General features: G+C 44.7%; 40 protein-coding genes and 2 pseudogenes. 13 read left to right on the top strand and 29 right to left on the bottom strand.

Translation table 11 applies throughout. The features are described 5' to 3' along the window. Window positions 1–458 precede the first annotated feature (458 nt). The 3 genes and pseudogenes from L2744_RS16555 to trhO all read right to left on the bottom strand — a co-directional run. Window positions 459–758: pseudogene (locus L2744_RS16555) on the bottom strand (restriction endonuclease); the annotation flags it as partial. Window positions 759–1,561: 803 nt separating this feature from the next. Next, window positions 1,562–2,029, bottom strand: coding sequence for a hypothetical protein (locus L2744_RS16550; RefSeq protein WP_248992963.1), 468 nt, complete (start codon window positions 2,027–2,029; stop codon window positions 1,562–1,564). 213 nt (window positions 2,030–2,242) lie between these two features. Beyond that, complete coding sequence (gene trhO / locus L2744_RS16545; protein WP_248992962.1) at window positions 2,243–3,247, bottom strand: oxygen-dependent tRNA uridine(34) hydroxylase TrhO; 1,005 nt, start codon at window positions 3,245–3,247, stop codon at window positions 2,243–2,245. A gap of 414 nt (window positions 3,248–3,661) precedes the next feature. Between trhO and L2744_RS16540 the strand changes: the two genes are divergently transcribed. Beyond that, on the top strand, window positions 3,662–3,859 hold the full coding sequence (locus L2744_RS16540) for a hypothetical protein (protein ID WP_248992961.1): 198 nt from the start codon (window positions 3,662–3,664) through the stop codon (window positions 3,857–3,859). A 72-nt stretch (window positions 3,860–3,931) separates the two neighbouring features. On the opposite strand, the gene L2744_RS16535 is transcribed toward L2744_RS16540, so the two are convergent. Both L2744_RS16535 and L2744_RS16530 read right to left on the bottom strand, forming a co-directional pair. Then, window positions 3,932–5,689, bottom strand: coding sequence for a SulP family inorganic anion transporter (locus L2744_RS16535; protein WP_248992960.1), 1,758 nt, complete (start codon window positions 5,687–5,689; stop codon window positions 3,932–3,934). Window positions 5,690–5,886: 197 nt separating this feature from the next. Further along, a pseudogene (locus L2744_RS16530) lies at window positions 5,887–6,512 on the bottom strand (LysE family translocator). Between the two features lie 92 nt (window positions 6,513–6,604). On the opposite strand from L2744_RS16530, the gene L2744_RS16525 reads away from it, so the two are divergent. Continuing rightward, complete coding sequence (locus L2744_RS16525) at window positions 6,605–7,963, top strand: aminotransferase-like domain-containing protein (protein ID WP_248992959.1); 1,359 nt, start codon at window positions 6,605–6,607, stop codon at window positions 7,961–7,963. Between the two features lie 127 nt (window positions 7,964–8,090). Here L2744_RS16525 and L2744_RS16520 read toward each other — a convergent pair whose 3' ends face one another. After that, on the bottom strand, window positions 8,091–9,965 hold the full coding sequence (locus L2744_RS16520; RefSeq protein WP_248992958.1) for a choice-of-anchor I family protein: 1,875 nt from the start codon (window positions 9,963–9,965) through the stop codon (window positions 8,091–8,093). Between the two features lie 472 nt (window positions 9,966–10,437). Here L2744_RS16520 and L2744_RS16515 point away from each other — a divergent pair, with 472 nt between their 5' ends. The 3 genes from L2744_RS16515 (at window position 10,438) to ilvN (ending at window position 14,292) form a co-directional block, all read left to right on the top strand. Further along, window positions 10,438–11,667, top strand: coding sequence for a multidrug effflux MFS transporter (locus L2744_RS16515; RefSeq protein ID WP_248992957.1), 1,230 nt, complete (start codon window positions 10,438–10,440; stop codon window positions 11,665–11,667). Window positions 11,668–12,079: 412 nt separating this feature from the next. Next, entirely contained in the window at window positions 12,080–13,798 is a 1,719-nt protein-coding gene (locus L2744_RS16510; RefSeq protein WP_248992956.1) for an acetolactate synthase 3 large subunit, read from the top strand. Beyond that, entirely contained in the window at window positions 13,798–14,292 is a 495-nt protein-coding gene (gene ilvN, locus L2744_RS16505) for an acetolactate synthase small subunit (RefSeq protein ID WP_248992955.1), read from the top strand. Before L2744_RS16510 ends, ilvN begins: the two co-directional genes overlap by 1 nt. A gap of 70 nt (window positions 14,293–14,362) precedes the next feature. Here ilvN and L2744_RS16500 read toward each other — a convergent pair whose 3' ends face one another. The 14 genes from L2744_RS16500 to trmJ form a co-directional block, all read right to left on the bottom strand. Then, complete coding sequence (locus L2744_RS16500; protein WP_248992954.1) at window positions 14,363–14,806, bottom strand: Hsp20 family protein; 444 nt, start codon at window positions 14,804–14,806, stop codon at window positions 14,363–14,365. Between the two features lie 325 nt (window positions 14,807–15,131). Next, window positions 15,132–15,563: a nucleoside-diphosphate kinase gene (gene ndk / locus L2744_RS16495; protein ID WP_011789197.1), complete on the bottom strand. Its 432-nt coding sequence runs from the start codon at window positions 15,561–15,563 to the stop codon at window positions 15,132–15,134. Between the two features lie 195 nt (window positions 15,564–15,758). Next, complete coding sequence (locus L2744_RS16490; RefSeq protein ID WP_248992953.1) at window positions 15,759–15,926, bottom strand: hypothetical protein; 168 nt, start codon at window positions 15,924–15,926, stop codon at window positions 15,759–15,761. Between the two features lie 230 nt (window positions 15,927–16,156). After that, window positions 16,157–16,354 (bottom strand): Fe-S cluster assembly protein IscX, encoded by a 198-nt coding sequence (gene iscX / locus L2744_RS16485; RefSeq protein ID WP_248992952.1) that lies wholly within the window; start codon window positions 16,352–16,354, stop codon window positions 16,157–16,159. 69 nt (window positions 16,355–16,423) lie between these two features. Continuing rightward, on the bottom strand, window positions 16,424–17,329 hold the full coding sequence (gene rimK / locus L2744_RS16480; RefSeq protein WP_011789195.1) for a 30S ribosomal protein S6--L-glutamate ligase: 906 nt from the start codon (window positions 17,327–17,329) through the stop codon (window positions 16,424–16,426). A gap of 158 nt (window positions 17,330–17,487) precedes the next feature. Continuing rightward, a complete protein-coding gene (gene fdx / locus L2744_RS16475) occupies window positions 17,488–17,826 on the bottom strand; it encodes an ISC system 2Fe-2S type ferredoxin (RefSeq protein ID WP_248992951.1) in 339 nt (112 codons plus the stop codon). A gap of 8 nt (window positions 17,827–17,834) precedes the next feature. Beyond that, window positions 17,835–19,697: a Fe-S protein assembly chaperone HscA gene (gene hscA / locus L2744_RS16470; RefSeq protein WP_248992950.1), complete on the bottom strand. Its 1,863-nt coding sequence runs from the start codon at window positions 19,695–19,697 to the stop codon at window positions 17,835–17,837. 67 nt (window positions 19,698–19,764) lie between these two features. Then, window positions 19,765–20,289 carry a co-chaperone HscB gene (gene hscB / locus L2744_RS16465; protein ID WP_248992949.1) on the bottom strand — a complete coding sequence of 175 codons (525 nt, stop codon included), beginning with the start codon at window positions 20,287–20,289 and terminating at the stop codon, window positions 19,765–19,767. A 16-nt stretch (window positions 20,290–20,305) separates the two neighbouring features. Next, complete coding sequence (iscA, locus tag L2744_RS16460; protein ID WP_248992948.1) at window positions 20,306–20,629, bottom strand: iron-sulfur cluster assembly protein IscA; 324 nt, start codon at window positions 20,627–20,629, stop codon at window positions 20,306–20,308. A 14-nt stretch (window positions 20,630–20,643) separates the two neighbouring features. After that, window positions 20,644–21,027, bottom strand: a complete 384-nt coding sequence (iscU, locus tag L2744_RS16455; protein WP_248992947.1) for a Fe-S cluster assembly scaffold IscU — start codon at window positions 21,025–21,027, stop codon at window positions 20,644–20,646. Between the two features lie 37 nt (window positions 21,028–21,064). Continuing rightward, entirely contained in the window at window positions 21,065–22,279 is a 1,215-nt protein-coding gene (locus L2744_RS16450; RefSeq protein ID WP_248992946.1) for an IscS subfamily cysteine desulfurase, read from the bottom strand. Window positions 22,280–22,355: 76 nt separating this feature from the next. Then, on the bottom strand, window positions 22,356–22,817 hold the full coding sequence (iscR, locus tag L2744_RS16445; protein ID WP_248992945.1) for a Fe-S cluster assembly transcriptional regulator IscR: 462 nt from the start codon (window positions 22,815–22,817) through the stop codon (window positions 22,356–22,358). 373 nt (window positions 22,818–23,190) lie between these two features. Next, window positions 23,191–24,012, bottom strand: a complete 822-nt coding sequence (gene cysE / locus L2744_RS16440) for a serine O-acetyltransferase (protein ID WP_248992944.1) — start codon at window positions 24,010–24,012, stop codon at window positions 23,191–23,193. 43 nt (window positions 24,013–24,055) lie between these two features. Further along, entirely contained in the window at window positions 24,056–24,781 is a 726-nt protein-coding gene (gene trmJ, locus L2744_RS16435) for a tRNA (cytosine(32)/uridine(32)-2'-O)-methyltransferase TrmJ (RefSeq protein WP_248992943.1), read from the bottom strand. 153 nt (window positions 24,782–24,934) lie between these two features. Here trmJ and suhB point away from each other — a divergent pair, with 153 nt between their 5' ends. Then, on the top strand, window positions 24,935–25,738 hold the full coding sequence (gene suhB, locus L2744_RS16430; protein ID WP_248992942.1) for an inositol-1-monophosphatase: 804 nt from the start codon (window positions 24,935–24,937) through the stop codon (window positions 25,736–25,738). An 89-nt stretch (window positions 25,739–25,827) separates the two neighbouring features. Here the strand turns inward: suhB and lolE are convergent, their stop codons facing one another. The 3 genes from lolE to L2744_RS16415 all read right to left on the bottom strand — a co-directional run bounded on the left by lolE (window position 25,828) and on the right by L2744_RS16415 (window position 29,084). Continuing rightward, on the bottom strand, window positions 25,828–27,078 hold the full coding sequence (gene lolE / locus L2744_RS16425) for a lipoprotein-releasing ABC transporter permease subunit LolE (protein WP_248992941.1): 1,251 nt from the start codon (window positions 27,076–27,078) through the stop codon (window positions 25,828–25,830). Continuing rightward, entirely contained in the window at window positions 27,075–27,770 is a 696-nt protein-coding gene (gene lolD / locus L2744_RS16420; RefSeq protein ID WP_248992940.1) for a lipoprotein-releasing ABC transporter ATP-binding protein LolD, read from the bottom strand. The genes lolE and lolD overlap by 4 nt, the downstream gene beginning before the upstream one ends. 81 nt (window positions 27,771–27,851) lie before the next feature. Then, on the bottom strand, window positions 27,852–29,084 hold the full coding sequence (locus L2744_RS16415; RefSeq protein ID WP_248992939.1) for a lipoprotein-releasing ABC transporter permease subunit: 1,233 nt from the start codon (window positions 29,082–29,084) through the stop codon (window positions 27,852–27,854). A gap of 94 nt (window positions 29,085–29,178) precedes the next feature. Between L2744_RS16415 and L2744_RS16410 the strand changes: the two genes are divergently transcribed. From L2744_RS16410 to L2744_RS16400, 3 genes are all read left to right on the top strand, one after another. Further along, the gene (locus L2744_RS16410) at window positions 29,179–29,784 is read left to right on the top strand and encodes a hypothetical protein (protein ID WP_248992938.1); all 606 of its coding nucleotides are present in this window, start codon (window positions 29,179–29,181) and stop codon (window positions 29,782–29,784) included. Between the two features lie 87 nt (window positions 29,785–29,871). Further along, on the top strand, window positions 29,872–33,360 hold the full coding sequence (mfd, locus tag L2744_RS16405; protein ID WP_248992937.1) for a transcription-repair coupling factor: 3,489 nt from the start codon (window positions 29,872–29,874) through the stop codon (window positions 33,358–33,360). Then, the gene (locus tag L2744_RS16400; protein WP_248992936.1) at window positions 33,360–34,367 is read left to right on the top strand and encodes a peptidoglycan binding protein CsiV; all 1,008 of its coding nucleotides are present in this window, start codon (window positions 33,360–33,362) and stop codon (window positions 34,365–34,367) included. Before mfd ends, L2744_RS16400 begins: the two co-directional genes overlap by 1 nt. A 274-nt stretch (window positions 34,368–34,641) precedes the next feature. Here the strand turns inward: L2744_RS16400 and L2744_RS16395 are convergent, their stop codons facing one another. The 3 genes from L2744_RS16395 to nagZ form a co-directional block, all read right to left on the bottom strand. Further along, window positions 34,642–34,917, bottom strand: coding sequence for an acylphosphatase (locus L2744_RS16395; RefSeq protein WP_248992935.1), 276 nt, complete (start codon window positions 34,915–34,917; stop codon window positions 34,642–34,644). A gap of 415 nt (window positions 34,918–35,332) precedes the next feature. Beyond that, window positions 35,333–35,872, bottom strand: coding sequence for an alpha/beta hydrolase YcfP (gene ycfP, locus L2744_RS16390; RefSeq protein WP_248992934.1), 540 nt, complete (start codon window positions 35,870–35,872; stop codon window positions 35,333–35,335). 76 nt (window positions 35,873–35,948) lie between these two features. Continuing rightward, window positions 35,949–36,977 (bottom strand): beta-N-acetylhexosaminidase, encoded by a 1,029-nt coding sequence (gene nagZ / locus L2744_RS16385; protein WP_248992933.1) that lies wholly within the window; start codon window positions 36,975–36,977, stop codon window positions 35,949–35,951. A 389-nt stretch (window positions 36,978–37,366) separates the two neighbouring features. Between nagZ and L2744_RS16380 the strand changes: the two genes are divergently transcribed. Further along, complete coding sequence (locus L2744_RS16380) at window positions 37,367–38,743, top strand: L-serine ammonia-lyase (protein WP_248992932.1); 1,377 nt, start codon at window positions 37,367–37,369, stop codon at window positions 38,741–38,743. Between the two features lie 136 nt (window positions 38,744–38,879). On the opposite strand, the gene L2744_RS16375 is transcribed toward L2744_RS16380, so the two are convergent. The 3 genes from L2744_RS16375 to L2744_RS16365 all read right to left on the bottom strand — a co-directional run bounded on the left by L2744_RS16375 (window position 38,880) and on the right by L2744_RS16365 (window position 41,837). Further along, window positions 38,880–39,605 carry a hypothetical protein gene (locus L2744_RS16375; protein ID WP_248992931.1) on the bottom strand — a complete coding sequence of 242 codons (726 nt, stop codon included), beginning with the start codon at window positions 39,603–39,605 and terminating at the stop codon, window positions 38,880–38,882. A gap of 202 nt (window positions 39,606–39,807) precedes the next feature. Next, the gene (gene fghA / locus L2744_RS16370) at window positions 39,808–40,650 is read right to left on the bottom strand and encodes an S-formylglutathione hydrolase (protein WP_248992930.1); all 843 of its coding nucleotides are present in this window, start codon (window positions 40,648–40,650) and stop codon (window positions 39,808–39,810) included. 47 nt (window positions 40,651–40,697) lie between these two features. Then, on the bottom strand, window positions 40,698–41,837 hold the full coding sequence (locus tag L2744_RS16365; RefSeq protein WP_173496847.1) for an S-(hydroxymethyl)glutathione dehydrogenase/class III alcohol dehydrogenase: 1,140 nt from the start codon (window positions 41,835–41,837) through the stop codon (window positions 40,698–40,700). Window positions 41,838–42,013: 176 nt separating this feature from the next. Between L2744_RS16365 and L2744_RS16360 the strand changes: the two genes are divergently transcribed. The 3 genes from L2744_RS16360 to L2744_RS16350 all read left to right on the top strand — a co-directional run. Then, a complete protein-coding gene (locus tag L2744_RS16360) occupies window positions 42,014–42,892 on the top strand; it encodes a LysR family transcriptional regulator (RefSeq protein WP_248992929.1) in 879 nt (292 codons plus the stop codon). 238 nt (window positions 42,893–43,130) lie between these two features. Next, window positions 43,131–43,745, top strand: coding sequence for a DUF938 domain-containing protein (locus tag L2744_RS16355; protein WP_248992928.1), 615 nt, complete (start codon window positions 43,131–43,133; stop codon window positions 43,743–43,745). A 69-nt stretch (window positions 43,746–43,814) separates the two neighbouring features. Then, window positions 43,815–44,021, top strand: a 207-nt coding sequence (locus L2744_RS16350) for a transposase (protein ID WP_248992927.1), incomplete at its 3' end; no start/stop codon positions are given.

Raw genomic sequence — 44,021 nt, 5'->3', positions numbered from 1 at the left:
CATCCAAAATTGGAATTTGACGCTATCACAGCTCTCAATCCATTTTGAGGGGCGCTTAGAAAACCATATCGATCTGTGAAATTAACCTGACACAGAATTATGAACAGCCTCTCAATAAATATTTTCGAATCACCAAATATCGAAATGTCTAAATGCTCACCGGGGTCATCAGGTAAAAGCCCCTCGTCCCATTTCTGCCCTGCAACTTCGTGAGTAGTACCGATCTCATTGCCTTCGGCATCAAATACCATTTGGTCATAAAATTTTTCGGATAAAAGCATTGGCAAATGCGTCTTCGTACTTATCCCAAAAGCCATGAAAACATTTCTAAAGTCGCATAATACAGGGATAGATACATGCGCTTGCCACTTATGAGGAGAAGTATCGACGGGGCTATACAAATCAATCTGTAATTTTTTAGCTCTCTTTTTTGCCGCTTTAGTAAAGCCAGATGGACATACTAGAGCACCTTTATGAGCCCTTACATCTTGAACTAAACCATTAAATTCTTCTACTCCCTTAACATCTATAGGTTTGGAATAGTCTTTGCAGTCAATAACAATACGCATGCTGTATTGACCTATATTCTGTTCAACTAAAACATCAATTTGTCTCTGCACTTCACTATCAACTCCTTCGAGTTTGACGTTGTGACTAACTTTTGCGTCAGGGGAGAGCTGTTTTTGAATAGCGACAACAAGATGTTCCAGTTGCTCCCAATCAGGTTTATGTTCTAACTCTACTGTACTCAAAGGCACCTCCAAATATACCCTTCAACTTAACGTCTTAGTATTTATGCGCTGCGTTGTTTGCAGGGCATAAATCGCTTGTTGGACTTGGCCGATGCCTTGTCCAGATTAATTGGTATGCTTCATGCTATAGGAATTTGCTTTTTTTGAGGATTGGTCTGGGCTGCAGAGCTGTTTTGAACAAATAATATTGCGTGGTTTCTACGTATTTCATTGGAAATCCTTTGTCATGGTTGTGTTCCATCGCACCTTTTTAAGTCCAGCTGATTCGAGCAGGCATAAACATTCCACAAAATTGCAGTTAAGCTCCGCGCAGCGGCTTAGTTCAACATTTGTATAGTGCGCATGCGCGTTTACCTCATTAGACCAGTAAAAAGGCGCACAGTTAACTACTTGTATGCAAAGAATTTATCAGGTTTTTATCCAATACACCATCTGGAAAAACGCGCATGCGCGTTTCCCAAACCTATTAATTAATTTGGAAAATGTATATGTTGATGATTTTAAAAGATTTTATTAATTTTAGGCTGGATCAACGCGCAAACAAATGAGTTCAAAATCGCTCAAAATACTTATGATTTAAATACGACTGTATACTTGTACAGTTTTAACAAATCACAAGTGACTTGCGCCAAGCGAGAGATATAGATGAGAATTTTTAGGGCACAAAGTCCGTTTATTGCGACGCCACTGACAACTTGCTAACTCATTTCGGGGCAAATACGATTTAAAGTAAATTGTCTAAAGTGGTCATATCACGCTAGAATACATTGCAAATGACATCCTAGATAAGCAATCAAGCCAATACTTTGCTATGTCTTTCTTGCCGAAGTCCGGCTCAATGGTCGCTCCTCAAGATGTGCAACCAAAAAGACTAAAAAATTAAACAGGAATTTTATTCTAAGATTATGATTTTTATCGGGCTGTGCCGCGACTAACTTCTTTAAGGATTTAATTCTAGAATAGGCATTTTCAACTAAATAGTCGTTTTCTTTCCCTATATAAGTCGCAAAACCAGTAAATTCACCAATAAATTTTTGCGTCACTTTACGGCGATTTAGACCCGTCAGTGCAGTGCCCTCTTTGAGTTTGGCCTCGAAGACACTGTACTCCAAACCATTGGCAATCGCGTTTTGCGACAAACCACTACTCAAGGCATCGGCAAGAAAACCTAAATTCGCTTTTAGCTCGAAGGCTATCGCTTGTTTACTGGCGCTCGATTGTTGCCAACGGCTGCGTTCTTTATCGAAAATATCGTATAGCTCTTTCCAAATAGTCATGCGCTTTGCCTACCTTGCACGAAATGGATCTCTGTTGTTTAAATCACTAGCCGCTGAAAGTTATCATAAATTTAAGCGTTTCTGCACAAATCTATTTCAAAAAAACAATTTACGTTAAAAATGCCAATCCGAAATAAAAATGGCCCGAGCAAGTCGGACCATTAATCAATACATTTGGTATTGTGTTACATCGCCTTAGTAGCCGTGTACTCGTTAAACTGTGCCAGTTTGCTTTACTTTATTTTTTTGTGCGGCGAGTTTACGTAGCGCTTCTTTCTTTTCTCGGCGGGCTTCAATCACTTGATTTACGTCGCTACCGATATGCGCTTCGTTTCGTGCCTTAGCAAGATTGACTTGGCGTTCGCGCTCAACGAAACGTTTACGCTGCTCATCGGAAATCTTATCGATACAATGGGGGCAACTGACACCTTGCACATAGGCTGGACTGTGTTTTTCAGCTTCAGTGATCGGCATACGACAAGCATTACATTGATCGTATTGGCCTTTTTTTAAATCATGATTAACCGCAACTCGATTGTCGAACACGAAGCACTCCCCTTCCCATAGGCTTTCTTCTTGTTTGACTTCTTCAAGATATTTAAGAATACCGCCCTCAAGGTGATACACCTCATCAAAACCTTGTTCTTTCAGATAAGCGGTTGATTTTTCACAACGAATACCACCAGTACAAAACATAGCCACTTTTTTATGCTTAGCAGGATCAAGATTCTGCTTCACATATTCAGGGAATTCTCTGAAGGTTTCAGTCACTGGGTTGATGGCATTTTTAAAGGTGCCAATTTGCACTTCATAGTCGTTGCGGGTATCGACTAAAATGACGTCTGGATCGGAAATCAGTGCATTCCAATCCTTAGGCTTAACATAGCTTCCCACTACTTTGAGAGGGTCAATGCCTTCAACGCCCATAGTGACAATTTCGTTTTTCAGTTTGACCTTGGTGCGGTAAAACGGCATTTCATCGTCAAATGATAACTTGTGAACGATATTGTCTAGCCCATTTTGAGCATTAAGCCACACCAATAGGGCTTCGATAGCCTCCTGGGTGCCGGCAACGGTGCCGTTAATTCCTTCACTTGCGAGTAGCAGAGTGCCCTTGATCTCGGCCTGTTCCATCATAGCGAGCAAAGGTGCTCGGATAGATTCAAAATGCGGTAAAGACACAAACTTATATAACGCACACACGACAACTTTAGTCATAACACACCCTCTTTGCTGGCTGGAACTTAATTTCCAGTGCATAAACCTAAAATAAACAATGAATTTGCTATAGATCGCAAAATAGCGCGGAATTTTACCTGAGTCACAACCAAATAAACACTGACAAAAATAAAGGTCATTAAATATTCCCGACTTTAGCTCGGGAAAATAATTTATACGGCAATATGAAAATGTGATCTTGGATGCTGGCAACGAACCAATATCCTTGTTAGGAATGAATATAACCAGATAGTTTTTAAGATTATTTTTATTTTACCTTGTAGCAATCGGTATAATATTCAAGTAAGGTAAAGAACAGTTAAGTAACGATACCTGAGCAATTAATTAACACGTGATAAGATATCAAAATCCCCTTTACACGTATGAGTTACAAGGATAAGTCAGTTGGAAAATATGGATATTAATATAATGGTAATGCTAGCTGGTCTGCTCGTATTGCATTTTTTATTTGCGTTTAGAGCCTTTAAAAGTAAGGTTCATATCAGCACCAATAAAAAATGTTTCTGGTGTTTATTAAGCTTGTTATTCGGCCCTTTAGGTTACTATTCCTATCATGGTTTTATCCCCTTAGATGCGATCCTCAAAGATTAAAGCTAAATAAAATAGCGCAGTACAAGACTACGCTATTCATGCTTTATCATAAACGATTATGCCAACGCTTAACTATAAGTGACTGTGTAGCAACACTGAATCATTAGGCACCTTTTGAATGACGGGGGTTTGCCCTTCCGCCAACGCCTGCTTATAACTTTGATTCATTTTAAGGGCTAAATATAAATCTGGTCGAACCAAAATCCCGCCTTCACCAGTTTGTATTCCTGTCAGCTCGAACCATCCAAGCATCTGTCGTTTACGACCAGCTATTACTAAGCGTACACCTCGTTTTTTCAGTAACTGATGCAAATCCGCTAGCATGGCCATAACGCTCAGATCAAGGTGCGTAAAGCAAGGTACGGCATCAATAATGATACAGTCGACGGACTCAGGTTCACGAGCAAACCTCTCCAGTAAACGGCGTTTAAAATAAGTCGCGTTAAAATAGGTCAGTGCCGAGTTAAAACGGTAGATAAATACTCCGGGGATAGGTTTCGCTTTTCCTGAATCATCAATACTCCGAATAACCCCTTTTTTATCTAGGCCCAGAACTTGATCTGTTGGGCGCATGACTGATGCTAAAAACTGGAATAAGCCCAGTAATACCGCCAAGGCGATCCCTGGAATAATACCAATAAATAAGACAGAAAATAACGTGATAGAGGCTAGCAAAAATGCAGAGCGATCTCTGACGCGCAAATTCCACACTGCTTTTAAATCGATAAGTGAAATAGAGGCGATGACTAATACAACCCCTAGAGCGGCAATTGGAATGTATTGCAGCTGTTCGGTAAAAAATAATGCCACTATAGCTATTAATAAGGCAGCAATAATCGAGACAAGCTGACTCTTTCCACCGTTGGCATCATTTACTGCTGTGCGAGAATCTGCGCCGCTCACTGCAAAACCTTGGGATAAGGCTGAAGCAATATTGGCAATACCGAGTGCTCTAAACTCTTTATCTGCATCAATATCATAGCCATTTTTTGCCGCAAAACTGCGCGCTGTGAGCATCATACTCACAAAGCTCACCATCGCTAAGTTGAGTGCTGGCACCACAAGCTCACGGGTAATCCCTATATCAAACGCCGGCGGTTGAAGTGGCGGCAATCCCGCGGCCACCTCGCCAATAACATTGATATCAAAGGCCGTCAAATTAAATGCCCAAACTAAAAATGCTGCCATTACCATAGCGCACATTGAGGCGGGCCAAAGGGGGCTAAAACGCTTGATCAGCGCATAGGTCGCCAATGTCACAATTGCCATCAATAGGGTCGGCCAATGGGTTTTAGATAAGTAGGTCGTTGCACCCGTAAGACGCTCAATCAAGTAACGCTCATCGAAGGTAAATCCAAAAATTTTGGAGAATTGCCCCACAATAATGGTGATAGCGACCCCGTTAAGGAGCCCCATCAAGATGGGTTTAGACAGAAAGTCGGCTAAAGCACCTAACTTAAAATGACTGGCGATTAGGCACCAAAAGCCCGTCATGACCGTCATGGTCATGACTAAATGCCAGTGCTTCATGCTATCCCCCGCGGCAAGCGGTGTGACAACCGCGGCAATCACAGCACAGGTGGCCGCATCGGGACCAACGATTAACTGCCTTGAAGTGCCAAAAAATGCATACATTAGCATAGGTAAAATACAAGAATATAAACCTACAGCGGCATTTACCCCTGTGAGTTGGGCATAAGCAATTGCCACAGGCAATGCCACCGCAGCAACGGACAATCCTGCGCGCACATCATCCCTAAGCCACTGCCTCTCATATTGCAGTAATTGCGCTAATCCCGGCATAACGGATACTAAACTGGGAAACTTCACGTGGTTAATCTCCATATACTCCCCCAAGATACGCACACACACTTAGGGGGCAAAAAATTAACACAAGCCCAAATCGTTAACTAAAGGCCTATGTCATAAAAAAGTCACCAATATTAAGTTGGTTATGACATAAAGCCAATCGTTACGCGAGTTTGTTTTCCAGAATATTTATGGGTTTAAGAGTTCTAAGATTTGAGTTAACGTAAAATCATCGGCAAAGACACTAGAAGTAAACTGCCCATAAACCAATTGAAGCGTCGCTTACGTTTATCCGTATTGAGTTTTTTACTGATCGCTGCGCCCATAAAAACCCAAGTAAATGACGCTGGAAACCCCACTAAGTTAAACACTAGCACGCCGAGAAAAGCACTTAACCAAAAGCCCTCTCCCCCTAAGGTGAAGGCGCTACACAGGGTAATAGTCGACATCCAAGATTTAGGATTAATCCATTGGAATAATGCCGCCTCTATCAGCGTCATCGGTTTTCGCCCATCATCTAAATGAGTTCCTTGCACCGGTGAAGTCACTAATCTGTAAGCTAAATACAACAAATACGCTAAAGCGAAGTATTTCAACACTTGATGCAATATGGGTACGGTTGCAAACAAGGCACCAAGGCCCAACAACACCGCCAGATGTAAAGACATTGAACCCAAACGGATCCCCGCAATATGCGGCACAGTGGTAATACACCAAAATGCGCACCTGAGCTAGCCAAGAGAATATTATTTGGCCCCGGTGTCATCGACATAGTGGCGCAAAACAGCGCCGCTGATGCCATTAAACTCCATAATTGCGGGTCGTAAAAAAGTGCAGTATTCATAATCACCCTAAATTGTATGCATACATTAATTGACACAAAACGATTCAATAAATAATATACTGTGAATATTAGAGATCAATGGATTTATTGTCATGGGTACAATTTGGACGCCAGATCTAACAGCTTTTTCAGGACCCAAATATCAGCGCTTGGTCAGTGCGATTGAACAGGGTATTTTGAATAAACAACTGCCACATGGCAGTAAACTCCCACCACAGCGGCGTTTAGCCGATACATTAGGCGTCACTATAGGTACAGTTACTCGTGCCTATGCGCTCGCTGAGCAACGGGGATATGTTGAGGCTCGAATTGGCGATGGTACCTACGTCAGTGGATCGCCAATAGCAGAACTAGCTAATGTGCAACTCAATATGGCAACCTGCCAACAACCTCTTACCGATCAAATTAGTACGTTAAGCGACTGTCTTAGCCAATTAGCAAAAGATCCAAGCAAATTGAGTCAATTGATGGGATATAGAGCAAGCCCTTTAGATCAACATCAGCAGGTATTTCATCAATGGTTATCCCAACGCGGTATTGAACAAAAGCCTGAACAATTGATCTTTAGCCACGGTGGTCAGCAGGCCATTTTTGCTTGCTTGAGTGCCTTTTTATCTAAGGGAGATGTACTGCTACATGAGCAGTACAGTTATCCTGGAGTACGCATTTGCGCTAAACAATTGGGCATTAGCAGTGTTGGAGTCCCCCTGACTGATGAAGGGGTTGATCTCGCTCTATTTGAAGCATTAGTGCAGTTGCATAATCCTAAATTAGTCTATTTGACCTTGAATAACCAAAATCCAACCTGCATTCAATACAGTAATGAGCAAAGGTTAAAACTACTTGAACTTGCTGAACTATATCAATTTTATATCATTGAGGATGATGTCAATTATTGCTTGCCAGAGGAATGGCACATACCACTATGGCAATTAGCACAGCAAAAAGCCGTTCCTCGAGTGATCTATATTTCTAGTCTTTCTAAACTTTTTTCCGGCGGTTTAAGGCAAGGTTTTATCTTAGTACCGGAAGCACTCATCGCCCCAGTTCGTTTAGCTATCCACAGCCAGTGCTGGATGGTGTCACCGCTCAATGTGGAAATAGCTTGCCAGATCATCAAAAAAGGACAAATCACCGCGTCCCGTGATGCCATAGTACGCCAACGCCAAAGCCAATGTATTGCTATGGGTGAACGCTTAGGTTTGAAACAGCGCTGGCGCGGCTTAAATGGCTGGTTGCAATTACCCGAGGATATAAAGGCGCATCACTTAGTCACAGCTTTAGCCGCCAAGGGTGTGCTGATCCGTAACGGTGATGATTTTAATTGCCATGACAATTTTATCCGCTTAAGCCTTGGTGGGGCAGACAATGATGCGCAATTCAATCTCGCCGTTGAATGCATAGAAGCGACCATACATTCCTTGGTGCAAAATGCCTACTCTGTGGTTTGAGCTCAAGACAGCCATGAATTTTGTTCACGCAAAATGCAAGATAAACTGAAAATCGCGCTAATCTGCTAAAAATAACGCCAGCAGCATTACTGCTGCTGGCGTTAATTTGGATGGGTATACTAAACCGTTATTTTACATTCAACTGATAAACGCTGGTGCTGCCGCTAACCTCGTTGCCAATAATCAACAAAGGCTTACCGTTAGGGCTCTTATCTGCACTCACAAATTTCATCCCTTCTGGGCCTAAATCACCCGCTAGCGTTGCATCCCCTTTGACTTCCCCGGTTTCGGTATCAATCGTAAAGTCGGCATCATAATCACGGTTCACTACATAATCGATAAAATGCACATCGAAGGGATTAGTGACGTCATAGATCATAAAACCTGAGGTACGCTCCAAGCCAATAAAAGCATATAATCGTTGACCAATTTGGCCTAATGCCAAGGCTTCCGGCTCCGGGCCTTTATCATCACTGCGGCTATCACCTTTGTTTTCTTCGTTGTTATTATTGAAGTTATTACCAAGTAGCGCTGCGGTAATACGTTCAAAATCACTGCCACTGTCAAACACTTGCTGACCATCGGCAGTCCAAATCGAGAATGAGCGAGCACCAAAACTGACAATCCTGTCGTAGTCGCCATCCATATCATCATCCCCCATGCTCGTCGTTACTTTAAGGCGCGCTAATTGGGTTTTATCCTTAGCGGCCGCAAATTGGGGATGATTCGCATCTAGCACTAAATCCGCTGCACGGGCTTCTTCCGAAAAAGCAGCGTAGTCACGGGAGTCACCTTCATTCGCCGTAACGATAAAATCAGTGTTATTCCAACGGTAACTCGCGAGGGTATCGGGTTGATACATGCCGTAGACGCCTGTGTAGCTCTGCAAGTTCACTCGATCATCTTTATCACTTGCATCAATTTTATTCACCTCAAGACCGTAATCCTTTAGGCCCAAAGGTAAAATTTTTGCAACTGTAGCATTGGCGATATCAATCACGGCAATCGCGTTGTTCTCTTGCAAGCTGACAAATGCGCGGAGGTTATCTTGGCTTATGGCGATATATTCAGGTTCTAAATCCTGTGCCACACTCGCCATTGGGCCATTAATTTTAATGTCCGCCGTGATCTCACTATGACGTGTACCACCTTGATTAAATTCACTAAAGCCTATGATGGTAGCCGTTGCTGCGGGTTTGCCATCCGTAATAGCAATCAGCGCAATACTGCCTTCGGGATCTAAGGTATAGGCTGAATTAGGTTCGCCTTCATTGGCGACTAATACCGCTTTGCCATCATGGGTGAATACCACATTATCCGGTAAGGCGCCGACTTCGACGGCACTGATAAACTGGGGTGCTTCGGTACCCGTAAGCTGATAAAAAGCCACAAAACCATTGGCTTGTGTTTTATTGCCTGCCGCATCGCCACGTTCGATTGCCGCCGCCAGCAAATTACCCGAAATACTCACGCTATTGACGCTGCCCAGCAAGGTTTGACCAACATCCTTAGCAACATCGAGCTCTGCTAGTTTATTGAGATTATTCAATGCCAAGGGTTCAGTGGCTGCAGATGAGGTTGCTAATAAGCTGCCATCAATAATATCTACTTTACCGCTGATCGCATTGACCACAAAAATACGGTTTGAAGCACTATGGTATTCAACAATTTCGGCTGCACTTAACCCATAAACGCCCGTCTGATGGCGACCAATCAACTCTGTGGTTAATCCTGCGGTTTGGGGCTGACAAACAAACTGCGTTTGTGCTGAATCCACTTCGCTTTCGTCTAATAATCCATTGCTATTGGCATCTAATCCCGTCTCAATACGCTGACCACCAGCGGGACAATTAGCATCCCCGACATTCAATGCGGTCACTTTAACAAGTGAACTCAGTCCATTGTCGCCTTTATCACCCGTTGCACCATCATCACCGCTGCAGGCACAAAGCAATAAGCTGCCCATAACAGTAGCCGCGAGAGGGAATCGTTTTGTTTTCATCGTTATTATTTCCTGTGAGAATGGGGTAAAGAGGACTAAAGCCCATTAAGCTAAAGAAGAAAAAAGTCGCAGGAATGACAACTTAGTGACACTTAGGTGACAAGATAAAACCTTAGAGTAACAAATGATTAAAGAATCAAGTTCTCATACTCACGGCCAAAGGACTTATAATTTATGGGGTTGTCCTTTCGTTACACTTTAATATGAAAAAGAAGGTAAAGAAGCCACTCCAATGATTGGTTTATTTGCCTGACCGCTTTACTATGTTATTGCTTAGCTTCTCTAGCCTTGTAGTGTGTAAGTGAACGAGACAAGCCATTCATTCCAATCCCCAATACGCAAAACAATCAATATTGTATTGAGCCCATATTGATAGTGGATATGGCTGAACAGCGAATGATCTTGGAACCATTTAACAGCAAGTGTTAATCATAGAAGTAAGCTTTCATTTCTTTCGCCACCCGAGGTCACAGTGGATCCACAATTACAACCCAGCAGCACTGCCACTAATATCAGACGCATACCGAATTTAGCCCTGCTTATTCCCATGCTAGCCGCCATAGTTGCGATCACTCCTCTGGCTATCGACATGTATTTGCCTGCTATGTCGACCTTGGCACTCAGCTTTCATACCGACGTCACCACAGTACAGCAGTCTCTGAGTATTTATTTAGCAGGTTATGCACTCGGCATGTTGTGTTTTGGTCCATTAGCCGATCGCATCGGCCGCAGACCTATGGTGATTATGGGGCTGAGTGGATTTATGCTGATAAGCTTACTGATTGGGTTTGCTGCACAAGTCGAAGTCTTTTTAGGACTACGTTTCTTGCAGGCCTTTATCGGTGCCGCGGCAACAGTGGTTGTACCTGGATACATTAAAGAAGTGTATGGGGACAATACTGCAAAAGGCATGTCCTATGTAAGCTTAATTATGATGCTAGCCCCCTTATTAGCACCCAGTATCGGTAGCTTGATTTTAGAGTTAGGTGAATGGCACTTAATTTTCTTCATTCAATCTGCCTATGCAGCGCTGTTGCTGTTTATGGTGATAATACTGCTGAAAATGCCAAGCGATAAAGATCAAGATACCCGTAGTCAAAAATCCTTCTTAGGCGCATATGCAACCGTATTTTCCCGCGCTGGCGTTAAACTGAATATTGCAAGTGGTGTATTAACCTCCTTTGCCTTCTTCTGTTACCTCACTGCATCACCCTTTATCTATATGGAAGTCTTTAATTTAGATAAATCTTTTTTTGCTATCTTATTTAGTATTAATGTTGGCGCTTTAATGCTGGCCAATATCCTTAATACCCGAGTGGTTGGTCGTTATGGCTCCTTAAGAATGTTACACGTTTCAACCTTCTTTGGTGCCTTAGCCGGTGTAGGGCTATTAGCAGTAAACCTACTAGGACTCAGCTACCACTTTACGGTGATTATGCTCATTCCTCTGATGGGGTGTTTAGGGATAATGTCGGTTAATGCCGATGCCATAGTGCTAATGAAATTTAAACAAGAGACAGGGACTGCTACTGCGGTTATAGGCACCTTAAGGTTCGGTTGTGGTGCCCTTGCGGGTCCGCTGCTTGCGGTATTTTATAACGGCACCGCAGTGCCCTTCTCGGCATTAATGTTAAGTGCAGTGGTACTCGTGGGGATTTGTCAGTGTAATCGACCAAAACATCAAGCGGGTGCTGTAACTTAAAGTCTACATCAGCTTTCAATAATATTTATATCACTTATCTTCGATTAAAAACGATGCTCTAGCATCGTTTTTAATTTTATAAGACTTATTTTATTGAGATATAAAAGTTTTATAAGTAAATCGTTACAAAAACCTCATATTAACCTACTAATTCCCAAACCCTATAAAGTTGAAAATGTTTCAAGTTGGTTATTTTTTAGATAAAACGCTTGAAATGTCGTTTTTTTTGAATATGATGAAATTCTGTTCATTGCAACAGTTGCTGCATCCAAGAGGATGAGTCACTTGCCCTACTAGAGCAAGTTCAGCGGTTTGGAGTCTGAATTACCCTTCAGGCTTAACTTTAGAGCGATTACCGTCGCTGTAACAAAATACTGTTTACCGTAACGGTACTATGCAATAGGAGTTCCACATGGAGATGTTATCCGGCGCCAGCATGATAGTGCGATCCTTAATAGACGAAGGTGTAAAGCACGTATTTGGTTATCCTGGCGGTTCAGTTTTAGATATCTACGACGCCCTACATGTTATCCCCGGTATAGAACACATTCTGGTTCGCCACGAACAAGCTGCAGTGCATATGGCCGATGGTTACGCCCGTGCAACGGGTAAGGTTGGTGTGGTGCTTGTCACCTCAGGTCCTGGTGCAACTAATGCGATTACCGGTATTGCTACCGCTTATATGGATTCAATTCCCTTAGTGGTATTGTCAGGCCAAGTACCAAGTAATCTGATTGGCAATGATGCCTTCCAAGAGTGCGATATGATCGGTATTTCGCGCCCTGTGGTAAAACACAGCTTTTTAGTACAAGATCCAAAACAAATTCCTGAAATCATTAAAAAAGCCTTTTATATTGCCTCTACCGGTCGCCCTGGACCTGTCGTTGTCGATTTACCAAAAGATTGTTTAAACCCCGCATTACTGCACGAATATCTCTATCCCGAAAGTGTAAAAATGCGATCCTATAATCCAACGACTTCGGGCCATAAAGGTCAAATACGCCGAGGTCTACAAGCGCTACTAGCGGCTAAAAAGCCTGTGCTATACGTGGGTGGCGGCGCCATTATTTCAGCCTGCGACAAACAAATTCTGCAACTTGCCGAAAAACTAAATATCCCCGTTATCAGCACACTTATGGGACTTGGCGCCTTTCCTAGCACCCACAAAAACAGCTTAGGTATGCTGGGTATGCATGGCCGTTACGAAGCCAATATGACAATGCATAATTGCGACTTGATCTTCGGTATCGGCGTCCGTTTCGACGATAGAACCACCAACAATGTAGAAAAATATTGCCCAAATGCGACCATTCTGCATATAGATATCGACCCTTCATCCATTTCCAAGACTGTACGGGTGGATATTCCGATTGTAGGTTCTGCCGATAGCGTGCTTGACAGTATGTTGGCACTGTTGGATGAATCGAACGAACACAATGATAGCGATGCCATCGCGACGTGGTGGAGTGATATAGAACAATGGCGCAGCCGTGACTGTCTCGCCTATGACAAAACGAGTGGTCGTATTAAGCCGCAGCAAGTCATTGAAACCTTATATAAACTAACCCAGGGTGATGCCTATGTCGCCTCAGATGTGGGTCAGCACCAAATGTTTGCCGCTCTATACTACCCCTTCGATAAGCCGCGCCGTTGGATCAACTCAGGTGGCTTGGGCACTATGGGATTTGGTTTACCCGCTGCTATGGGTGTTAAGTTAGCCATGCCAGATGAAACCGTTGTATGTGTCACGGGTGATGGCTCTATCCAGATGAATATTCAAGAGTTATCAACCGCGTTGCAATACGATACTCCGGTAAAAATTATCAACTTGAACAACCGCTTTCTCGGAATGGTTAAACAGTGGCAGGACATGATTTACTCTGGTCGTCATTCCCATTCCTATATGGACTCAGTGCCTAATTTTGCCAAAATTGCCGAGGCTTATGGGCATGTTGGTATGACAATAAGCGATCCAGCTGAGCTTGAGTCAAAGATGGCAGAAGCCTTAGCGATGAAAGATAAATTAGTCTTTATTGATATCATGGTGGACGAGACTGAGCATGTTTATCCTATGCTTATGCGCGGTGGGGCAATGAATGAAATGTGGCTAAGCAAAACGGAGAAATGCTAATGCGTCGAATTATATCTGTTTTACTGGAAAACCAATCCGGCGCACTATCGCGAGTGGTGGGCTTATTTTCACAGCGCGGCTATAACATTGAAAGTTTAACCGTAGCTCCAACCGATGATATTACGCTATCGCGCTTAACTGTCACCGTGGTTGCCGATGAAAAGGTCCTTGAGCAAATCGAAAAACAACTGCATAAGTTGATCGATGTGCTCAAAGTATCGAATATCACAGAGTCAGCTTATATTGAGCGTGAACTTGCCTTGGTTAAAGTGCGAGCGCAGGGTGAATTTAGAGAAGAGATCAAGCGTACTGCCGATATTTTTCGTGGCCAGATTGTCGATGTCACCGCCAATCTTTATACCATCCAACTAGTGGGTACGACTGACAAACTCGATGCTTTTATCCATGCTATGGGCGAAGTAACAAAAGTGGTTGAAGTCTCGCGCTCAGGCGTTGTAGGCCTTTCCCGTGGTGAGAAAGCCATGAGAGCGTAAAGTTTAGAGAATCTAAAACAAAGGGGAGCTAATGCTCCCCTTCTCCTTTAGGCTTTCATCGCCAAGACCATTATGACTGGCTATCTAATAAACGCGATGAACTGATTTCAATTTTGCGTGGTTTTAATGCTTCAGGAATTTCACGCACTAAATCGATATTCAGTAAACCATTTTCTAAACTGGCGCCAAGCACAGTCACATAATCGGCCAACTGGAAGGTACGCTCAAACCCGCGTTCGGCAATGCCTTGATACAAATATTTACGCTCAGTTTGGCTTTCGGCCTTATTGCCTTTTACCAGTAATTTTTCACCTTCGCTGCTGATCTCAAGTTCTTCCATGGAAAAACCAGCGACGGCCATAGTAATGCGATAACGGTTTTCACCTAATAATTCTATGTTATATGGAGGATAACCTGAATTGCCATTATTGGCTGCAGCATGTTCGGCCAGTTGTGCTAAACGATCAAAACCGATGGCACTGCGGTAAAGTGGAGTTAAATCATAAGTACGCATATTCATATCCTTACTCTTAAGCAATATGGAAAATTGGCGAACGGTTTTCACAAAGAAAACGCATTGATAGTGTCTCGCCGAGTTTATTCTTCTGTCCTTACGGCACAGAATTCACATTGGGATCCTCATCGAGCGATCCTGAAGTAGATATAAGGACAAGCGATAAAATTTCAAGGAAAAATTTTTAAAATTTGCGTAAAAAATAAAACTTTCAATAAAATTAGATAAATAATCTGAAGTTACGATACTTTGAAATAGCAAACCTGCCGTACAGCAGCAACAAAAAAGGAGCCATAGGGCTCCTTTTGTCATCATTAGTACTGAATTAACGTGTACGTGGACACAATTCTTCAGCACTAAAGAAGTAAGCAATTTCACGGGCTGCAGATTCAACAGCGTCAGAGCCGTGAGCTGCATTTTCGTCGATGCTTTCAGCAAAATCAGCACGGATAGTACCAGGAGCCGCTTGAGCCGGGTTAGTTGCACCTAAAATTTCACGGTGAGCTAAAACAGCGTTTTCGCCTTCTAATACTTGGACCATGATTGGGCCAGAAGTCATAAATGCAACCAGAGCACCGAAGAAACCGCGCTCGCTATGCTCTGCATAGAAGCCTTCAGCTTGTTCTTTAGTCAGGTGTAACATTTTAGCTGCAACGATCTTAAGACCAGCAGTCTCAAAACGATTGTAGATAGCACCGATGTGGTTTTTTGCAACAGCATCTGGCTTGATAATAGAAAATGTGCGTTCGATCGCCATAATAACTAGCTTCCTTTGTCAGCAAGTTTGAAAAATTCGCGCGGATTATACGAAATTTAAAAGCCAAATCCTATCTTTATAGCCAATTAGCCTGAGATATTGCGCACATTAGCTTTTTTCATAATCAGTTCGACCATACAAAATGCCCCACTAGGATCAAAAATCCTAGTAGGGCCAATCAATACGGAGATGGAATTATTTTCGATTTTTAGCCCAAATCCCTGCCCATACAATCAAAGCCACGAGGATAATTGCTGGTGCAAGATCTAATAGGTGATGGAATAGACCGACACCGCCATGCCCAGGATGAGCCCAAGCCATTGAAGGAACAAGTATAGATAACAAAACAAGCAAAAGTTTCATGTGAACATCCTTGCAGTTGCGATACCAAAGTTAAGCCAGCCAAATGTCTTAACCAATATATAACAAGATACGATATTCATTCAAAATGAACTTGATTGCGATCAAAGTCCCGCAAAATATTCTCTGCGCTACCACTAAAACGTGAAATAAATCACCTTAGCTAATGTTAATAAAGACAGTATGACTCACATTAATGGTGCTATCTGTGCTTTTAAATACCCAAAAATCAGTTATTTCTCTTCAATCCAACATTGCTGGATCGCTTCGAGAATTCGTTCGTTACAATGTTTGGGCTCATCAGCAAAGTCATCTAAGGCTAAGATCCATTCATACAACTCAGTAAAATGTAATTTATGGGGATCAACATCTGAGTGTTTTTCGAGTAACTCTAACGCAATATCTAAGGAATCAGTCCATTTTAAGCTCATCTTCCACCCCTTATTCATTCATAGTGAAGTGAATAACTTGGTGCCTTAATGCGACGCAACCTACACTATTTAACCTTGCGCCTGAGTCACCTTTTTCACTTTAGTCACATTTTTTTCAACAAACTCAATGATCGCACCAGCCACATCTTTCGTCGTTGCGCCTTCAATGCCTTCAAGCCCTGGTGAAGAGTTCACTTCCATTATGACGGGGCCATGGTTCGAGCGCAGTAAATCAACCCCTGCCACATTTAATCCCATGGTCTTAGCCGCGCGAATAGCCACAGAGCGCTCTTCTGGAGTGAGTTTAACTAAACTTGCCGTTCCACCACGGTGCAGGTTAGAACGAAACTCTCCGGGCATAGCTTGACGCTTCATGGCGGCGATAACTTTATCACCGAGCACAAAACAGCGAATATCCGCGCCATTAGCTTCTTTAATATATTCTTGCACCATGATATTGGCTTTAAGGCCCATAAAGGCTTCAATGACACTCTCGGCAGCTTTACGGGTTTCAGCTAAGACCACGCCAATTCCTTGTGTGCCTTCAAGTAATTTGATAACAAGAGGCGCACCACCCACCATATCAATTAAGTCAGGAATATCACTGGGTTTATTAGCAAACCCTGTAATTGGTAACCCAATTCCACGACGTGACATAAGCTGCATTGAACGTAATTTGTCCCGTGAGCGTGAGATGCCAACGGAATCATTCAAGGCATATACACCCATCATCTCAAACTGACGCAGCACCGCCGAACCATAGAAGGTAATCGATGCCCCAATACGGGGGATCACTGCATCAAAAGTGGGGAGTTCTCGCCCACCAATATGAATACTTGATTGCCGCATATTGATATTCATATAACATTCAAGGGGATTAATTACGTGTACTTCATGACCACGTAGTTGAGCCGCTTCAACGAGTCGCTTAGTTGAATATAGCTCAGGCCCTTGCGATAGGATCGCGATTCTCATTCTGGTCTCCGGCAACCATTTAATTTTGAGCGCATAATACGCCTGCTAAAGGATAAATCAATCATCGCCACTATTGCTTGAGCAAATGCTCAGCACCATAAGTCAAAAACCAGTCACTGGGACTGGTTTTTGACAATATATGCGACGAAGTTTGATGGTTAGTTACCTTCACTCACCATATTCACTGTGTACTTAGGGAGTTCAATCACCATATCACTGTCGACTACTTTAGCCTGACAGGATAAGCGACTCTCTGGCTCGAGTCCCCAAGCTTTGTCTAACATATCATCTTCAAGTTCATCACTTGGCTCAAGTTCATCAAAGCCTTCACGCACAATACAGTGACAAGTCGTACAAGCACAGGACTTTTCACAGGCATGCTCAATATTGATGCCGTTACGCAGCGCAACGTCGAGAATAGTTTCACCGACATTTGCCTCAAGCACTGCACCATCTGGACACAGCTCTGCGTGGGGAAGAAAAACTAATTGTGGCATCACATCACCTATATGTTGTCGATCGATTGGCCCTTAAACGCCACTCGAATAGAATTGTCCATACGTCTAGCAGCAAAATCTTGGGTTTGCTCGTCCAGTCGTTCAATCGCTTTTTGGATTGCATCGGCATCATCGCCTGTGGCTAGTTGGGCAAGCTTAGCCATTAACAGATCAATTTGCTCACGCTCTTGTGCTGTGAGTAAATCCCCATCCTTGCCCAATGCTGCATTTAAAGATTCTAGCACCCTCGCCGCTTCCACTTGCTGCTCGGCAAGCATACGACGGCTAATATCATCTTTTGCATACTTCATCGAATCTTTCAACATAGTCGCAATTTCAGTATCTGATAAACCAAAGGATGGCTTAACTTGAATGCTCGATTGCACACCCGTGGATTTCTCCATTGCCGTTACGCTGAGTAATCCGTCAGCATCCACTTGGAAGGTCACCCGAATGTGGGCTGCACCCGCCGCTAAAGGCGGAATACCTTTCAAGGTAAAACGCGCGAGTGAACGGCAATCTGCCACTAATTCACGTTCGCCTTGCACCACGTGGAATGCCATGGCCGTTTGACCATCTTTGAAAGTGGTAAACTCCTGCGCCCGTGCAACTGGGATAGTGGTATTACGTGATACCACTTTTTCCACTAAGCCACCCATGGTTTCGATACCTAAGGACAGTGGAATCACATCCAGCAGGAGTAAATCTGAATCTGGTTTATTTCCTACTAAAATATCGGCCTGAATTGCAGCACCAATAGCTACAACTCGGTCAGGGTCGATTGACGTTAAGGGTGGTTTACCAAAGAAAGCTTCCACCTGCTCACGAACTAAAGGTACGCGGGTAGAACCACCCACCATCACAGTTTCAAGCACTTCATCCGTCGTCATGCCTGCATCACGTAGTGTACGGCGACAGCTGGCAATAGTCTTTTTCACTAACGCAGCAATCATGGCATCAAATTCGGTTTTAGTGACGATTTGCGTGAGTTCAGTACCATCAGCGAGAATCACTTTCGCCTCGGTTTCACTGGCATCGGTTAAGGCTTCTTTAACCCGACGAGCTTCAATCAACAATTGTCGACTTAATTGGACATCGATATCAGCAAGTTGCCAAACTTGCTGCATATGTTCTTGTAGTAGATGATCGAAATCATCACCACCAAGGGCCGAGTCACCACCCGTCGCCAATACTTCAAATACGCCACGGTTCAAGCGTAAAACTGAAATATCAAAGGTGCCACCACCAAGATCGTAAATGGCAATCACACCCTCTTGTTTAGAGTCTAAACCGTAGGCAATAGCCGCTGCGGTTGGCTCATTGAGTAAACGCAATACTTTAACACCCAAAAGCGCCACAGCATCTTTAGTGCCTTGACGCTGGGCATCGTCGAAATATGCCGGAACTGTGATGACCACACCTTGTAACTCGCCACCTAAGGTTTTTTCAGCACGCGCAATGAGCGGGCGCAAAATTTCCGCAGAAACTTGCACTGGATTCACTTGGCCTTGGGGAGTCACAAATAAAGGTAAGCCGTTTTCGCTTTCGGCAAACTCATAGGGAAATGACTGCTCGCCCGCTTTAATATCAGCAAGGCTGCGGCCCATAAAACGCTTTACCGATACTATCGTGTTCTTTGGATCTTGGGCTGAGCTTAAGGCCGCAAGCGCACCGACTTCGACAGTGTCTTGGGTGTAACGGACAATGGAAGGTAAAGAATGCAGTCCATGTTCATCCGGCAAGGTCGCCGTCTCTCCACTTCGAACCGCGGCAACCAACGAGTTGGTCGTACCTAAATCGATGCCAACGGCAAGTTTATGTTGGTGTGGCGCGGCGCTTTGTCCGGGCTCAGCTATCTGCAAAAGGGCCATATATATCCAACCTAGTAACGCCAACCCAAATAAACTGAAGTTGGCTTAATCACATAAACACGGAAAATTAATCTAACAGAGCGTCTTCAATTCTTGTCAGTTCGTCGTGCAATTTTGCCATAAATTTGAGCTTGCGTACTTGATCTGCCGCTAACAAACCATCTTCATCTTTGCCGCTACTAAGCAGCTGAGTCAAAGTGTGAGTGAGTTCGGCACGATACTCGGCAAATGATTGATACAGCTCGTCAATACTATCTTGATGGTCGGTGCTATGACGAATATCTTCTAAGGCCTCGCGCCATTCCATTTGCTGCATCAAAAAGACGGTATCTTTGACAGTGGTCGTTTCATGGCTTAGGTCAATACCTCGCAGTGACAACATATGTTCAGCGCGGCGAATGGGATCTTTTAAAGTTTGATAACCGTCATTCACTTGTGCAGTACGTTGCACCGATAGCAACTTTTGCTGCTCAGTATCATTGGCAAACTTATCGGGATGCACCGCCCGTTGCAGTTCGCGATAGCGTTCTGCAAGCACAGCGGTGTCTATATCGAAGGCAGGAGAAAATTTAAACAGCTCGAAATAATTCATGGGTCAACTTTAGTGCTTAAACAGTGAAACTCTCACCGCAACCACACTCACCTTTTGCGTTAGGATTGTTAAATTGGAAGCCTTCATTAAGCCCTTCTTTAACAAAATCCAGCTCGATCCCCTGAAGATAAATAAAGCTCTTAGCATCAATAATGATTTTTACACCATCGATATCAAACACTTCATCGTCATCATTCAAAGCATCAACAAACTCAAGTACATAAGCCATGCCAGAACAGCCAGAGGTTCTTAACCCAAGGCGCAGGCCAACGCCTTTGCCTCGATTTGCCAAGAAAGATCTGACACGTTCTGTTGCCGCTGGGGTCATTGTAATCGCCATCTTAACTCCAGAAGCTACTGAGCTTGTTTCGATTTATACTCATCAATAGCAGCTTTAATGGCATCTTCTGCCAAAATTGAACAGTGAATTTTCACTGGAGGTAACGCGAGCTCTTCAGCAATATCGGTGTTTTTAATCGCCGCTGCTTGTTCAATCGTTTTACCTTTAACCCACTCAGTTACCAGTGAGCTAGATGCAATTGCACTACCGCAACCGTAGGTTTTGAACTTTGCATCTTCGATAATGCCGTCAGCACCAATTTTAAGCTGTAACTTCATCACGTCACCGCATGCTGGTGCACCCACCATACCGGTGACGACTGAAGGATCGTTTTTATCAAAAGAACCAACGTTGCGTGGGTTCTCATAATGATCTATCACTTTTTCACTGTAAGCCATGGTATTACTCCAAAATTATCTATTGTAAGTGTCAGAACTAATGATGTGCCCACTGAACTTGGTTCAGGTCGATACCATCTTTAAACATTTCCCATAACGGGGACATTTCTCTTAATTTATCAATAGATTGTGTAATAGTTTCGATAGCATGATCGATTTCTTCTTCCGTTGTGAAACGGCCAATTGAGAAACGAATCGAGCTATGTGCCATTTCATCATTTAAGCCAAGCGCACGTAATACGTAGCTCGGCTCAAGGCTGGCTGAAGTACAAGCCGAACCCGATGAAACCGCTAAATCTTTTAAAGCCATCATCAAAGACTCACCTTCAACATAGTTGAAGCTGACATTGAGGCTACCGCTGACACGGTCAATCGCATCGCCATTGATATAAGTTTCTTCAATGTGCTTGATGCCATTCCATAATTTGTCACGTAAAGCACCAATACGAGCGTTATCAGAGGCCATTTCCGCTTTTGCAATTGCAGCAGCTTCACCTAAACCTACGATTTGATGCGTCGGTAACGTACCGCTACGCATACCGCGTTCATGACCACCACCGTGCATTTGCGCTTCTAAGCGAATGCGTGGTTTACGGCGAACATAAAGCGCACCAATTCCTTTAGGGCCATACATTTTATGACCAGAAATTGAGATAAGATCCACTTTAGTAGCTTGCACATCGATAGGCAGTTTGCCTGCACTTTGTGCCGCATCCATATGGAAAATAATGCCCTTTGAACGGCATAGCTCACCGATTGCATTGATATCGTGGATCACACCAATTTCGTTGTTCACATGCATGATGCTAACAAGAATAGTGTCGTCACGCATGGCGGCTTCTAAACGTTCCATCGGAATGATGCCGTTAGATGCAGGCTCTAAATAAGTGACTTCAAAACCTTCACGTTCAAGTTGACGGCAGGTATCGAGTACAGCTTTGTGTTCGGTTTTGCTGGTGATAATGTGCTTGCCTTTCTTGTTATAGAAATGAGCAACACCCTTAATGGCTAAGTTATTTGACTCAGTTGCACCAGAGGTAAACACGATTTCACGGTGATCGGCATTGATCAAATCAGCCACTTGATTGCGAGCAATATCCACCGCTTCTTCAGCTTGCCAGCCGTAGCGATGTGAACGAGAGGCTGGGTTGCCAAAGATGCCGTCCATAGTCATATATTGGAACATCTTTTCCGCGACTCTCGGATCGACAGGCGTGGTGGCGGCATAATCTAAATAGATAGGAAGCTTCATAACACACTCCGTACTTAGCAGTCTCTGCCGAGGCTACATACAACGTACAATATAATTTTTGTGTATAACAAGGAGCCTATAAAATGACTCTTTGTTCCTTTTGCATAGTGTCTTGCTTAAGCGAAATAAATTGCACATCACGCTTCTGCATCAAGCCGGCAAGGCTTATACCATCTAAAAAATCTGAAATTTGTTTGCTTAGATCACCCCAAAGCGAGTGCGTTAAGCAGCGAGTTCCACTCTGACAATTGCCTAATCCTTGACAACGAGTCGCATCAACGGACTCATCTACGGCATGAACGACCATGCCGACTGAAATATCGGTGGCTTCTAGCCCTAAGCGATAACCACCACCCGGACCACGAACACTGGCAACTAAGCCATGTTTTCTTAACTTAGCGAAGAGTTGTTCCAAATAAGAAAGCGAAATCCCTTGTCTTTCAGAGATATCCGCTAAGGGAACTGGCCCCGATGCTGAGTGGATTGCCACATCCAGCATAGCGGTTACTGCATAACGACCTTTAGATGTAAGTTTCATAGCTAGCATAGCTCCCGAACAGATATGGGAGTTATTTCAACATACCCGAGTAATTTAGTCAAGTATAAGTCCTACTAAATTACTCAGGTATAGTCTGATATAGCAAACCAATACCCTGTCGTCTTGGTGGGGTATTTAACCTTTTTATCTCTGAAGATTCAATGCCAGAACCGCAATAAATAAGCCTTAATAGACCTAGATCGAGATCTAAAGCACTATCGTAAGCGATAAACCTGATTGCTTATTCCAAAACACCACAAAGAGAGTGAAATATAAAACTATTCCCTAATCTGTTCATTTGTTCAAAACCCAGAGCTTCTTCTCAGTAAACGAGTCAACTCATCGTTAACTCAATCAACAATAATCAATAGGCTTAAATGCTAGGATCAAACTCATCTAATGTACTTTGACGTTTATCCGCCGCTGCTTTTTCTGCATCATTAAACTCACCCATATCAAGCTCAGGCAGTTTTTCAGTGCAAACATCGCCACCAAGCCCTTGAATGGCTTGACACAACTCTTGCACTTTTGAATCCATCAAATGCATATGATCCAGCATTTGCCCAATGGCATTAGCAACGGGATCGGGATTATCAGGTGAAACTGCATAGGCATCGAAACCGTATTTCTTTGCCATGGCACTACGGCGTTCAGATTTCTCTTTCGATTGCGGTGAAGGGCTTGCGACAACGCGCCCAGGAATACCTACGACAGTAGTATCCTTAGGCACATCTTTAACCACAACAGAATTAGAACCCACGCGGGCGCCATCATGCATAGTGATGGGGCCAAGGATCTTAGCGCCCGCGCCCACCACCACGTTATTGGCTAAGGTTGGGTGACGTTTCCCTGCTTGCCAAGTCGTGCCCCCTAAGGTTACGCCATGGTACAAGGTGCAATCATCACCAATCTCAGCGGTTTCACCAATCACCACGCCCATGCCGTGGTCAATGAAAAAACGATGCCCAATTGTCGCACCGGGATGGATCTCCACACCTGTCAACCAACGGGAAAAAGTCGATAAACAACGTGCAGTTAAGCGCCAATCACGCTTCCATAATTTATGGCTTATCCGGTGCAACCAAATAGCGTGCATCCCCGGATAGTTAACCAAGATCTCAAAGGCACTGCGCGCCGCTGGATCACGATGATAAATAGATTCAATATCTTCTTTTAGCCTAGCTATCACGCCCATTGTTTGTCCTTCGCGATTATTTTTGACTATTTATTAGGGTTAACTATTTTTGTTTATTACTAACCACTTTATCGATAGAGGTCAGGATCCCTCTAAGGATATTCATTTCCTGACTTTCAATCCGTGCACGGCTGAATAAACGGCGCAGTTTTGTCATCACTTGTCCCGGATGATTTTTAATAATAAAGCCCGTAGAAAATAAAGTATTTTCAAGATGTACAAAAAAGCGCTCTTGATCGGCAGCCAGCGGATATTCTGTCGGCTCTTGTGCTGATCCAACTCCAGCTAAGTGTGCAACGCGGGTTTCATAACAAATAATCTGTACAGCTTGAGCGAGGTTAAGCGAACTGTACTCAGGATTTGCAGGGATCGCCACATGGTAAGTACATTGTTGTAACTCTTCATTACTTAAGCCATGGTTTTCACGGCCAAAAACAATGGCGACTGGACCGGTTAAACTTTCAGTGACCAGTTTCTGCCCTGCTTCTCGTGGTTCAAGCATAGGCCAATCTAAGGTTCGACTGCGCGCACTGGTGGCAATGACGAGACTGCAATCGGCAATCGCCTCGGCCAGTGAGTCAACTTTAACTAGGTGTTTCAAAATATCAGAAGCACCCGCAGCGAGCGCTATGGATTGACCATCGGGTTCTGCACGGGGTTCGGCAAGATATAGCGTAGATAGGCCCATTGTTTTCATCGCTCTGGCGGTGGAACCTATATTGCCGGGGTGCGATGTCCCCACTAAAACCACACGAATATTACTTAGCATGAAACAACTTAATTTAATTCATAAAACACTGGGGGCGAATATTATCACAGCCGCGCCCGAATGCTTATATGAAAATCGGTATTTGATATAACAATCAAATCGAGTATAATGCCGCCCGCTATTTTAACGTTCTTTAACATCCAGGGGATTGCAATGCATCCGATGCTGACGATTGCTGTACGCGCTGCCCGCGCGGCCGGCCAAACTATTATGCGCGCCTATACTGAACTTGACCGTGTTGAAGTCAGTGCTAAAGGTATCAATGATTTTGTTACCAGTGTAGACAAGGAAGCAGAAGCGGCTATTACGTATCAAATTCGTAAATCTTACCCAGACCACACTATTGTGGGTGAAGAGAACGGCGAAAACCGTGGTGATAACAAAGACTATGTTTGGATAGTCGATCCTCTGGATGGTACTAATAACTTTATTAGAGGCATTCCCCACTTCGCGGTTTCTATCGCACTGCAACACAAAGGTAAAACTGAAGTTGCCGTCGTTTATGATCCTGTTCGCGAAGAACTCTTTACCGCTATCCGTGGTAAAGGCGCCAAACTCAATGATTTCCGTATCCGCGTCACTAACGTGAATGAATTAGCGCCAACCATGATTGGTACTGGTTTTCCATTCAAGTCTCGTCAACACACCGAAACCTATATGGCAATTTTCGGCGAAGTTTTCGGCCAATGTGCTGACTTACGTCGCGCAGGTTCTGCCGCATTAGATTTAGCCTATGTTGGTGCAGGTCGTTTAGATGGTTTCTTCGAAATTGGTTTAAAGCCTTGGGATATTGCTGCGGGCGACTTAATTTGCCGCGAAGCTGGCGGTACTGTGACTGATTTTACGGGTAACCATAACTATTTGGTTTCGGGTAATATCGTTGCTGGCTCACCTAAAGTGACTACAGAATTAGTGAAAATCATGCGTCCTTTATTGAACGAAGGTTTAAAGCGTTAATTTACTCGCAAAACTCATTAAAAAAAGCCAGTGATATCTTAAAGATATCACTGGCTTTTTGTTTGCTCTCAATCCAGCCAATCTGCCCACTACCTACCCGCTAATGCTTGCGCAGGTCCAATTTGACTGGCCTTCCATGCAGGATACAGCGTTGCTATCAGACTCATCACAAATGCCATAGTAATCACCAAGATGGCATCCGTGGCATGTAACTCTGATGGTAAAAAGTCAACAAAATACACATCAGCCGATAAAAGCTCAATACCCAATAGCTGCTCAATGGTACTGGCAATCCCACTTAAATTAAGTGCAACGCTAATACCGATAATTCCCCCTAAACCGCAGCCTAATAGTCCATTAAGGGCGCCCTGCACCATAAAAATGCCCATTATGCTTAAGCGACTCAGGCCCATGGTCATTAAAATCGCAATTTCAGAGGCCTTATCCCGTACCGCCATCACAAGGGTTGAGACAATATTAAAACAGGCGACACCAATCACCAACACTAATACCAAGTACATCACGGTGCGAACCAGTTGAATATCTTGATATAAATGCCCTTGGGTTCGTGTCCAATCACTAATATAAACCGATTGTTTTTGCGCATAGCCAAGTTCACGGACTTTGGCTGGCGCATCAAATAGTTGATCGACACTGATCCGCACCCCAGTCACGCCACTATGCAGATTAAGGATCTGCGCAGCATAACGCATTGGGATATAAGCCGTAGTCAGTTCAAGCTCACCACCCAAGGCATAAACGCCCGATACCACAAAACGATGACTCTTCGCTGCACGTAGACTGCCCGCATTTTCGGGGTCCATATCCTGCACGTATAACGCCAGCGTATCGCCAATCTCAAGCCCTAACTTTTTCAGTAAACTTTTGCCAAGAACAATATGATTGTCATCCTGCGCGAGACTCTGCCAGCTCTCATCAGTCATAAACTGGGCTAATGTGGACACTTTAGCCTCTTCTTCAGGCGCTATCCCAACCACGGATAATCCTTGAAAACCGCCAGGCTTTTGCACTAATCCTTGCATGCGAATAAAGGGTGCCGCACCGCGAATACCTTCAATTTGCAGGGCACCCTGTGCAACGATCTGCCAATCGACAATAGGTTCGTTAACACCAACAATATCGGCTTGAGGGATAACGCCAAGGAGTCGTTGCTCAAGCTCACGTTCAAAACCATTCATGGCCGACAACACCACGATCAGTACCGCAACGCCCAAGGCAATGCCTGCGGTGGATGCAAAGGAGATAAAGCTAATAAAACTGTTTGATTGGCGGGCACGGTAAAAACGCCAGCCGATAGATAGGGCTAACGGTCCTTTCATACTTGGGTTTCCACCGCGACTTGCAAGTAACCGTTTTTCATCATCAATTGTCTATCCATGCGAGCGGCTAATTTATGATCATGGGTCACCACCACAAAGGCAGTACCGAGTTGGTTCGCTAACTCGCGAATAAGCTCATATACGGCATCACCACTATTTGCATCAAGATTGCCCGTTGGTTCATCGGCGAGCACCAATTTAGGTTGATTGATTAACGCCCGCGCAATGGCTACTCGTTGACGTTCGCCGCCCGATAATTCGGCGGGAATATGCGTTATGCGGTGACCAAGCCCGACCCGCTCGAGCAGAAGTTTTGCATCGGCAATCGCTTGCTTACGATCTTTCCCTTGAATAAATGCGGGCATTGCCACATTTTCTAGCGCGGTAAATTCAGGCAATAAATGGTGAAATTGATAAATAAAGCCTAAATCTTGATTGCGGATCTGCGCTTGGCGAGCACTGGATACTTGATATAAATCTTCGCCTAACAGCAAGACTTTACCCGCTGTTGGCTCATCTAATGTGCCCATAATATGCAATAAGGTGCTCTTACCTGAACCAGAGCTACCGACAATCGCCAACTGCTCGCCCTTAAACACCTGCAGATCCACATTGGACAACACTTGCGTAGTCACCGCGCCATCATGGTAACTCTTACTGACACTCTGCACTTGCAGTAACACGTCTTGCATTGAGGTTCTCTCTATAAAATGCTTGGTATAGGTTCGGCCATTTAACTAAGCCAACACTCGATTATTCGTATCAACTTTCGATTATTCATACCTTAGTGCCGTGGCAGGTTGCACTCTGGCGGCACGCAACGCCGGATATAACGTCGCGAGTAACGTCACGAGTAAAGTGCCAATCACGATAACGGACAGTTGCATCAATTCAAGTTTGACGGGTAACACTTGCCCCGTCCCTAAAATAGAAATGCCAAGGGTAGACATAATGCCATTTAAATTGAGTGTCAGGAGAATGCCAGCCCCTAAACCCAGCACTAAACCTAATATGGCGTTGAGCGAACCTTGCACAACAAATATGCCCATAACAGCGGGTGTAGTTAGACCTTGGGTTTTCAGTACCGCCACATCCGTGGTTTTATCCACCACCATCATCACTAATGCAGAAACAATGTTAAAGGCTGCCACGGCAACAATCAGACTGAGCATCAGTGACATCATGTTTTTTTCCATTTTCACTGCGCCAAATAAGTGCCCGTAGGTATCGCGCCAATCGCTGGTTGTTGCCTCGATATTTTGTTTGAGTAAGATATCTTGCACCTTAGGCGCTAACGCGGGTGCGCTAAAGGGATCATCAAGATAAAGCCTAAGTTGATCGATTGCTTCGCTAGGCTGGCGCATTAATCGCTTGGCATCTTGATAGTGAATATAAGCAACACCCGCATCGACTTGAGAGCCCATTTCAAATATGCCAGAAACCAAAAACTTACGTTGGCTAGGTACTGGTCCAAAGGGCGAATACACCACCCCATCACCACTTAATAATCGAACCGTATCACCTGGATTCACTTTAAGTTGGCGCGCCAACTCGGAACCCAAAATGACCTTATATTGACCACTGATTAGTTCATCAAATGCACCTGAATAGGTGTGCTGTGCAATAACCGAAAGCTTTGCGGCAAGCTCGGGAAATACCCCAAACACTTGCACTGCGCGAATATTAGCCGCCGATTGCACCATAGCTTGGGTTGAAACACTGGGTGTGACACCTTGCACACCGGGCAAAGCCTTAAGCGCATTAGCCTGTTCAGTCCAATCGTTTAAGGGCGCACTGGCATAAACCGTGAGCTGCGGCACTGCGCCAAGGATGCGTTGTTTAAGTTGGCCTTCGAGACCATTCATCACAGAGCTGACCACAATTAAGGCCGCTACGCCTAAAAAAATGCCCGAAACCGCAAATAAAGTAATAAACGATGCAAACGCGTTTGCTTTTCTGGCCCGCCAATAACGGTAACCAACGTAGAAAGGAAATCCTAGATTCATTGAAAGAGGGCTGCGTCCTGTGTGCTGAACTTGCTAAATCATGAAGATGGGCACGATAATAGGGGTTTAGGTCCTATAAATAAAGAGGCAAGCCTTGTTCACTGACTCCAATCCGTATTTTAGTGTGCCTCACCCCTTCACCGCTTACCTAAGTGCATGGCCACAAAATCAGCCGTTGCCAAGTGAAATAGCATTAAGATCAATGCAATCCCTGGGGATACAGCTACTCAGTGAAGTCAAAGAACTCGAGGCAAATTGTCTACTGCAACTTCGTCATTTAGATAATGAAGCCAAGGCAGTTGTCGACTTTCTCAAACTACAATCCCGCAAGGTCGATTTAGTACTCCAGCATGTACTAGAAAAAGAAACCCAAGAAGGCGATAAATTCCAGGGGTGTCAATTTGGTGGTAGCAGTATTCGGCTGATAAGCGCCAGCCCACTCCCCCTTGGCACCCAGTATAAAACGACCCTATTTATCCACGATGAATTGGTTGCCATTTTGTGTTTCGCGAAGGTAGTCGCAAGTAACCCTGATACAAGGGTTCAAAACGATGGCGATCCCACTACCGAGCAATATTTTATCGATCTTGAATTTAGCCAAATTCTTGAATCCGATATTGAACAATTGGTAAAAGCCAGCCTTAACGTACAACAAAAACAACTGAAACTGCGTAAACTTACCAGAGATGGAAACCAATAATGGCTGACTTTTCACTGGCACCTGCGCCTGCAAGTCTCTACAATGTCTGCAACTCTTTGTGAATGAATCAGTTTATATTCCACGCCAATGACTCACTTTTCAGCCCTAACGCCACCAGTCGTCAAAAATGGTACTCAAATGCAAACCCTATCCGCACTCGGTGGTGTTTGCCAAGCGGTCACACTCGCCAGCTTAGTGCGCCAACATCCAGGGACAACACTGCTTGTCACCAGCGACACGCCTAGCGCCTTAAGCTTAGAGTTAGAGCTCACCTATTTACTCGGTAAATGTGATATCAAGGTTCGGCTATTCCCAGATCGTGAGACCTTACCCTATGACAGTTTCTCGCCCCATCAGGATCTGATCTCTCAACGCCTAGAAACGCTGTCACAAATATCCCAAACCGAACACAGTGTGGTTATCGTCCCCGTCACCACTTTGATGATGCGCCTGCCACCTAAAGCCTATTTGAGCGCCAACGTCTTTGTACTTAAAAAGGGCGATAGATATCAATTACACAATGTACGCCAACATTTGACCGATACTGGTTACCACTTGGTGGAGCAAGTGTATGAACATGGCGAGTTTGCCATTCGTGGTTCGATTTTGGATATTTTCCCGACGGGCGTTAATATGCCGCTGCGCATCGAACTATTCGATGATGAAGTGGAAACCATTCGCCATTTCGACCCTGAAACCCAGCGTTCGTTACATCCTGTTGAGTCCATTCGCCTATTACCGGCAAAGGAGTTTCCGACCGACAGCGCCGCCATTGAAGGATTTAGGCAAAGATACCGCCGCCGTTTTGAAGTGATAGTCAAAGAGCCTGAATCGGTTTACCAATTGGTGAGTCGTAATCAAATGCCCGCAGGGATTGAAAACTACCTGCCACTGTTTTTTGATGAAGTCGCAACCCTATTTGATTACTTACCCAAGGAGACTCAACTTGTCACCCTTGGGGATATTGAAAAATCCGCCCGAGCCCATTTGCAGGAAGTCGAAACCCGCTACCAAGACAGACGTGTCGATCCACTGCGGCCACTGCTCGCGCCTAAAGAACTGTATTTACTGATTGAAGAGCTATTTGCGGCATTTAAACCACTGCCACGCTATCAGTTTATTTCGCCCACTACCGAGTCGGTAGAGACAGGTAAAGCCACGGTTATCGATGCTAATCAACTTCCCGATATCAGTGCTAATCACAAATTAAAACAACCATTACTCGCATTACAAGATTACGCGCAAAATGCACCGCGGATGCTATTTAGCGCCGAGTCTGAAGGACGGCGCGAAGCCCTGCTTGAACTCTTAAGTAAAATCCAACTTAAGCCCGCATTATTCAGCCATTTTGATGAATTTATTCAAAGTGATGCCAAACTTGGGCTTATCGTTTCGCCACTGTCACGCGGCTGTTTACTTAAGCTCAGTCCAAAAGATGCCGTGAGCATTATTTGTGAGACAGAACTTTTTGGTCACCGTATCTCCCAGCAGCGGCGCCGGGAAAAACAGCGCCAGATCAGCAATGATGCACTGATTAAAAACTTAGCCGAACTGAAAGTCGGCCAACCCATAGTGCACCTCGAACACGGTGTAGCGCTATACCAAGGCTTAGTGACCCTAGATACGGGCGGTTTAGTTGCCGAATACCTGCAATTAGAATACGCCGGTGGCGATAAACTCTATGTACCCGTATCGAACTTACACCTGATCAGCCGTTACAGTGTTGGCGCCGATGAAGACGCCCACCTCAATAAGCTCGGCAACGAGACGTGGGCCAAAGCCAAGAACAAAGCTATAGAGAAAATTCGCGATGTGGCGGCTGAACTGCTCGATGTTTACGCCCGTCGCCAGGCGCGTCCCGGCGAAAGTTGCGCGGTTGACGAAGAAGAATATGCCCAATTTGCCCAAGGTTTCCCCTTTGAAGAAACCGTCGATCAAGAAAGTGCTATCCATGCCGTTTTAGCGGACATGCGCTCTCCAACGGCCATGGACAGACTCGTGTGTGGTGATGTGGGCTTTGGTAAAACGGAAGTCGCGATGCGCGCAGCCTTTGTGGCCGTCAACGCAGGTAAACAAGTGGTCGTACTGGTGCCCACCACACTACTTGCCCAACAACACTATGAAAACTTTAAGGATAGATTCGCTGATTGGCCCGTTGTCACAGAGGTTATGTCGCGATTTAGAACGGCAAAAGAACAAACCCAAGTGCTCAAGCAGCTGGAAGAAGGTAAAGTCGATATCGTTATCGGCACCCATAAGTTACTGCAATCTGAAGCTAAATTTGAAAATCTCGGCTTACTGATCATTGATGAAGAACACAGATTCGGTGTACGCCAAAAAGAAAAAATTAAGGCGCTGCGGGCCAATGTGGATATTTTAACCCTAACAGCAACCCCCATTCCGCGAACCTTAAATATGGCCATGTCGGGCATGCGTGATTTATCCATTATCGCCACCCCACCCGCTAAACGCTTAGCAGTAAAAACCTTTGTACGCGAATCCGATCCCGCGACAGTGCGCGAAGCCATTCTGCGGGAAATTCTGCGTGGTGGCCAAGTCTATTATCTGCACAACAATGTCGAAAGCATTGAAAAATGTGCCCAAGGGATTATCGACTTAGTGCCTGAGGCTCGCGTTGTCGTCGCCCATGGTCAAATGCGTGAACGGGATCTTGAGCGTGTAATGTCAGACTTTTATCATCAAAGATTCAACGTGTTAGTCTGTACCACTATTATCGAAACCGGTATTGACGTACCAAGTGCAAACACCATTATTATTGAACGCGCCGATACCTTTGGTCTGGCACAATTACACCAATTGCGTGGTCGTGTGGGCCGCTCGCACCATCAAGCCTACGCTTATTTGATGACGCCGCACCCCAAACGCATGACGAGTGATGCCCGTAAACGCCTCGAAGCCATTGATGCACTAGAGGATCTTGGCGCAGGTTTTATGCTCGCAACCCAAGATTTAGAGATCCGCGGTGCGGGTGAACTACTCGGGGATGAGCAAAGCGGCCATATTTCCAAAATTGGTTTTAGCCTTTACATGGAGATGCTCGAGTCGGCGGTAAAAGCGCTTAAACAAGGCAAAGAGCCATCGCTTGCGCAAATGCTCAATCAACAATGTGAAATCGAACTGAGGATCCCAGCGCTATTGCCTGAGGCCTATGTGAGTGATGTGAATATCCGCCTATCCTTATATAAACGCATTGCAGGCTGCGAAACCCAAGAGGCACTCGATGAGTTAAAAGTCGAATTAATTGATCGCTTTGGCTTACTGCCAGAGCCGACCAAAAACCTAATGGAAATGACGCTCTATAAACATCAGGCAACTCGCCTAGGTGCAACTAAAATTGAAGTGCACACCAAGGGCGGCAGTATTGAATTTAGTCATGATCATGTGATCGACCCAGGTTTTATTATTGGATTACTCCAAAGCCAGCCACAAATCTATCGAATGGAAGGACCGAATAAGTTAAAGTTCAGCCTAAGTGCCGAAACGGCCAAAGATAGACTCGATTTAGTAAAATTATTGCTTGAACAACTATCGCAACATCGTATTGGAGATAAATAGTGTTACGTCAACTCGCGGTCTCTATCGCTACACTCATTGCACTATCACATAGCCAATTAGCCCGAGCCGAGGCTTGGTTTGAAGTGGAAGTTTATATCTTTGAACGCAAAAGCCAATCAACCGAGCAATGGCCAGCGACTCCCATCGCCACTAACACTAATAGAGTCATAGACTTAATCTCACCCGTTGTCGGCCAAGCGATCACGCCAATGGGCGCAGAGTCGGCACCTTGTACTTTAGTATTTGATGCAGAGGCCAATAGTCACTGCGCTGAAAACCTCAACACAGATGGCACATCAGGCATAGAACCCGTAGCCAATGTATCGGATAGAGTGGAATATCGTTATCCCTCCGTTGTGCCAGCGCAAATTGGTAGCAATGATACGAGTTACGCCTCCCTAAAAGGCGAACCTATATTACTGGCAACGAGCCAAGGTCAGTTTTCAAGTATTATTAATAGTTTATCAAGGGAACGTGGTAATCGCAGCCTATTGCATATGACATGGCAGCAACCGATGCGCACTAAGAATGGCTCAGTGCCTATCCGTTTATTTGCGGGTAAAGATTTTTCGGGAACCTATCATTTCGATGGCCGTAAAATTGTGCAACAGGCACTCAATGAGTCCATATCCAATACCAATGGCAGCACAGTGTCAGCACCGACAATTTCCCCAGTATGGGAACTTGATGGCACATTAAATATCTATCTGAACCATTATTTATATATCGAAACTGCATTAAATTTACGTAAGGAAGGCAGAAAAATGTTACCTGCGCCTACGGACGATGCGAATGTCAGTACGTCTGCTTCACTTACAGCCCCTAAGGTGATGACACCTTATTTGATGGCAATTCCACTTGAACAAAATCGCCGAGTGAAAAGTGAGGAAATCCATTATTTAGATCACCCAGAAATGGGTATGGTGATCCAAATCCGTAAAATGGCTCAGCCAAGCGCGCAGCAAGGACAAGATGCCAGTTCATTACAAACCGTTGGGCAATACTAATCTTAGCGTTGAGGGATAACCTAAAATTATGCAGCGACTTCTCACAGTAAGTCGATCTCAATAAGAAATCGTTGCGCCATGGACGGCGCAAGATCAATAGATGGCGTTATGCGTGTCGGCGTTTGATATCGGTCTATTTTAATATTGGCTTAGTTTAAATAGGCTTAGATGATCAACGCTTAAGAACGGTTATTTTGATAGTAGAAGTCGAAAAGGTTTAAACGCCTCCCCTTCGACTAATATATCTTATTGGCGGTGATTCAATTAAACAGGGCTAAGATTGGACGATGGAAAAGTCGAGGTAAATATCATCGGCTTCGTCTTCTCCAACCACCACATTTAATCCCTCAGTGCAGGGAACTCCGACAGCACACCAAGCAATTAAATTATCTACCGCATTATCGCTTCCCTGGGCAAGGATTTCTACGCTGCCGTCAGAGCAGTTTGTGACATAACCCGTTACCCCTAATGCTCTGGCCTTAGTTAAAGTAGCATGTCGACAACCGACTCCCTGCACTTTTCCCGACAGTGTTATCACTACACGCTTCATTAATCGCTCCAGTTTCGACGGGATAATGATTAAGCATAGCTGTAATTTTCGACAACTTATAGCTAAGTCTTGGATTTATTGAATGAAATAAACTTGGAAGGAAAATAAAAAAACAGCTAACGAGACTGCTGTTAGCTGTATCGGGCGACATACGCAAAGGGTTGTCCATAAATGGACAAGTTAAGCATTCAAGTTTGTATCATTTTGTTACAAACAAGTACGGGTCGCTACTTTACACAAAATATATTTATTTTCAAGACAGCAGAATATAAAACCATAATTATCCTATGAAATTAATGCTTTTTGCTGATTAAGTTTCATTATTAAGAATGATATACCGTTTGAGTTAAATATTAGCGAAAAATAATACGCCGAGTATTGCACTCAGCGTATTAAAACAGTTAAGGCAGGATAGCTAGGAAAATTTAAAGGCTTTAATTCTAGGTAGATAGGTAGCCAACTGGGGAAACTTATGGGGCTGAACATTATCCCATTCGATGGAATAATATTCACTTAACTCATGGGCGTTTGCCTTACAATCCAAAACTTCATCGTTCACCGAAAAAATACACATCGCCCTGTGAGTGTTCTTTAATCTAAATTCAGAAACACACTTGCTCGCAATATCGGCATATTCTTCTGGGCGATCAATTTTGCCCTGCATATTGTTTTCAGGATGTAAGTTCGGATTAATCAGCACCGACTTTAAGCCATTTAAAAAACCAATTCGTTCCGCCCAATAAGCACCGAGTCCAACACCCACCATCAAAGGCGCGGGGTCGTCGGTATGCTGCATTTGTTTAGCAACCTCTTTGAGCAAATGCTGCATATCGTGCTTGGGATGCAAAGTACTGTAACTTAACAAACGCACATCAGGGTCAATAAATTGCAACTGACGCATTTTTTCATGATTACCTGGGCTAGTCGCATCAAATCCATGCAGATAAAAAATCATATCAAGACCTTTGAACCATTTTTAACAGTGAATTAACTAACCCTAGCAAAAGAGTGATCTCACACCTTGCGCTACATCAAACTTTTACCTTTTGTGCTAAACAAATTTGCTCTGCTAGCTGTTTGGCATTTTCCCAACGAGCCAGATTTTCTAGTGCTTGCAAAATTTGGTTTACATTGGGTTTCAATAAACTAGCAGGGTGTTGCGGGGCATTTTCGGGCCAACTAAAGCCATCCAGCAGCGACATCACGCCCGGATTATCATTGCAGACTAAAATCATATCGCAACCCGCATCGAGGGCCGCTTGAGCTCGGGCACGGTAATCACCCGCAAAGGCAGCGCCCTTCATCCCTAAATCATCGGAGAAAATCACCCCGTTAAAGCCAAGCTCCTGACGCAATACTTGCTTAAGCCAATAGTGTGAGAATCCCGCTGGATTAGGATCTACCTTAGGGTAAATCACATGAGCTGGCATAATGCCCGACAACTGTCCCCTAGCAATCAATTGCTTAAAGGGCAAAATATCCTTAGCAAATATTGCCTCTGCTTCACGCTCATCAATAGGTTGGGCAATATGGGAATCGGCCGCCACACTGCCATGGCCGGGAAAATGTTTACCTACTGCGCCCATTCCCGCCTGAACCATCCCGTCAATAAAACTATCTGCCAGTGCGATAACCTCGCTAGGATCAGCACTAAAGCTACGTTTACCAATCACTTCACTAATACCATTAAGATCGAGCACAGGCGCAAAGCTTAAATCGATATCACAGGCCAGCAGTTCTATTGCCATTAAAAAACCCAATTCACTGGCCCAACGCTTGGCTAGAGTCATATCTCCTTTCGCTGCAGGTAAAATATCCCCCATTGCAGGAATAAGGGTAAATCCATCTCGAAAACGCTGTACCCTGCCACCTTCATGGTCTACCGCGATCAGAATTTCTGGGCGGATCTGGCGGATCTGTTGTACCAATAAAATTAACTGCTCACGGCTGGAAAAATTGCGGGAAAATAGAATTAAGCCACCCACCTGTGGATGGCGTAACATTTCAGCTTCTGCCTCACTGACATCTACAGATAGCAAATCCAACATCAAATAACTCATACTTATCCCTAAAAATATTCATTAATACTCAAAAAATCACCACAGTGTAGAGTGGTTACATGGTTCACATAAAACCCCAAAAAAGCGAACCATTCACCGTACGAGCACCTTAAAAAACCATAATTCTGCCCATAAAATGGCCTAACACGCGTTGACGATTAAGCTCAGCTTATCCGAAGTATTTTAAATCAAAAAAACTAATGTGAATTGTCACGCTAATCTATGTGATACTGATGGCAAGAGTATTACACAAGCAGATTTCGCATGGAAGATGCGAGCAGTTTGCCAGAACCTGCGCAAGAAAGACTAGCGTGCTTCAGGCTTTATACTGCGAGCAATCCAGTGCATTCAGACTAGAATAAAAATCGAGACACAACAGGACTTCAATCATGATTAGCGTATTTGACATGTTCAAGATCGGCATTGGCCCTTCGAGTTCACATACTGTCGGCCCCATGAAAGCGGGCAAAATTTTCATGCAAAACCTTGCTGATTCTGGACTCATAACCCAAATCGATGAGCTAAGAGCCGAACTCTTTGGCTCCCTCGGGCAAACAGGTAAAGGCCATGGCACAGGCAAAGCCGTGATCTTAGGATTAATGGGTGAAGATCCCGAAACCGTAGACACCGACAGCATTGATGGCATTCTCGAACATGTGTCCAAAAGCGAAACGCTGACCCTCAGCACAGGTAAAATCATTAAATTTACCCGTGAAAATGGCATCATTTACCACAGACGCAAAACGCTTCCAGCCCACGCCAATGCCATGACCCTATACGCCTATAGCGAAGATAAATGCATATATGAACGTACTTACTACTCGGTGGGTGGCGGCTTTATCCTAGATGAAGATGAAATCAGCCAGCGTAACGCTTCACCTGCGTCACAAATTGAATCCGCCCCCTTCGATTTTGGCAGCGCGGCTCAGTTACTGGAATTGTGCGGCGAACAAGGTTTTAGTATTTCTTCTTTAATGATGGCGAACGAGCTGAGTTTAACCACTGAAGATGAAGTCAAAGCCAAGCTGTGGAACATTTGGCAAACCATGAAAACCTGCATCGAGCGCGGTTATCAGAAGGAAGGTATTTTACCCGGCGGTTTAAAGCTACGTCGCCGTGCCCCTGCCCTATATCGTCGCTTAAAAGCCGAAGGTCGTAACAATGTCGATCCATTAACGGCTATGGATTGGGTCGATTTATTCGCCCTGTCAGTAAACGAGCAAAATGCGGCCGGTGATCGTGTTGTTACCGCGCCGACTAACGGAGCTGCGGGGATTATTCCTGCCGTATTATGTTATTACGATACCTTCGTACAAGAAGTGGATATCGATGTGTGCGCCCGTTACCTGTTAACTGCCGCCGCGATTGGTATTTTATATAAGAAAAACGCCTCAATTTCGGGTGCCGAAGTCGGTTGCCAAGGTGAAGTGGGCGTAGCCTGTTCTATGGCCGCTGGCGCTCTGACAGAAATCATGGGCGGCACGGTTGAGCACGTTGAAAACGCAGCCGAAATCGGCATGGAACATAACTTAGGGCTAACCTGCGATCCAGTAGGCGGCCTAGTGCAAGTGCCTTGTATCGAACGTAATGCCATGGGCGCGATCAAAGCAATCAACGCCTCTCGTATGGCCCTGCGTGGCGACGGCAACCATAAGGTTTCACTGGATAAAGTGATCAAAACCATGATGGACACCGGCAGAGATATGCGCAGTAAATACAAAGAAACCGCTAAAGGCGGCTTAGCTGTCAACATTGTTGAGTGTTAATTTACTCCTGCTAATAGTTTCAAACGCTTAATAAAAAATGCCGCACTCCAATGAGATGCGGCATTTTTATTGGCCTTATTTTCACCCACAATAAGTTTCACCCGCAATAAAATGATCCCTTAATACTCAGGTTCAACTAAGATTTTTTCTGGGCATACTGAGAAACAATACCCGCCCATGTTTTTTCAATCTCAGGAATTAATTGGGTAAAAGCAGCTTTTTCCGTAATAACCCGCAAATCATCTACCGCATCCGACGTCCCCCATACGTTGGTATTCCCCGTTTCTTTAGCGGTTGATTCGGCCAATCCATACAGATATTCGGTACGTACATCAAAAAATGCAGCTGAAACTGTGGTCGTTACACTGATCTCTTTATTCTTTAAAAAACCTAATGAAATCACATTAAGCGGAGCAAATTGTTGTTCACCCGCATGGAAGGATGTATCGAAGGTATAGATAAGCAAAATATCCGCTTTCAACCTCGCAGCAGCTTCCCGTAAGGATTTAATCGAGTCTAAATTTTCGGGTAAAAGGATCCGGTTTAACGGTGCAATTCCTGCCACTTTAGGCATTTTTGCTAGTTGAGCAAAGTCAGCTTCCGTCTCCACTTCGCGGGTAGTCACCACACTATAACGCCCCGTACCGAAACTGCTTAGTCGATAGGATAAATAACCGGGAGCTTGAATACGCGCCACTGAAATATTGGCCGGAAACGCCGCAGCAGGCTCCTTCGACATAAGCACATTGATATCCGATTCGGCCAATGAGCTCAACTGCACACTGCCACCCGGCGTGGTGTAAGATGCACAGCCGCCCAATATCAACAGTGCCGCTAAAACGCCCAGTTTCACACTCTTCATTACAACTCCTTAATCTGTATTTAGCTATCCTGAGTATTGAATAGTAACTTACTGTTGATAAAAGTTTTTTTCAACCTAATTCAAGATCAATCATGATATGTCACAAAACAGTTCAACTACCCGGAATACCAAATTGACTAAATAAAAAACGCAGTGATAAACCAATATCACTGCGCCTTTAATATCAATATTTTAAATAACTTTAGGGCTTAAAATACAGACTATGGAACTTAAGGTGTTCTTCAATAAAACTCGCGATAAAGTAGTAGCTATGATCGTAACCCGGCTGCATGCGCACATCTAAGGGATAGCCCTTAGCCTGAGCGATATCCACCAGCGACTGCGGCATTAACTGGGTGTCTAAAAAGCTGTCGGCTTCACCTTGATCAATCAACACTGGCACCTCAGCAATCGCGAGCTTGAGCAATTCGCAGGCATCATACTGGCGCCAATGCTCACGGTTTTCGCCTAAATACTCACTAAAGGCTTTAATGCCCCAAGGTGCATTGCTCGGGTTTGCTATCGGACTAAAGGCCGAAATCGAGCTGTATCTGTGGGGATGGCTCAGCCCAATGACCAAAGCGCCATGCCCTCCCATAGAATGGCCGGATATCGCGCGCTGGGTAGTGACGGGAAAATGCGCTTCAATCAAAGCGGGTAATTCATGGACGATATAATCGTACATTTTGTAATGACGATTCCACGGTGCCTTGGTTGCATTGAGGTAAAACCCCGCACCTAAACCTAAATCGTAGGCTTTATCCGCTGCATCGGGCACATCATCGCCGCGAGGACTGGTATCAGGGGCAACAATCGCCATCCCAAGTGCCGCCGCCATACGCTGTGCGCCCGCCTTTTGCATAAAGTTTTCATCGGTGCAGGTTAACCCCGATAGCCAATACAGCACAGGAACAGGTTTATTCACCGCCTCAGGCGGCAGATAAATTGCAAAGCGCATTTCACAGCTTAACGCCTGAGATTGATGGCGATATTGCTTATGCCAACCGCCAAAACTCTTGTTACAACTGATATTTTCTATGGTCATACAAGTCCTTTTAAGCTCAACGTCATCAGTTTAAAGTGCGAAACCGCTTATTTATCAAAATGGATCACGCTGCGGATACTCTTACCTTCGTGCATTAGCTCGAACGCTTCATTGATTTGCTCCAGTCCCATAGTATGGGTGATAAAGTCATCGAGCTTAAATTCACCCGCTAAATAACGCTCAACAATCTGTGGTAACTCTGAGCGCCCTTTCACGCCGCCAAAGGCAGAACCGCGCCACACTCGGCCAGTCACCAGTTGGAATGGACGGGTTGAAATCTCTTGTCCAGCACCAGCAACACCGATAATAACCGACTCGCCCCAGCCCTTATGACAACACTCTAAGGCGCTGCGCATCACGTTGACATTGCCGATGCACTCAAAGGAGTAATCCACGCCGCCATCGGTCATTTCAACGATCACCTCTTGGATGGGCTTATCCAGCAATTTGGGGTTGATGCAGTCGGTCGCGCCGAGTTTTTTGGCTAACTCGAACTTAGACTCATTGATATCGATGGCAATAATGCGGCTGGCTTTCGCCATAGTCGCACCAATGATCGCCGATAAACCAATACCGCCGAGGCCGAAAATCGCCACGGTTGCGCCTTCCTCCACTTTGGCCGTGTTCATCACAGCCCCCATACCTGTGGTCACACCACAACCTAGTAAACAAATTTCTTCTAACGGCGCGCTTTTATTGACTTTAGCCAATGATATTTCAGGTAAAACGGTATATTCAGAGAACGTCGAGCAGCCCATATAATGGAAAATAGGCTTACCATCAAGGTAAAAACGCGTTGTGCCATCGGGCATTAAGCCCTTACCTTGAGTCGCACGAATTTTTTGGCACAGGTTAGTCTTGCCCGATAGGCAGAACTTACATTCGCCGCACTCTGGGGTATAAAGCGGGATCACATGATCGCCCACTTGCACGCTCGTCACTCCCTCACCCACTTGCTCAACGATACCGCCGCCTTCATGGCCAAGAATCGCCGGGAATACCCCTTCTGGATCGTCACCGCTCAGGGTAAACGCATCCGTGTGACACACGCCTGTAGCCACAATGCGCACTAGGACTTCACCCGCTTTAGGTAACATCACATCCACTTCTTCAATCTTAAGCGGTTGTCCTGGGCCCCATGCAACGGCGGCCTTTGATTTAATAAACTGCGGTTTTTCGTTCGACATTGTTAGCGTCCCTTCGTAGGTAATATGAATAAGTCATTGCTATGTAATGGATTCGACTCAGGCCAAGCATACTCTTGCGCCCATTGCACTGATTTTACTGCATAGTAAGATTGTATTTGTTTCTCAGCAAGAGACAATCTAGTATTCAAGCAATTCATTTTTACTGAGCAACAACAATGTATCTCTGGGATGGCATTTCTGAGTTTGTCGCGGTGGCCGAGGCCGAAAGTTTCACCCTAGCGGCGCAGCGGCTGAATATCTCCACCGCCCACGTTAGCCGCCAAGTGAGCGCCCTAGAGAATCGCCTCGGCACTAAACTGTTTTACCGCACCACCCGCAAAGTATCGTTAACCGAAGAAGGCACTATTTACTATCGCCATTGCCGCCAATTACAAACTGGGCTCGAAGAAGCCGAACGCGCCATTTCAAACCTAAAGGACTCACCCCAAGGCTTAGTCAAGCTCACGGCGCCCGTGGCCTATGGCGAGAAATTTATCATGCCGTTACTCAATGATTTTATGGTGCAATATCCAAGCGTTGAGTTTAGCGTCGACCTAACCAATCGCACCTTAGACTTGATTGAAGGCGGATATGATCTAGCTATTCGCCTCGGAAAACTCGCCGATTCGAGCTTAATGGCAAAACCGCTTAGCAGTCGCACTCACTATGTTGCCGCCTCACCCAGTTATGTGGAAAAGTACGGTCAGCCCCATACCTTATCTGAGCTTAGCCAGCACAATTGTTTGATCGGTAATCATAATTACTGGCGCTTTGTGGAGAATGGCCGCGAGCGCAATATCAAAGTGCGCGGCAATCTCAGTTGCAACAGCGGCTACGCCTTAAGGGATGCGGCACTAAAGGGCATAGGGATAGTACAACTGCCTGATTATTATATTGAAGAAGACATTCAAGCCGGACATTTACTCTCCTTCCTTGATGGTCACCGCGAAGCCAAAGAAGGCATTTGGGCGCTCTATCCACAAAACCGTCATCTGTCGGCCAAGATCCGTGTATTAGTCGATTATCTTGCCGAAAAACTCGTAGAACAGGGTTAAGCGGTATAAAAGTCTAAAACAGTAAAAACCCAAACTCGCGATGCTTTTTCGGTAAGTTCAAAAAGCCACCAAGACGGGATATCAACACTTACGCTTTACCGTTGCTTAGGTTAGGCTAATGACCAAACAAGGTGACTTTAAGCTGTTTAATTGACAACATAAAGTGCTAATAGCTAAACCTACAGATAAAATACGCTTAAAAATCAACCAAAAACAAACTCAGAATAAAGAGCCTACTATGCCATCACTGCCCTTTTCCCAAGCCTGTGAGAATAATAAAGCCCCGATTTTAGCGGTATTAGTACAAGCGTTTTCGCAAACCAAACATGTGCTCGAAATCGGCAGTGGCACGGCGCAACATGCGGTGCATTTTGCCGCAAATCTACCTCATCTTATTTGGCAAACCAGCGATCAAGCAGAGTATCTTGAAGGAATTAAAGCAAGATGTGAGCAGGAAGGATTGTTCTCAAATATAAACCTCCGCTTACCACTCACTCTTGATGTAACTACGCCATGGCCCGTAGATAAGCTAACGCCTTATATTGATGCAGTCTTTACCGCCAATACTCTGCATATTATGAGTAAAAACATGGTGGAAGCGTTTTTTATCGGTCTTGGTCAATATCTGCCCAAACTCAAAACCCTGTGTATTTACGGGCCATTTAACTATCGAGGCCAATTCACCAGCGATAGCAATCGGGATTTTAATGATTTTTTACAGCGACGAGATCCCGCCAGTGGGATCCGAGATATTGAATGGATTTGTGAACTTGCCTACAGGCAAGGTTTGTCACTCGAACAAGATACCGCCATGCCAGCCAATAATCGGCTATTGCATTTTGTGAAAGTGTAGTGGCATAGTGAATTTGGCCACCTAATAAGAAATGTTATGATCTCACTCATAACCCATTTAGGTGACAACATGAATAAAAGTAAACGTGCACGATATAGCGCCGCCATTAAGCTTGAAACCGCTCAATTAGTCGTTGATCAAGGTTACACACAAGAAGCGGCGGCGAAAGCCATGAACGTGGGTAAATCGACGGTTAGTAAGTGGGTAACACAGCTTCAGGTTGAGCGCCAAGGGCTTGCTCCGAAAGCCTCACCCATGACACCTGAGCAGATTGAA

The sequence above is a fragment of the Shewanella profunda genome (genome assembly GCF_023283765.1).
GTDB lineage: Bacteria > Pseudomonadota > Gammaproteobacteria > Enterobacterales > Shewanellaceae > Shewanella > Shewanella profunda.
Note: the sequence above shows the minus strand (reverse complement) of the source record. Positions and strands in the feature narration are given on the sequence as shown.

Excerpts from the sequence above, each read along its gene's own strand:
- trmJ (WP_248992943.1), bottom strand. The coding sequence starts at position 24,781 with ATGCTAAGTAATATTCGTGTGGTTTTAGTGGGGACATCGCACCCCGGC.
- fghA (WP_248992930.1), bottom strand. The coding sequence starts at position 40,650 with ATGACCATAGAAAATATCAGTTGTAACAAGAGTTTTGGCGGTTGGCAT.
- L2744_RS16550 (WP_248992963.1), bottom strand. The coding sequence starts at position 2,029 with ATGACTATTTGGAAAGAGCTATACGATATTTTCGATAAAGAACGCAGC.
- L2744_RS16395 (WP_248992935.1), bottom strand. The coding sequence starts at position 34,917 with ATGAAGCGTGTAGTGATAACACTGTCGGGAAAAGTGCAGGGAGTCGGT.
- L2744_RS16365 (WP_173496847.1), bottom strand. The coding sequence starts at position 41,837 with ATGTCGAACGAAAAACCGCAGTTTATTAAATCAAAGGCCGCCGTTGCA.
- L2744_RS16450 (WP_248992946.1), bottom strand. The coding sequence starts at position 22,279 with ATGAAGCTTCCTATCTATTTAGATTATGCCGCCACCACGCCTGTCGAT.
- mfd (WP_248992937.1), top strand. The coding sequence starts at position 29,872 with ATGACTCACTTTTCAGCCCTAACGCCACCAGTCGTCAAAAATGGTACT.
- L2744_RS16510 (WP_248992956.1), top strand. The coding sequence starts at position 12,080 with ATGGAGATGTTATCCGGCGCCAGCATGATAGTGCGATCCTTAATAGAC.
- L2744_RS16525 (WP_248992959.1), top strand. The coding sequence starts at position 6,605 with ATGGGTACAATTTGGACGCCAGATCTAACAGCTTTTTCAGGACCCAAA.
- L2744_RS16520 (WP_248992958.1), bottom strand. The coding sequence starts at position 9,965 with ATGAAAACAAAACGATTCCCTCTCGCGGCTACTGTTATGGGCAGCTTA.
- ilvN (WP_248992955.1), top strand. The coding sequence starts at position 13,798 with ATGCGTCGAATTATATCTGTTTTACTGGAAAACCAATCCGGCGCACTA.
- L2744_RS16380 (WP_248992932.1), top strand. The coding sequence starts at position 37,367 with ATGATTAGCGTATTTGACATGTTCAAGATCGGCATTGGCCCTTCGAGT.
- suhB (WP_248992942.1), top strand. The coding sequence starts at position 24,935 with ATGCATCCGATGCTGACGATTGCTGTACGCGCTGCCCGCGCGGCCGGC.
- L2744_RS16355 (WP_248992928.1), top strand. The coding sequence starts at position 43,131 with ATGCCATCACTGCCCTTTTCCCAAGCCTGTGAGAATAATAAAGCCCCG.
- cysE (WP_248992944.1), bottom strand. The coding sequence starts at position 24,012 with ATGGGCGTGATAGCTAGGCTAAAAGAAGATATTGAATCTATTTATCAT.
- iscA (WP_248992948.1), bottom strand. The coding sequence starts at position 20,629 with ATGGCGATTACAATGACCCCAGCGGCAACAGAACGTGTCAGATCTTTC.
- nagZ (WP_248992933.1), bottom strand. The coding sequence starts at position 36,977 with ATGAGTTATTTGATGTTGGATTTGCTATCTGTAGATGTCAGTGAGGCA.
- L2744_RS16490 (WP_248992953.1), bottom strand. The coding sequence starts at position 15,926 with ATGAAACTTTTGCTTGTTTTGTTATCTATACTTGTTCCTTCAATGGCT.
- hscB (WP_248992949.1), bottom strand. The coding sequence starts at position 20,289 with ATGAATTATTTCGAGCTGTTTAAATTTTCTCCTGCCTTCGATATAGAC.
- iscU (WP_248992947.1), bottom strand. The coding sequence starts at position 21,027 with ATGGCTTACAGTGAAAAAGTGATAGATCATTATGAGAACCCACGCAAC.
- hscA (WP_248992950.1), bottom strand. The coding sequence starts at position 19,697 with ATGGCCCTTTTGCAGATAGCTGAGCCCGGACAAAGCGCCGCGCCACAC.
- rimK (WP_011789195.1), bottom strand. The coding sequence starts at position 17,329 with ATGAGAATCGCGATCCTATCGCAAGGGCCTGAGCTATATTCAACTAAG.
- lolE (WP_248992941.1), bottom strand. The coding sequence starts at position 27,078 with ATGAAAGGACCGTTAGCCCTATCTATCGGCTGGCGTTTTTACCGTGCC.
- L2744_RS16540 (WP_248992961.1), top strand. The coding sequence starts at position 3,662 with ATGGATATTAATATAATGGTAATGCTAGCTGGTCTGCTCGTATTGCAT.
- L2744_RS16500 (WP_248992954.1), bottom strand. The coding sequence starts at position 14,806 with ATGCGTACTTATGATTTAACTCCACTTTACCGCAGTGCCATCGGTTTT.
- iscX (WP_248992952.1), bottom strand. The coding sequence starts at position 16,354 with ATGAGCTTAAAATGGACTGATTCCTTAGATATTGCGTTAGAGTTACTC.
- ycfP (WP_248992934.1), bottom strand. The coding sequence starts at position 35,872 with ATGATTTTTTATCTGCATGGATTTGATGCGACTAGCCCAGGTAATCAT.
- fdx (WP_248992951.1), bottom strand. The coding sequence starts at position 17,826 with ATGCCACAATTAGTTTTTCTTCCCCACGCAGAGCTGTGTCCAGATGGT.
- iscR (WP_248992945.1), bottom strand. The coding sequence starts at position 22,817 with ATGAAACTTACATCTAAAGGTCGTTATGCAGTAACCGCTATGCTGGAT.
- L2744_RS16415 (WP_248992939.1), bottom strand. The coding sequence starts at position 29,084 with ATGAATCTAGGATTTCCTTTCTACGTTGGTTACCGTTATTGGCGGGCC.
- ndk (WP_011789197.1), bottom strand. The coding sequence starts at position 15,563 with ATGGCGATCGAACGCACATTTTCTATTATCAAGCCAGATGCTGTTGCA.
- L2744_RS16360 (WP_248992929.1), top strand. The coding sequence starts at position 42,014 with ATGTATCTCTGGGATGGCATTTCTGAGTTTGTCGCGGTGGCCGAGGCC.
- trhO (WP_248992962.1), bottom strand. The coding sequence starts at position 3,247 with ATGACTAAAGTTGTCGTGTGTGCGTTATATAAGTTTGTGTCTTTACCG.
- lolD (WP_248992940.1), bottom strand. The coding sequence starts at position 27,770 with ATGCAAGACGTGTTACTGCAAGTGCAGAGTGTCAGTAAGAGTTACCAT.
- L2744_RS16375 (WP_248992931.1), bottom strand. The coding sequence starts at position 39,605 with ATGAAGAGTGTGAAACTGGGCGTTTTAGCGGCACTGTTGATATTGGGC.